A 55,010-nucleotide genomic window follows, 5' to 3' on the forward strand; every position below is an offset into this window, starting at 1 on the left:
CCGTGACCGGGATTTCGGGGGTACCATGAAAAAGCTTGCACTCACGCTGGCCGCAGCCGGCACGCTGTTGGCGGGGCTCGCCCATGCCGACACGCTGAGCGACGTCAAGGAGCGCGGCGTGCTCAAATGCGGCGTCAACCAGGGGCTCGACGGCTTCGCCTCCAAGGACGACAAGGGCCAGTGGACCGGCTTCGACGTCGACATGTGCAAGGCGGTCGCCGCGGCGATCTTCGACGACGCCTCCAAGGTCGACTACGTCCCGCTCTCCGCCGAGGAACGCTTCCCGGCGCTGCAGAAGGGCACGATCGACCTGCTCTCGCGCAACTCCACCTGGACGCTCGGCCGCGAGGCCGGGCTCGACCTGATGTTCGCGGCCGTCTCCTACTATGACGGCCAGGGCTTCATGGTGCCGGTGTCGAAGAACGTCATGAGCGCGCTCGAGCTCGACGGCTCCAAGGTCTGCATCCAGAGTGGCACGACCAGCGTGCTGAACGCGCAGGACTACTTCAAGACCAACAACATGGCGATGGAGCTGACCCAGTTGTCGAGCCTCGACGAGCTGGTGAAGGCCTATAACGAGGGCAAATGCGACGTGCTGACGACCGACGTGTCGCAGCTCTACGCGCTGCGCCTGAAGCTCGACAAGCCGGCCGACTACATCGTGCTGCCCGACGTCATCTCCAAGGAGCCGCTTGGCCCGGTGGTGCGCCAGGGCGACGACCGCTGGCTCAACATCGTCAAGTGGAGCTTCTACGCCATGCTGAACGGCGAGGAGCTCGGCGTCAGCCAGGCGACCCTCGACGAGGCGCTGAAGTCCGAGAAGCCCGACGTGAAGCGCTTCGTCGGCACCGACGGCACTTACGGCGAGCAGCTCGGCCTGACCAAGGACTGGGCCGTGCGCATCGTGAAGAACGTCGGCAATTACGGCGAGGTGTTCGAGCGCAACATCGGCGCCAATTCCAAGCTCGGCATCCCGCGCGGCATCAACCAGCTCTGGAGCGCCGGCGGCATCCAGTACGCGCCGCCGATCCGCTGATCGCCCTTCGCGGCACCGCGAAAAAGGAAGGCCGGCATCCCGGGCGGGGTGCCGGCCTTTTCAGTTGCTCTTCGAGAGAGGGCTATTCGCCGCGCCACTCCGGGGGACGCTTGGCGAGAAAGGCCTCGACGCCCTCGTGGAAATCGGCGCTGCCATAGGTGAGGCGCACCAGGTCGGCGTCGGGCGCGTGCGGGTCGTGGGCCAGCCGGCGGATCAGCTCCTTGGTCACGCGCAGGGTGATCGGCGCGTTGCCGGCGATCCGCGCGCACAGCTCGTCGACGCGGGCGTCGATCTCCTCCGGCTCGACGATGCTGACATAGCCGGCCGGCATCTCCTCCGCCTTCGGCATCTCGGCCAGCAGCAGCATGCGCCGCACCAGATCGAGGCCGAGCGTGGCGGCGAGGCGCTGCACGTTGGAGGCGGAGAGGCAGTTGCCCAGCGTGCGGGCGATCGGCACGCCGAAGCGCGCGCCGGGCGTGGCGAGGCGGAAGTCGCAGGCATTGGCGAGCGCCATGCCCCCGCCGACCGCCCAGCCCTCCACCACCGCGATGGTCGGTACGGAGAGCGCCTCGAGCGAGCCGACGAAGGACTCGACCTTCTCCTCATAGGCGATGCCGTCATTGCCGGAGGAGAAGGCGCGGAACTGGTCGATGTCGGTGCCGGCGACAAACGCCTTGCCGCCGGCGCCGCGCAGCACCACCGCGCGGACCTCGCGCGAGGCCTCGACCGTGCGGCAGGCCTCGGCAAGCTCCTCGTACATGCGCCAGGTCATCGCGTTGCGCGCGGCCGGCCGATCGAAGGTGATGCGGGCGACCGGCCCGTCGATGGCCAGATGCACACGGCCCTGGTCGGCCGCGGGCTTCGCGTTCGGGGCGGCGGCTTCGGCTTTCGCGGCGACGTTCATCAGGAAAAGGCTCCGCGCGCGGTGAACCCCTCGACGGCGGCGGCGTCGAGCCCGATCTCCTTCAGCACGTCCTGCGTATGCTCGCCGAGCAGCGGCGGGTGCAGGCGCACCTGCTGCGGCGTGCCGGTGAGCTTCACCGCGAAGCCGATATTGGAGACCTTGCCCTCATTGGGATGGTCGATCTCGATGCGCATCTGCCGGTGGCGTCCGTGCTCGCTCTCGAAGGCTTCCGGATAGGTGTACATCGTGCCGGCGGGAATGCCGACGCCGAGCAGCGTCTCGACCCACTCGTCCGAGGTGCGGGTGACGAAGCTCTTCTCCAGCTCCTCGATCAGCACTTCGCGGTTGTCGAGGCGGTCGGGAATGGTCTTGAAGCGCGGGTCCTCGGCGAGCTCCGGCCGGCCGATGGTCTCGCAGAGCTGCAGCCACAGCTTCTGGCTGGTGGCGCCCATGACGAAATAGCCGTCCTTCGACTTCACCGCCTGGTAGGGCGCGGTCATCCGGTTGGCGGTGCCGAGCGGCACCGGCTGGGTGCCGCGACCCCAATATTCGGAGATGTCCCAGACCGAGAAGGCGAGCGCGGCCTCGAACAGCGAGGCGTCGATATACTGGCCCTGCCCGGTGTTCTTGGCGCCGATATAGGCGGCGAGCACGGCGTAGGTCGCGAACAGGCCGCAGCCGATATCGGCCACCGGCACGCCCGCCTTGACCGGCGGTCCGCCGGGATGGCCGGTGACGCTCATCACGCCGGACATGGCCTGCGCCATCAGGTCAAAGCCGGGGCGGGTGGCCCAGGGGCCGGTCTGGCCGAAGCCGGAGATCGAGGCGTAGACGAGGCGCGGATTGAACTTGGCGACGGTGTCATAGTCGCATTTCAGCTTCTTCATCACGCCGGGGCGGTAGTTCTCGATGATGATGTCGGCGGACTTCACCAGCTCGTAGAACACCTCGCGGCCGGCATCGGTCTTGAGGTTGATGGCCACCGAGCGCTTGTTCCGATTCATGTTGAGGAAGCCCATGCTGTCGGGCCCCTTCATCTTGAACCCCATGGCGCCGCGCGTCTGGTCGCCGGTGCCGGGCGGCTCGATCTTGATGACGTCCGCGCCGAGGTCGCCGAGCAGCATGCAGCTATACGGGCCGGCCATCACCTGGCTGACGTCGAGCACGCGCACCCCCGCCAGCGGGAGCGGGCGGCCGGCGGTGGCGGAATCGGTCTGGCGCTGGGGCGCTGCCTCGGGTTTGTCCCGGGTCTGGTCCAGAACATCGCTCATGGGCTTTCCTCTCTAGACGTGGGCCTCGGGGCCGCAGCCCATCCACCCGAATTCACAATCAATAATTACGGACGCAGTACTTGCTTCCTCCGTCGGGGAGGAAGCGTCTCAGACGCTGAGCGAGCTCTGGGTCTTGCGTCCACGCGTGCCGGCCCGCGCGCCCATCCGGTCGGAGGGGGCGGGGGAGGGCTGCTGTTCGTTGAGACGGTTGATGAAGGCCCGGGCGATGCCGGAGGTGGTGCCGGTGACATGGCCCTCGAGCAGCGCGGCGAGGCGCGGCCCGTCGCGGGCTTCCAGCGCCGCCATCATCTTCTCGTGCTCGGCCACCGCCGCCGCCCAGTGCTCGCGGCTCTTGCGCACCACGAAGCGGCAGGCATGGATGCGGGTGAGGATCTGCTGATAGAAGGCCGACAGCGTGACATTGCCGGCGATCTCGAAATGCGCCTCGTGGACCAGCCGGTTATGGCGCAGATACTCGACTTCCTCGCCGTTCTGGAAATGCACCATCATGCGCTCGTGCAGCGTCCGCACGCGCGCGATGTCGGCGTCGCTCGCCCGCTCGCAGGCGAGAAGCCCGGCAAGGCGCTCCAGCGAGGCCATGATCGGGAACAACTCGTCGATCTGTTCCTCGGTGATGCGCGAGACGATGGCGCCGCGATGCGGCAGGATCTGCAGCACGCCTTCGGCCGCGAGCACCTTCAGCGCCTCGCGGATCGGCGTGCGCGAGACGCCGAAGCGCTCGCAGAGCTGCTCCTCGGGGACCTTCTCGCCCGCGCGCAACTCGCCCTGCAGGATCATTTCCCGCAACGGGGCCACGAGCGATTCGTGAAGTGAATGGCGGACGAGCGGACTACTCGGCATTCTCTGCTTCCTCGGCGGCTTCTGCGAGCCGTGCGTTCCCTTCAGGCAGGATAGACGGGAATCGCCGGCCCCGGAAAGCCGCTCGGTCGAACGTTCCGGGCGGGAAAGGCCACCTTCCTGCTTCCGAACGCAACCTAACCGATCGGGGTGATTGCATCAATAATTAGATATGGGATCCGGAAAAGGACGGTTCAAGGCGCGGGAAATCGCCCGGCGAGGCCGGCGCAGCGGAGGCGCCGCCGGCGGACGTTACGTCCGCCACGCGCGAAGGTAGCACAAAAGGGAAGAGAAGGGTGCCCGCGGGCCGCGCCGCAGGGGAGCGCGGCAAGGGCCGGGCGGGCGAGGTCGCCGAAGGCCGAGCTATTCGGCCGCCTGGCTGCCGGCGGGGCCGAGCGATTCGTGCACCATGGCCGCCTTGTGGCGCAGGTGCTCCTTGAGGATGGCGCCGAGGCGGACGCCGTCGCGCGCCTTCAGCGCCGCCATCATCGCCTCGTGGTCCTCCACCGCCTCGCGCCAGCGCGCGCTGGACTTCTGGGCGATGAAGCGCACGGCATGAATGCGCACCATGAGCGTGTGATAGAGCTGCAGCAGCGCGTGGTTGCCGGCGATGTCGAAGAAGGTCTCGTGGATCTGCCGGTTGAGGCGCAGATAGGCGACCGCGTCGCCCGCCTGGTAGGCCCGGATCATGTCGTCGTGCAGCGCCTGGACGGCGGCGACGTCGGCATCGGTGGCGCGGGCACAGGCGGCTTCGCCGGCCAGGGCTTCCATCGCCCCCATGATCGGGAACAGCTCGTCGACCTCTTCCGGGCTGACGCGGGCGACGCTGGCGCCGCGATTCGGCGAGAGGATCAGCAGCCCCTCATTGGCGAGCACCTTCAGCGCCTCGCGCAGCGGCGTGCGCGAGACCCCGAAGCGCGTGCACAGGCTCTGCTCGGAAATCTTGTCGCCGGCCCGCAACTCGCCGCTGACCAGCATGTCGCGGAGCTGCGCGGCGAGCTCGTCATGCAGGCTGCGCCGACGAATTATGGCCGTATCCGACATCGCCATCCGGCAGGAACTCCGATGCCGCACGCTGCGGCGGTGAACCAGTCGTAATTCGACCCTAAATCGCCCCGGCCGGCAACAATGGCAAGCCGGCCGGGACAAAAGCACTCACACCGAGGCGTGTCGTCTGCCTCAGGCGGCGGCCTTCATCGGCTTGGCCGCACGCTCGGTCAGATAGTCCATCGCCGCCTGGGCGCCGCCCTTCTTGTGCGGAACGCCGGCCAGCGACAGGCCCATCTCGACGCCCGAAAGCGCGCCCAGGATGGTGAGGTCGTTGGTGTCGCCCAGATGGCCGATGCGGAACACGCGACCGCTCAGCTTGGTCAGGCCGGTGCCGAGCGACATGTCGAAATGCGCCAGTGTCTTCTCGCGGAAGGCGTCGGCGTCGTGGCCCTCGGGCATCAGCACGGCGGTGAGCGAGGACGAGTAGTACTTGGGCTCGCGGCACAGCACTTCGAGGCCCCAGGCGCGCACGGCGCGGCGGGTGGCTTCGGCATGGCGGTCGTGGCGGGCGAAGACGTTCTCCAGGCCTTCCTCGTGCAGCATGTCGACCGCCTCGGCGAGGCCGTAGAGCAGGTTGGTGCCGGGCGTGTAGGGGAAGAAGCCCTTCTCATTGTGCGGGAGCATCTCCTCCCACGACCAGAACAGCTTGGGCATGGACGACTTCTTCGCCGCGGTCAGCGCCTTGTCGGACAGGGCGTTGAAGGACAGGCCCGGCGGCAGCATCAGGCCCTTCTGCGAGCCGGAGACGGTGACGTCGACGCCCCACTCGTCGTGGCGGAAGTCGATCGAGGCCAGCGAGGAGATGGTGTCGACCAGCAGCAGTGCGGGGTGGCCGGCGGCGTCCATCGCCTTGCGCACTTCGGGGATGAGCGAGATGCAGCCGGTCGAGGTCTCGTTATGGACCACGCAGACCGCCTTGATCTCGTGATTCTTGTCCTCGCGCAGCTTCGCCTCGATCGCCTCGGCATCGGCGCCGATGCGCCAGTCGGAGGGGATGAAGTCGGGCTTGAGGCCGAGCTTGATGGCCATGTTCTTCCACAGCGTGGCGAAATGGCCGGTCTCGAACATCAGCACCTTGTCGCCGGGCGAGAGCACGTTGGCGAGGGCCGCTTCCCAGGCGCCGGTGCCGGAAGCCGGGTAGATGATGACCGGGTTCTCGGTCTTGAAGATGGTCTTGATGCCCTCGAGCACGCGGCGGCCGAGCTTCTGGAACTCCGGCCCGCGGTGGTCGATGGTCGGCATGTCCATCGCCCGCAGGATACGGTCGGGCACCGGGGTCGGGCCCGGGATCTGCAGGAAGTGGCGACCCGCGACCCGGGCGGCATTGGTGGACATAGGTTCTCTCCCTTGGCGGCGCGGTCGTCGATCGCGTCCGGTTTCTGACCTGCAAGTGATCCGTCTGCGTGGTCCGTGTCGCGTGGGCGCTCCTCGCCGGAGACCACGGCCGGGCGACACGCCGTCGGCCCCTTGATCTTGCATAAATGAATTATGAATGCAAAATGCGATTAAGTCCACCGGGGACCGCGCGGCGGCGAACCAGTGGGATGCAGGGAAGGAAAGCATCATGGCTGCACGTCTGGCGCCCGGATTGGAGCGGCGCCTGAAGGCAGAAGTCTCGGGTGATGTGTGGTTCGACCGGTTCAACCGGGGCCGCTACGCGACCGACGCCTCGTTCTACCAGATCATGCCGCTCGGCGTCGTCGTACCGCGCAATGCCGAGGAGGCCGAGCGCGCCATCGCGCTCGCGCGCGCGGAAGGGATTCCGGTCACCCCGCGCGGCGGCGGAACCTCGCAATGCGGCCAGACCATCAATGAATCGCTGGTGATCGACGGCTCGAAGCATCTCAACAAGATCCTCGAGCTCGACCTTGAAGGCCGGCGCTGCGTGGTCGAGCCGGGCATCGTGCTCGACGACCTGAACCGGCAGCTGCGCCAGCACGGCCTGTGGTATCCGGTCGACGTCTCCACCGCGAGCCGCGCCACCATCGGCGGCATGGCCGGCAACAACAGCTGCGGCGGGCGCTCGCTGCGCTACGGCACGATGCGCGACAATGTGATCTCGATCGACGCCATGCTGGCCGACGGCTCGAAAGCCCATTTCGGGCAGGTCGACCACAATCTGTCGGGCCTGCCTTTCGATTCGCCGCTGGCGCCGCTGGCGCGCGACCTGCTCGACATCGGCGCGCGCGAGGCCGGCGAGGTCGCCGAGCGCTTCCCGCGTGTGCAGCGCCGCGTCGGCGGCTACAATCTCGACGCGCTGGTGCCCAATGAGCGCGGCTACAACCTCGCGCACATCCTCGTCGGCTCGGAAGGCACGCTCGCCTATTCCACCCGCGTCGAGCTGAAGCTCTGGCCGGTGATCGGCAAGAAGGTGATCGGCGCCTGCCATTTCGGCAGCTTCTACCAGGCGATGGATGCCGCCCAGCACCTGGTGAAGCTGAAGCCGATCGCGGTCGAGCTGGTCGATTCCACGCTGCTCGCGCTGGCGAGTGAGATCCCCATGTTCCAGGCGACGCTCAAGCAGTTCGTGCAGGGCACGCCGGACGCGATCCTGCTGGTCGAGTTCGCCGAGGACGAGGCCGAGAACGAGCGCCGCCTCAAGCTGCTCGAGGAGACCATGGGCGACCTCGGCTTCGGCTGGGACCGCCCGGGCGCGAAGTGGGGCGGCGTGGTGCCGGTGCGCGAGGCGGGCCTGCAGGCCGCGATCGCCGATGTGCGCACCTCGGGCCTCAACATCATGATGTCGATGAAGCAGGCCGGAAAGCCGGTCTCCTTCGTCGAGGACTGCGCCGTGCCGCTGCCGCACCTCGCCGACTACACCGCGCGCCTGACCGAGGTGTTCGAGAAGAACGGCACCCGCGGCACCTGGTACGCGCACGCCTCCGAAGGGTGCCTGCATGTGCGCCCGGTGCTCAATCTGCGCCTCGAGAAGGACGTGAAAGCGATGCGCGCCATCGCCGAGGAAGCGTTCGAGATGGTGCGCGAGTACAAGGGCTCGCATTCGGGCGAGCACGGCGACGGCATCGTGCGCTCCGAGTTCCACGAGAAGATGTTCGGCTCGCGCCTCGTGCGTGCCTTCGAGGAGGTGAAGGAGCGGTTCGACCCGGCGGGGCTCTACAATCCGGGCAAGATCGTCCATCCGCCGAAATTCGACGACCGCAGCCTGTTCCGCTACGCGCCCGACTACAAGGTTCCGCCGATGAAGGCGGCGCTCGACTGGACCGGCTATTCCGGCGAGGGCGGCGGCCTGCAGGGCGCGATCGAGATGTGCAACAACAACGGCGCCTGCCGCAAGGCGGTGGCCGGCGTCATGTGCCCGAGCTACCGTGTCACCCGCAATGAGCGCGACGTCACGCGCGGGCGCGCCAACACGCTGCGGCTCGCCATCTCCGGCCGGCTCGGCCCCGACGCGCTCGCCTCCGACGAGATGATGGAGACGCTCAAGCTGTGCGTCTCCTGCAAGGGCTGCCGGCGCGAATGCCCGACCGGCGTCGACATGGCCAAGATGAAGATCGAGGCGCTGGCGGCGCGGGCGAAGGCAAAGGGCATCAGCCTGCACCAGCGCCTCGTCGCCTATCTGCCGCACTATGCGGCGGCGGCCTCGAAGGTGCCGTGGCTGCTGAACCTGCGCGACCAGCTTCCCGGCGCGGCCAGGCTCTCCGAGAAGGTGGCCCAGTTCAGCGCCCGCCGCTCGCTGCCGCGCTGGCGCGCCGACGCCTTCCGCGAGCACCAGAGCGTGTTCGGGCCGGAGGGCGGCCATGAGGTGGTGCTGTTCGCCGACACCTTCAACCGCTGGTTCGAGAAGGAGAACATCGTCGCCGCGCTGGAGGTGCTGATCGCCGCCGGCTACCGGGTGCACATGCCGCGCCCGGTGGACGGAAAGAACCGCGCGCTGTGCTGCGGGCGCACCTTCCTCTCCGCCGGCCTCGTCGACCAGGCGCGGGCGGAGGCAGCGCGGGTGGTGGAGACCTACGCGCCCTTCATCGCCCGCGGCGTGCCGGTGGTGGGCTTGGAGCCGAGCTGCCTTCTCGCCTTCCGCGACGAGCTGCCCTCCATGCTGCCGGGTGAAGAGACCCAGCGCCTCAGCGCCCATGCGCTGCTGCTGGAGGAGTTCATCGCCCGCGAGATCGATGCCGGCCGGTTCGACCTGCCGCTCGCCCCGATCGCCGAGAAGGCGCTGCTGCACGGCCACTGCCACCAGAAGTCCTTCGGCGCCATGGGCGCGGTGGAGAAGGCGCTGCGGCTGGTGCCGGGGCTGAAGGTGGAGACGGTGGAATCGAGCTGCTGCGGCATGGCCGGGGCATTCGGCTATCACGCCGAGACCATCGACACCTCGATCGCCATGGCCGAGCTGTCGCTGCTGCCGGCGGTGCGCAAGGCCGAGCCGGGCACGCTGGTGGTGGCGGACGGCACCTCCTGCCGCCACCAGATCCACGACGGCGCGGACCGCGACGCGGTCCATGTGGTGCAGGTGCTGGCGAAGAGCCTCGCCGCCGCCCGCGTCGCCGAGCGGGAGCTGCAGGCGGCGGAGTAATGCGACCGGCCGGGCGCGACCCGGCCGTCATCGTTCCAGGCTGAAGGCCGCCGGTTTCGCCGGCGGCCTTTTTCGTATGTGGCGTTGCGGCCTCTTAGCGAGGCAGGCCATTGCCGTGGCGCCTCGCTGGCGACGGCGGGCACGGGTGTCGCCGCTGCGTTCGCGTTCAGCTTGGAAATGGCGCCTCACCGCCGGCGCCCACGTCTTGTCCAAAGCGGCCACTCATGCCGCCGCTGCGCGTGACCTGTGACATTTGCCGAGGACGCCACGGGTCGTCAGCGCGATGCCGGGGAGCGCCCTCACTCGCGTCCGCGAGGCGACGCTAGGCCCAGCAAGAGCACTCCACGCCGGCCGACCCGGCAGCCCGTGCTGCTTCAGACATAAAAAAACCTCCCCGGCACGGTGGCCGGGGAGGCGGGCAAGAAGGGCAGTCACCCTTTCGGGTCAGTTGACCGGCATCACGCCGATCGTCGGGTCGCCGTAGAACCACTGGGTCGGCGCCAAGGCGAGCCAAGGCACGTAGGTGCAGATGAGGAGCACCGTGACCAGCACCATCAGGAAGCCGACATTGGCCTTTGTCGTTTGCCATATGTCGGCCTTGGCTATCGAACACGCGGCGATCAGCACCGAGGCGACGGGCGGCGTCTGCTGGCCGATCGCCAGGTTCAGCGTCAGCACCAGCCCGAAATGCACCGGGTCGATGCCCACCTGCTGGATCAGCGGCAGCACGATCGGCACGGTCAGGATGATGGCCGCGGCCGAGTGCAGGAACATGCCGAGGATCAGGAACAGCACGTTCAGCAGCAGCAGCACCATGTAGGGGTTGGTGGTGATCTGCGCGATCGAGTGGGCGAGCGCCTGCGGCACCCGGCTCTCGGTCAGGAACACGCCGACCAGCGCCGAGGCGGCGACCAGCAGCATGACCACGGCGGTCTGCAGCGCGCTGTCGATCAGCGAGCGGTAGAGCGCCTTCATGCTCAGCTCGCGATAGATCACGACCGAGATGAACAGTGCCGCCAGCACCGCGACCGCCGCGCCCTCGGTGGCGGTGACGATGCCGCCGAAGATGCCGCCGAGGATGATGACGGGCAGCATCAGCGCCCACAGCGCCTCGCGGAAGGCGGTGACGAGGCGGCTGAAGGCGAAGCGCTGCTCGACCGGGAAGTCGTTCTTGACGGCGTAGTACCAGCTCGCCGCCGCCAGCCCGACGCCGCCCAGCAGGCCGGGCAGCAGGCCGGAGATGAACATCTTCACCACCGAGACCTGCGCCATGACGGCGTAGAGGATCATCGGGATCGAGGGCGGCAGGATGATCGCCAGACTCGCCGAGGAGGACGAGATGGCGGCCGCGAACTCCTTGCTGTAGCCGCGGCTCTTCATGGCCGGGATCAGCAGCGAGCCGAGCGCGGCGACGCCGGCCACGGCCGAGCCCGAGATCTCGGCGAAGAACATCGAGGAGCCGATCGTCACCATGGCGAGGCCGCCGCGGATGAAGCCCAGCATCGCCGAAGCGAGGTTGATCAGCCGCTGCGAGATCGACGACGAGTTCATGATGCCGCCGGCGAGGATGAACAGCGGGATCGCGAGCAGCGGGAAGTTGGTGGCCCCCTCGAACATGACGAGGGAGACGTTGGGGAGCATGTCCACGCCCTGGCCGAGCCAGATCGCGATCACCGCGACCATGCCGAGCGCGATGGCGATCGGCACGTTCAGCAGAACCATCGCGAACAGGCCGACAAACATGAGGCCGATCGTGCCGGTCATCGGGCGGCTCCAGTGCTGGCCGGGGTGGGCTCGTTGAGGGTTTCGAGGGCTTCCTTGAGCTCGTGGTCCTCGAAACCGGCGCCGCGCGCGGCCGCGAGATCATCGGGGAAGCGCAGGAGCTCGGCGATGATGATGAGCACGGCGGTGATCGGGATGACCGACTGCGTCACCACCAGCGAGACGGAGGGAAGCGAGACCAGCGTGTCGCCCTGGAGGATGTCCAGCACCTCGTAGCCGGTGACGGCGAGGATGCCGAAGAAGGCCAGCACCACCAGTTCGGAGAAGATGGTCGCTGCGACGCGCAGACCCGGCGGGAAGGCGTTGACGATGCCGGGAAAGCCGATGTGGGCGCCACGCAGGGCGGCCAGCGCGCTGCCGTAATAGGTCAGCCAGCACAAGCCGATGGAGGCGACCTCGTCATACCAGACGAGCGAGATGCCGAGGGTCCGGAATACGAAGCCGAGGACGATGATGACGGTCAAGCCCGCCATCAGCAGCGCGGCGATCACTTCCAGGATCCGGTCATAGATCCTTCTGATTGCATGCATATTTTTCTTCCATGGGCCGTGGCGTCGAACGCCCGCCGGTCGCGCCGCGGCGGGACGGCGGAAGGCGGCGGGGACGCACTGGCGTCGCCCCCGCCGGAATTGTCAGGCGAGCGGGATCAGGAGCCGTTGGCGAGCGCCAGCGAGTCGTCGATCAGCTTCTGGCCGCCCGGGACTTCCTTGGCGAATTCCTCGTAGACCGGCTTGCTGGCGGCGATGAAGGCCGGCTTGTCGACCTCGTTCACCTGCATGCCCGCCTCCTTGAGCTTGCCCAGCAGCTCCTTGTCGAGGTTGGCGGCGATCTCGAGCGCGACCGGCTCCATCTCGACCGCAGTCTCGGCGATCTTCTTCTGGACGTCGGGCGGCAGGCGCGACCAGCTGCGGCCGGCGGTGAGGTAGGCCGGCGTGTAGACGTGGCCGCTCATCGAGAGGTACTTCTGCACTTCCTGGAAGCGCGAGGGATAGATCTGGGCGAGCGGGTTCTCCTCGCCGTCCATCACGCCGGTCTGCAGCGCGACGAAGACTTCGGAGAGCGCCATCGGGCTCGGCGTTGCGCCGTAAGCCTGGAACATGCGCACGCGCCACACGCCCTTGGGCACGCGCAGCTTGATGCCCTTGAGGTCCTCGGGCTTCACGATCGGGCGCGTGTTGTTGGTGATCTGGCGGAAGCCGTTCTCCCAGGTCGCGAGGATCGTGTAGCCCTTCTTCTCCGCGATCGGCACCAGCACCGGCTTGATGATGGCTTCGCGGATCTTCGCGGCGTGGTCGCGGTCCTTGACCAGATAGGGCATCTCGAACAGGCCGAATTCCGGCGCCACCGTGGTCATGACGGTGGAGGGCAGGGCGAGATCGACCGTGCCGAGCTTGAGCTTCTTCAGCAACTCGCTGTCGTTGCCGAGCTGGCTGGAGCCGTAGACGACGACCTTGGCTTCATCGCCCAGCTTGGCGTTCGCGCGTTTGGCGAATTCCTGGGCGGTCTGGTCGAACAGCGAGCCGGGTTCGCCGACATGGCCGAGTTTGATCTCGATGGGTTCTGCAGTCGCGGCGGATGCAAGCAGAACGGTGCCGGCAACCGCCGACACGATTCGCGCGAAGCGGATCATGACAAGCTCCTCTTGGTTTCCTCGACGGGCCGGATTTCCTCCGGTCTCGTTGTGTGGCGTGGACGGCGTGAATCCCCTCGGGACGGTGACGCTCATTCCGCACTACTAATTATGAATGCAAAAATCCGCACGGAAGGCAAGGCGAGACTTGACGCATGAGGGACGAAAGAGACATTCGGGGCCCACAACGACGCCTGCCGAGATAGGAAAAAAGCATGTCTGACCTCAGCCTCGCCGCCGCCCAGACCATTCTTTCCACCGCCCTGGACCACTGCCGAAAGGGCAACTTCAAGCCCATGGCCGTGGTCGTGCTGGACGCGCGCGGCGCGGTGAAGGCGGCCGCCGCGGAGGACGGCACCAGCCTCAAGCGCTTCGAGGTCGCCCACGGCAAGGCCTTCGGCGCGCTCTCGCTCGGCATGGGTTCGCGCTCGATCTTCAAGCGCGCCAAGGAGCAGGCCTTCTTCGTGGCGGCCGTGAGCCATGTCGCCGGCGGCGCGCTGGTGCCGGTGCCGGGCGGGGTGCTGATCCGCGACGCCGGCGGTGCGCTGCTCGGCGCGGTCGGCATTTCCGGCGACACCTCCGATAATGACGAGGCGGCGGCGAGCGCGGGCATCGCGGCGGCCGGCTTCACCGCGGATCCCGGCGCCGACTGACGCGCGCCGCACTCAATTCGGGCGACTGCGGCGCCGGCCTGCGGGGCGGTGCCGCGGTCTCCGCCGCGTTTGTGCCGCGCGGCGGTCACACCGTGGTCACGCGAAGCCAGCAAGGAAGCCCTTTGTCGGTTAGACTGCGCGCCGGTGGGGCGGACAGGTGCGCGAAGGGCTTTCGGGGTCGCAGAGGCAATGAGCGAAGCTGCGCAGCTTGGGGCGCGTGAGTCCGGTCCGCGCGCGGATGAGGCGCGGGCACGCGGGCGCGCGCCGTCGGCGATCTGCGTGGACGAGGAGGCGCATGTCTGGCGCGCCCGGCTGCTGCTGGTGCTGTTCTTCCTCGCCTGCGTGCTGCCGGGCTTCTTCACCCTGCCGGTCATCGACCGCGACGAGGCGCGCTTCGCCCAGGCGACGCGCCAGATGGTGGAGAGCGGCGACTTCATCACGCCGCGCCTCGGCGACGAGCCGCGCTACAAGAAGCCGATCGGCATCTACTGGCTGCAGGCGGCGGCGGTGGAGATGACCGGCATGGGCGCGCAGGCGCCGATCTGGGCCTACCGCATCCCCTCGCTGCTGGCCGCCTGCCTCGCCGTGCTGCTGACCCATGCGGTCGGGCTGCGGCTGTTCGGGGCCCGCGCCGCCTTCTGGGGCGCGATCCTGCTCGCGGCCTGTATCGTGCTTGGCGGCGAATCGCGCCTCGCCAAGACCGACGCGACGCTGCTCGCCTGCGCGGTCGCCGGCCAGTTCGTGCTGGCGCGGCTCTATCTGGCGCGCGGCGAACGCCTCGCCCTCAGCTGGCCGCTGCTGTTCTGGGGCGCGATGGGCGCGTCGATCCTGATCAAGGGGCCGATCGCGCCGATGCTGGCCGCCTTCACCGCCATCGGCGTCTCGCTGTGGGATCGCGACTGGCGCTGGCTGAAGGGGCTGCGCCCGCTGGTCGGCGTGCCGTTGATGCTCGCCATCGTGCTGCCGTGGCTGATCGCCATCGCCGCGCATTCGGGCGCCGACTTCTTCCACGAGGCCATCGGCAAGGACCTGCTGGGCAAGGTCGCGGCCGGGCAGGAATCGCATGGCGCACCGCCGGGCGCGCATCTCGCCGCCTTCCTCGTCATCTTCTGGCCCGGCGCCGCGCTCGCCGTTTCGGCGATTCCGTGGGTGTGGGCCAACCGGGCGGAGCCGGCGGTGCGCTTCTGCCTCGCCTGGATCGTGCCGTTCTGGATCGTGTTCGAGCTGACCGCGACCAAGCTGCCGCACTACACGCTGCCGGCCTATCCGGCGATCGCGCTGCTCGCCGGCGCGGCGCTCGCCTCCGGCCGGCTCGACCGGCCGTCCTGGTGGATGCGCACGCTGGTGGTGATGGCAGCGGTGGGCGGAATCGTGTCCGGCCTCGCGCTGGCGGGCGCGTTCTACTGGTTCGAATCGCGCGTGCCGGCCGAGGCGGTGGTGCTCGCCATCCTCGCCGCGGCGATCGGCGCGATCGTGATCTGGCAGGCGGTTCGCGCCAGCATGGCGAGCGCCTACCGCGTGCTGCTGGCCCAGGCAATCGTGCTCTACACGCTCGGCTTCGGCGTCGTGGCGCCCCGGCTCGACCTGCTGTGGACCTCGCCGCGCCTCGCCGCCGCCATCGCCGCCGACGTCGCCTGCCCCGATCCGCAGGTGATGGTGGCGGGTTTCTCCGAGGCGAGCCTGCTGTTCGACATCGGCACCGGCACGCAGACCGGCGGCGGCGCCCAGGCCGCGGACTTCCTCGCCGGCCCCGGCTGCCGGGTGGCGGTGGTGGATGAGCGCCAGCGCCCGGGCTTCGACGCGCGGCTCGCCGAACTCGGCCACGCCGCCCGCACGCTCGATACGGTGAAGGGCCTCAATCTCGGCAATGGCCGCCTTCTGACACTCGATCTTCTCGTCGCGCCCGACGGCGCCGGCACGAAAGGGCCGTGAGCATCATGTCGCTTTCCCTCACGCCGTGGCTGCTGATCGGCTTTCTCGGCCAGGCCATGTTCACCATGCGCTTCCTGGTGCAATGGATCGCCAGCGAGCGGGCGCGGCGCTCGGTGGTGCCGGTCGCGTTCTGGGGCTTCTCGCTCGCGGGCGGGCTGACGCTGCTCGCCTACGCCATCTACCGCCGCGACCCGGTGTTCATGGTCGGGCAGGCGGCGGGCCTGCTGATCTATGCCCGCAACATCTATTTCGTGCTGCGCGAGCGCGCCGGCCGCACCGTCGAGGAAGCCGGCGCCGAACCCGGCATTTGATTCCGGAAGGTTTGCGACCCGAAACCGCATCCGCCGGGACAGGAAGGACGCGCGCGGGGGAAAACCCTGGCCTTTATCCCCGCTTCATCCATCTTTCATCGGCGCTTCATCCGCATGTCCTTCTCTGACCCCGGGTCGGGCGGTGTGCGGAGAGGCGGGATGAGCGTGCTGAAGGCGGTCGTGGGGGCTGTCCACGACTTCTGTCGCGACAACACGGCGCTGGTCGTCTTCTATCTCACCATCGGCCTCTCGGCGCTGTTCATCATCGCGCCCTGCGTCGACCTCACGGTCACGCGGCAGTTCTACGTTCCCGGCGAGGGCTTCCCGCTCGCCCATATCGGCCTGCTGCGCGAATTGCGCTCGGCGGCCAGCGACCTTTCGGTCGGCTTCGTGGCGGTGCTCGGCATCGGGCTGGGGATGAAGCTGGTCTATCCGCTGCGCCCGTGCCTGTTTTCCCCGCGCTTCTCGCTCTATTTCGTCAGCCTCTACCTGCTCGGCCCGGCGCTGCTGGTGAACGGCGTGCTGAAGACCTTCTGGGGCCGGCCGCGGCCGAAGAACGTCGCCGATTTCGGCGGCGACCTGTCCTTCGTCGACGCCTGGTCGATGGGCCAGCACCTGTTCGTGAACCGCTCCTTCGTCTCGGGCGAGGCGGCGATCGCCACCTGCCTGCTGCCGCTCGCGCTCTACGCGCCGCGCCCCTGGCGCCGCCCGGTGGGGGCGATGCTGGTCGTCGCCGTCGCCGCGGTGTCGATGAACCGGGTGGTGGCCGGCGCCCATTTCATGTCCGACATCACCATCTCGATCGGCCTGACGCTGACGCTGGCGGTCGCGCTGCGGCGGATCTTCCACGAGGACCACGCCGGGCTCTTCTCCAACGAGCGGCTGGAGGCCGAGCTGACGCGGATCGGGCTGGAATGGCGGGCGAACAGGTCCGCCCATGCGCGGGCGCTCGCCGCGCTGCTCTCCGGCATCGGCCGGGGTGTGGAGCGCGGCAGGGCGGCGCTGGGCGCTCAGCTCGTGCCGGTGGGCGCGGCGGCATCGTCCGTGCTGGCCGCCGCCCTGCTGCCGCTGGCGCGGGTGTCGCTCCCGGCGGTCTCGTGGCCGTCATTCGGCTGGGCGGCGCCGTTCCTGAGCGGGATCGCCGCGCCGCTGTCCTCGGCGATCAGCGGGACGATGGTGCGCTTCCTGAGCCAGGACACGCCGACGAGGTCGTAGATGCCGATCAGGGCGCGGCCGAGATTGGTGTATTTCGACTGCCCCGCGAGCCGGGGGCGGTCGCCGACCGGCGCATAGGCGACCTCGCGCCCGTAGCTGATGAACAGCGCCGGCAGGTAGCGGTGCATGCCGGAGAAGAAGGGCAGGCGCAGGAAGGCCTCGCGCCAGAACACCTTGATGCCGCAGCCCGTGTCCGGGCAGTCGTCCTTGAGCAGGAAGTCCCGCAGCCGGTTGGCGAGCAGCGAGGCGACGCGCCGCGAGCCGGTGGCCCGTCGCTTGGCGCGGATGCCGCCCACCAGCGCCGGGCCGTCGGTGCCGGGCGCGGCGAGGCGGGCGAGCAGGGCAGGAATGTCGGCCGGATCGTTCTGCCCGTCGCCGTCCATGGTGGCGATGACCGGGAAACGCGCCGCGAGGATGCCCGTGCGCAGCGCCGCGCTCTGCCCGGCGCGGCTGGCGTGGCGCAGATAGCGCAGCCCGTCGCGGGTCGCGGCGAGCGCCTTCACCTCGGCGCCGGTGCCGTCGTCGCTGCAGTCGTCGACGACGATGATCTCGCCGAGCTGGTCCGCCGGCACGGTCTGGAACGTCTCGCTGACCAGCCGGCCGATGTTGCCGGCTTCGTTGAGGGCAGGGATGACGATGGAAATGCGCATATTGTCTTGCTCCGGGCACTCACACCGACCGTGTCGGGACTTGGTGAAGCCGTGATGAAACCGACGGGCCCCTTGCGGAGTTATCTTGCGAAGACCGGCAAACGACCCGCCATGACTCGAACAGAATCCATTCAGGCCGCATTCATCTGCACCTCGGTAGCCTTAAAGCATGGGTCGTATCTTCGGAGGTTTAATACAATGAAGAAGATCATGATTGCGCTGACGACTGGCGTGATTGCCGTTACGTCAAGTCTAGCTCCTGCATCCGCGGCATCGTTCGGCTTGAATGCCGTTGCGGCACCCGCTTCCCATATCGAAAAGATCCGAGCGGTACGCTACGGCCCTCCCGGGCCTCACCGGGGGCGTGGCTATTACTACCACGGCGGCCGTCATTATTATAACGGATATCGCGGGTACAACTACTACCGTCCCGGCTACCGCAGCTATAATGGCTGGTGGTACCCGGCCGGCGCCTTCGCCGCCGGTGCGGTGATCGGCGGCGCGCTTGGTGCGGCGGCTGCGGCCCCGCGCTATGGGGCGCCCAGCGGCGGCAACGCGCACATCGCGTGGTGCGAGAACCGCTATCGCTCCTACCGGGTGTCGGACAACACGTTCCAGCCCTATAACGGGCCGCGCCAGCAGTGCGTCTCGCCCTACTGAGCGATCGCCCGAACCCGTCTTCGACGTGACACTGGAGCCCGGTTCGCGCCGGGCTCCAGCCATGTCGGGAGGGTGCCTTGCCTTCTGTGTGAAACGTCCGCCCGCGGCCGACAAGCCCATTGCGGGATAAGGCCTTTCTCCAGCACTATGGTGCGCGCGGCAACGCCGTTGCCGGGGGCGGGGGGAAGGTGGATGACGGCCGAGCTCGCGCGCGCTGCCGTCAGCGCGGTGGCGACCCGCGTCGCGCTGCGCGAGGGCGCCGAGGCGCCGTTCGCCGACTGGCAGGCCGCCTTCGCGCGCCATGCCTCGTCCTTCGAAGGTTTCCTCAGCATCGAGTTCATTCCCGCCTATGCCCGCGCGACGCGCTGGGAGGTGATCCAACGCTTCCGCACGCATGCCGCGCTCGAGGGCTGGATCGGCGATGCCGGCCGCGCCGCGCTCCTCGCCGGCCTCGCGCCGATGGGCGAAGACGGCGCCGCGCCGATCGTCGAGGAGGCGGCCCCGGACTTCCACGCCGCCGCCGCGGTGACGGAGGTCATCACCACCACCGTCGCGCCGGGGCGTGAGGCCGAGTTCCTCGGCTGGAGCGAGGCCATGCAGGCCGCGCAGGCGCGCTTTCCCGGCTATATGGGCACGCTGGTGCAGGCCCCGCTCTCATCCGAAATCCCCTGCTGGACCGCGCTGGTCCGCTTCGACACGCCGGCCGCGCTCGACGGCTGGATGAACTCGCCCGAGCGCGGCGCGCTGCTCGGCCGGGCCGACCCCGCCATGTCTCACTGGCAAAGCCGGCGCCTCGCGGCGGGCTTCGGCGAGTGGTTCGCCCCGCAGGCCGGCGGCGCCCCGGCATGGAAGCAGACCGCGCTGGTGCTGATGGTCCTGTTTCCGGTGGTGATGCTGGAGATCCGCTTCCTCGCCCCGCATCTGGCCGGTCTTTCCGTCGCGGTGGCGACCTTCATCGGCAATGCGATCAGCGTGGCGCTGGTGTCCTGGCCGCTGGTCGGGCTGGCGCGCGCCGGCATGGGATGGTGGCTGCGGCCGGCGGAAGGGCACCGCGCGCGCATCGAGGCGCTGGGGGCGGCGGCGGTGCTGACGATCTATGCCGGCGAACTGGGCTTGATGTCGCTGCTGTTCCTGTGAGGATCACGGCGCGGACGTGCAGCACCCTGTCAACGAGGAACCCGAAATGACCGCCGACGACGAGAAGTTCATGAGCCGGGCCATCGCGCTCTCCGAAAAGACCGCGCTGGTCGACAGCGCCGGCGGGGTGTTCGGCTGCGTCATCGTGCAGGATGGCGAGATCATCGGCGAGGGCGCGAACCGCGTCGTGGCCGAGAACGACCCGACCTGGCACGGCGAGATGGAAGCGATCCGCAAGGCGTGCAAGAAGGTCGGCAGCTTCAAGCTGCCCAACTCCACGCTCTACACCAGCGCCGAGCCCTGCCCGATGTGCATGGCGGCCTGCTACTGGGCCGGCATCGAGCGCGTCTTCTACGCCTCCACCAATGCGGACGCGCTGGAATACGGCGATTTCGACGACAGCATGATCTACGAGGAGCTCCGCAAGCCCACCGCCGAGCGCTCCATCACCTGCGTGCAGATCATGCAGCCCGAGGCGGTCGAGGTGTGGAAGAAGTACAAGAACAAGGCCGACCGCGTGCCCTATTGAGGCGGTCGGCAGGGTCGGCCCCGCCATCTTCGGGCTCGAAGCTCGAGCGGGGCGGCCGGGCCTTCGTGCAACCCGGGCAACGGGCGATGCGCGCCTTGCGGCCAAAGCGCGGGCGGGGGCTCGCGCGTGCCGGCGAGCAGCACTTTCATTTCGTCCTGCGCGCCCGGAACAAGGACCAAGGTCCCGCGTTTGCCTTCTTCAAAACGAAAACAAATCGGCCCGAATCCATCGGGACCGTCTCCGGGAGACATCCCATGCCTACCACCGTGCTGGCCGGGAGCGGATGGCTGCGCACGGCCTTCGCTTCCTCCACTGCCGATTACGAGATCACCCTGCGCCGTCCCGACTCGGCCGGCGCCCCCTCCTTTGCCGAGGGCGTGCTGCGGGCGGAGGTGACGATCATGATCGAGGCGCGCGCCGCACGCCGCGCGACGCTGGTGCTCGCCTCCGAGCGCTCGGCGCCGATCGAGATTAGCGATCTCACCCCGGCCGGGCTCACCTTCCGGCTGATCCATCCCGAGCGCCTGTCGCGGGAAAAGGGTAGGCGGTAGAATATCGCCGCCGTAATGCGCACTAGTGGGCAGAGAGGATGCGACGAAGGAATTAACCTTCACGAAATGAAGAGGATTGAAGCGACAGCCCGCGCCCTGTGCGCGGTCGATTTGCAGGGCGTGGGCTATTCGGGAGAGGAACTGGCGACGCTCGTCGATCAGTACTGGCCGGTTATCGCCGCCGAGATCTACCAGGGACAGACCGTCGAAGGCGAATGGCCGTTCTCGGCGGACGAGATCGACCACCTCACCGAGCGTTACCGCCACGTGGTGCGGACGCAATGATCTCCGCCCCTTGCGCCGTCCGGGCTTTCGACGCCCGGGAGGCGGAATACGATGTCCGGGCCAAGGTGCGCTCGCGCATCCGGCATTAGGCAGACATCGGGTATCGTGTTAACGTTGTTTCTTCCGGCCGTGATCGATCGTCCCGCCTCCAATCGGGACCACGCGGCGGACCCGGCCCGGCAGTTCTGCCGGCGGCCCGGAGGGCGGTAGCGGCCGATTGCCGTGCCCGTGACGAAGCGCCCGCCGGGCGTGTAGCCGTGCATCGGGCTCACCTACCCACGCCGGGCGCTCGCCGGCGGCAACGCTTCGATTGAAACAATGGACAAATCCGAGCAGCGGGCTCGGGCTCAGTGTGAGCTCGACCTGCGACGCGCCCGCGTTGCGGAAGCGGACATACCTGCCCTGGTGGAACGCCTGTGGCCGGCTGTCGCGATTGAGATGAATGGCGGTGCGGTCGACCCGAGAGGGCCGACGCCGCCACCCGACACGCGCGAACGAATGGAAGAATTCCGCCGGCTTCAGCGCTGACCGACAATGACCGGCCTCGCGGGAATCGTCGCGACGCCTTCTCCCTTTCCCGACGGCCCACCCGCCACGCCCCGTTCACGCCGCCTTCGCGCGCTCGACGCCGCGAGCGGCGGCGAGTCACCTGCCATCCCTGGAATACGGTCTGGGCTTCGCAAGAGCCTGGGGAACCGACCCGCCGCGCGGCACGTGAGGCTGGCGGCGTGCCTGTGGGCGCGCATGACGATCTCCAGGAACCGCCCGCACGCGGCCTCGGTCCGGATGCCCGCATGAGCGCGCGCCGGTCGCCGGGCGAGGCGGCCCGCTTTGTCCGCCGAAGCCGATAATCCGCAAGGGTTTGGCCGATGCGCGGCGGGACAGGCAGACATATCGGCGACAGCGATGAGAATGGCCCCGATCTGCCGTAGCGGATACTGGAGCGTGGTGAGATCTCCGCCCGGTAAGTCCGGTAATACCGCTCGTATTCACCCGGACGTTTAGAGATTTTCGCGGGTTCGATTTGGATATAAGCTGCCGGCGCGAAGAATGAGCCGACAACAGGCGCGGCATCTCCACGGGGGGTGTTATGAAGACGCTTTGTCTCGCGGTCAGCCTCGTACTCGCCGGCTTCGGCGCGACGGGCGCGAGCGCTCAGGGAACGGGTTCCGATACATTTCAACCGGGCCGCACGGTGCTGCCGATGCCGCTTCCGCCCTTTGGCGGCACCATCGGCGAGACCTACAAGGAATCGACGCCGGACTGGCCGAAGCTTCCAACGCCGCCGCAAGGGGCGCCCAATGTGGTGCTCATCCTGCTGGACGATGTCGGCTACGGGCAGACGAGCACGTTCGGCGGACCCGTGCCGACCCCCTCCCTCGATGCGCTCGCCGCCGAGGGGCTCCGTTTCACCGAGTTCCACACCACCGCCATCTGCGGACCCTCCCGCGCGTCGCTGATCACGGGACGCAACCATCACAATTCGGGATCGGGCTTTCTGGCGGAATGGGCGACAGGCTATCCGAGCTACGACAACCTGATCCCGCGCAGCACGGCGACGATCGGCTCGATACTGAAATATAACGGCTATTCCACTGCGTGGTTCGGCAAGAACCACAACACGCCGGATTGGGAAAGCAGCGTCGTCGGGCCGTTCGACCGCTGGCCCACCGGCCTCGGCTTCGACTATTTCTACGGTTTCATCGGTGGAGAGACCAACCAGTACTATCCCGTCCTGTTCGAGAACACGACGGCGGTCGAGCCGACCAGGTCGCCCGCTCAGGGCTATCATTTCATGACGGACATGACCGACAAGGCCATCGGCTGGATGCGCTATTCGAAGTCGGTCGCGCCGCAGAAGCCGTTCCTGCTCTATTTCGCTCCGGGAGCCGCCCACGCGCCCCACCAGCCGCCCACCGAGTGGCGCGACAAGTTCAAGGGGAAGTTCGACGCCGGATGGGACGCCATGCGGGACGAGACCTTCAAGCGCCAGCTCGCCCTGGGTGTGGTCCCGCCCGGGACCAAGCTCACGGCGCGACCGGACTGGGCGCGGCCGTGGAACAGCCTGACCGACACCCAGCGCAAGGTCTATGCCGCGTTCATGGAGAACTATGCCGGCTATCTCGCTTTTACGGACCATGAGGTAGGCCGGCTGATCGATGCCATCCACGCCTTGCCGGACGCCGACAACACGCTCGTCATCTACATCGTCGGCGACAATGGCGCGAGCTCGGAGGGCGGGTTCGACGGCACCATCAACGAGGTGAAGATCTTCAACGGCTTCGCCAAGCAGGATCTTTCCGAGATCGCCGCGCATCTCGACGAGCTCGGCGGCCCCAAGACAGAGCCTCACTATCAGGTCGAATGGGCCTGGGCCGGCAACACGCCGTTCCAGTGGGTCAAGCAGGTCGCCTCCCATCTCGGCGGGACCCGCAACCCGATGGTGGTCTCCTGGCCCGCGCGCATCCGTGATGCCGGGGGAATCCGGCCGCAGTTCACCCATCTGATCGACGTCCTGCCGACCGTGCTGGAGGCGGCGCACCTGCCGGCGCCGAAGAGCGTGGACGGCATCGAGCAGAAGCCCATGGACGGCGTGTCGTTCCTCTCGACATTCGAGAACGCCGAAGCGCCGGAGGTGCGGACCCGGCAATATTTCGAGGTGTTCAGCAACCGGTCGATCTATGACGGCGGCTGGAAGGCGAATGCCCAGCACACCTTGCCCTGGCGCCAGGAATATGCGCCCGGCAACTGGAATCTCGATCGCTGGGAGCTGTACAACCTCAATGAGGACTACAGCGAGTCCGTCGATCTGGCGGCCAAGATGCCGGACAAGCTCAAGGAGATGAAGGCACTCTTCAGGGAGGAGGCGGACAAATACCACGTCTATCCCCTCGACGACCGCGGCGCCCAGCGGCTCCTCGAGCCCAAGCCGACGCCCTCGGACCCCGGCCGCACGCATTTCGTCTTCTATGCCGGTGCCACGCGGCTCGCCGAGACCGCCGCGCCCAACACCAAGAACAAGTCGCACACCATTACGGCCGGGATCGAGGTGCCGCAGGACGGCGCGGAAGGGATCATCGTCGCGGAAGGCGGCATTTCCTCCGGCTTTGCGCTGTTCGTGCGCGAAGGAAAGCTCGTCTACCACTACAACTGGTTCGACGAGGATCGCAGCGAGATCGTCTCGGCCGAGCCGGTGCCGGCGGGCAAGTCCACCGTCCGGATGGACTTCGCCTATGACGGCTCTTCGGGCGAGACGGGGAAGGGCGGGACCGTGACGCTCTATGTGAACGACCGGCAGGTCGGCAGCGGCCCCGTGCACAAGACGGTACCCGGCCGCTTCGGCATCGAAACGTTCGGCATTGGCGAGGACAGCGGATCGCCCGTGGCGAACAGCTATCAGCCGCCTTTCCGCTTCACCGGCGGCATCGACGAGGTGGTCATCGACCTCAAATAGCGCCCCGTCGGTGCGCGGGTGCGTGACGTATACCGCTAGCAGGATTCGGGACTTAGGACGGCCTGCGCCGCTCAGACACCTTCGACAATTCGAATGTCGCGCTCGGCGCCATTTCCCAGCGCCTTCAACGCTTCCTGATAGGCCGCGCTGTCGTGAGCAGCCCTGGCGTGATCGACGGAATCGAACTCGATCACCACCGTGCGCTGTTGCAGGCCGACTTCATAGACGTGGCTGGGCAGCCCGCGCACCAAGATCCGCCCGCCCGCGGCGACGATCGCGGGACCGCTCAGCTTGGCATAGGCGGCCAGCGCATCGGGATCACTGACGGAGCGATAGGTCGCCACCCAATAGGCCTTCGCCATGGACATGTCCCCACTTGGCTGATCGAGTTTCGCGGGGACTATACGCCATGGCGGTCGCGCGAAAGAAGTCCGCGCGACCGTTGTGGGTGAGTAGCGGCCGCAGATGCGACCGGCCGGCGATGTCGCTGGGCTGATGAAGACGTGCGCGGCGTTCGTCGCCGCGCCGAATCTCCATCGAAATCCTCACTTCAGCGACAAGGCCAGTCCGCTCAGATCAAGGCTGACGATGACGCCCTTCTGCTCGCCGCTCAGCTCCAGAATGGCGCCGTTCTGGTTGGTCAGGACGACGACTTGCGCGCCCTTCCCGAGCGCGGCGCCGGCGCCGCCCTGGGCATAGACGCCGGCAATGTCAGACGGGCGTCGGATATTCTTGACCGTCCCGTGCAGGCGAGTCTCCGAAGCGCCGAAGGTGAAGCCATAGCTCAGCCCTCCGACCGAGAGCGGATATTTGCGGCCCTGAAACGTCAGCACGCCGTCTCCGGCTGATCCGCCGACCACGAAGCCGGCCTTCACGAGACGAATGCTGATCGAGCCTTCAGCGGCATTCGCCAACGATGCGGCGCCGATGAGCGTCGCCAATGCGAGAAGCCCGACCTTCAGTACCGACAGGATTTTCATCGACGATACCCTCCCAACTAGAACGATGCGCCAAGTTGCGCATCGCTAGACAACGCCAACGCCGGCGTTTCGTTGCCCGACAACCGCGAGAACGAATGCCTTTTCGCCGGGCAGGAATCATGCCGTGTGTGTGCCTCCCGCGCCGGCGGCTCGTTATGGCAACGGTAAACCCGCACGGCAACCATGAGGGAGCGGAACTGACGGGACCTCTGCTGATGGGTCTGTCAGAGGTGCCGACCATCACTGCCAAAGGCGCCGGCGCGCTACATACAACTCCTCGGTCAAAGACGCTCTGGGACGACCGAGGAGAGTACTTGGTAGCGGGAGAGCGTTACCGCCACGACCCCACCACAGCCGGGCCTAGGTTCTGCCTGCGTATAAGAGGGTAGGAGACGCCTTCCGGCGGTTACGGCATGCGCGTTGGGTGCAATTCTACGGCTGCCGTCCCGACGCCCAAAGGCGGGTGCGGGAGACGACCGCCGCCCGCCGCCTAACCCAGGGGCTCGGGCGGGCCTGCGTCGACGGCTCGCCGTTAGCCGATCTGTTCGATGATGATGGCGCGGATCTGCTCGCGCGTCAGGCCGCAGGGCTCCGGCTTCCAGTCCGCAGCGGGCCGCGTTGTGGCGGGCATGGTTCCGGTTCGCGGCCTGATGGCCGTCGTGGTCTTGTTCTTGATCATGATGTTCCTGTGCGCGCGTCACTCCCGACCGGGGGACGTGCGACGAAATTTCGGCATTTCTGGAAAGGGGCCCGCTTACCGAAAAAGGGCGGGTCATGTCGATCTGTCGACGATGCGGACCCTACGCTGGAAATACGAACTAAAGAAGGCCAGCGGGCCGGACTGACCGAAATTCCATGTCAGCCGAAATAAAGTCGGGGACAGCTTGTAAAATTTCAAGGAAGCCTATATTGTAATCCTATCGATCTTGCACGTTGAACCCAGTTTTGCGCAGAATTGCGCTGGGCGAATTTCCTCTCAAATCGATATCAACGTGACGCTCGCGCGATTGCGGGCAATCGAATTTCTATGTCGGCTGAAAGGATATTGTCATGGCGACAGGTACTGTGAAGTGGTTCAACGGGCAGAGAGGCTATGGCTTCATCCAGCCTGATCAGGACGGACCGGATGTGTTCGTCCACATCACCCAGGTGGAACGTTCGGGCTTGATGAGCCTGAGCGATGGGCAGAAGATTTCGTTTGACATCGAGGCTGACCGCCGCAGCGGGAAGCAGTCGGCGGCCAATATCAAGGCTGCCTGAAACATTGCCTCCGGTCCTTGACCACGGATGTACTGGCAGGGGCCGTCGAGGCATTGGGAGAGGCCGGGGCAACCCGGCCTTTTTTTTATTCTGGAGGGAGACGGGACATCATGGCCGGCATAACCCGAGACAATGTGTTCAAGCCCAATCGGAGCAAGACCGAAGCCAAGGCGGAGGCGGTATCGCGCACGGCGATGGGCATCGTCGAGCAGGAGGCCAAAAGCCGGGCGGCCAAGATGGCACGTCTGCGCGAGGCCAGGCTTGCCAGAGATGCGGCGGAGCCCGGCGAGCCTTCGGAGCCTTCGGACGTAAAGCGCCGGGTTGCGGCCCCGCGCGTTCGCACGGGCCGCGGCCGTGGCGCACGCGAAGCCGGTTGACCGGCTTGCGTCGGAAATGATGGCCTGCCCGAAGCAGACATCGAATGTAGTATTGGCGAGAAAAATGCTAGTGTGCTCCATCATCGGAGATGTCTCGGGCATCCGGCGACTGGAAGATATCGGCCTCGCCGACGTGCTTTCGCTCAACCGCAAGGGAGCCAGCACGTGACTGATGAAACTCGCTACTTCACGGATCAGGCAGCATACGACCCCGATGTCGTCGAACTGATGGATAGTGTTCTTGAAGAAGCATGCCGACAGGCGCTTCAATACGCTCATGTAAGTGACAGTGTCCGCAGCTCGCTGGCGAGGGCCACCATGGAGGGCGTTCAGCGAGGGATGCGGGACGCAGAGCAACTCGTCGAATTCGTCATGAGCGCCATTCCGGCCGCCAGGGACGCCCTTGAGCGCGACGAAGCTTCCGGGGGGTGCAGCAGCCTCGCCGTGACGGCTGGAGCGGGCGTCGGGGAGGAATGTCCATGAAGGTCACCGTATGCAGCTATGAAGAGCAGGTGCCGCCCGGCGAATTCGTGCGCCGGGATTATAAATTGAAGAAGGGTGCGCTGAATCCGGACCTTCGGGAGGTCAAGGGGACCGACGAGGACGTGGAGGAGTGGCGCCTGGACCCGCTGGGGCGGTATCATCCGCCGAAGTAGCGGCGCAGGCGCCGTTGGGGCGGATGCCATGCATTGCGCTTGCTCCACCGTCATCGGCAGAACAAAGGCCCCCCGACGACCACGTGCCTCTGTGCTTTTGCGCAAGGTCCGTTGACCTCGCTCCTTCGAAGGTTTCGCGGGAAGCACCTTCTACCATTCACCTGCCCCTTCCACCCTTGACTACCGAGAAGGCGACGCGCGGTTCGTCGGGCGGACGGACAGGCGGCCAGTCCAGCAGCCGCGCGTCGCAGCCCAGCCGATAAGGGTGGGATTCGTGCCGATGTCGACAGTCAGAAGAGAGCCGCCGCACCAGCTCGTGCAAGTCGATCTCCGGCCCATAGCAGGCGGCGAGGCGCGCCAGCCGGTACGCGCCGAAGCGCTCGCAGCGGGCACAGTGGAGGCGCACCGTCACATAGGGGAAGTCGGAGAGCCGTCCTCTGAGCGGCAGGGACGATCTCACGCGGCGTCGCCCCCGCCTTCCGCACGCAGCTTCCGCGACGGCCGGCCGCGAATGTAGCCCCAGGAGGCTTCCTGCCGGGCCATCTCCAGCGCCACCTCGAGATATTGCTGGCCGATGAGCAGCGCCTTGATCGTCGCCCGCAAATCGCCGTCGCAGGCCGCGATCGCCTCGTCGACATCGGCCTCCGAGATGGCAATGGGTTCCCGTTCGGCGGGCGGTTGCTCGCTCGGCATGGTCGTCTCCCTCGTCTGAGGAGGGATTGATTCCACGAGAACGAAAAGAGAACAAGCCCGGCGGAAGGGCATGTCACCGTTTTGAGGAGAGGCTGACGGAAGACGACGGCGTGACGGCCCGGAACCAACGTTCCGCGACGTCGTTCTTCACCCGCTTGGGGTTGGCATCGATGGAGATCGACATGACGGACAAGGCCCTCGACACCCTCTTTCATGAGACCCTGAAGGACATCTATTTCGCGGAGCGGAAGATCCTGAAGGCCCTTCCCAAGATGGCCCGAGGCTGCCAGGCGCCTGAGCTCAAGGCCGCTTTCGAGAAGCATCGCGACGAGACCGAAGGTCAGATCGAGCGGCTTCAGCAGATCTTCGAACTCATCGGCAAGCGCCCGCAGGGCAAGACCTGCGCGGCGATCGAGGGCATCCTCGAGGAAGGCGAGGAAATCCTCGAGGAGTTCAAGGGTCAGCCTGCGCTCGATGCCGGCCTCGCTGCTGCGGCGCAGGCGGTCGAGCATTACGAGATCAGCCGCTACGGCACGCTGAAGCGCTGGGCGCAGGTGCTCGGCATGAAGGATGCCGAAAAGCTGCTCGACGCCACGCTGCAGGAAGAATCGAAGACCGACGCGGCGCTGTCGAAGCTCGCGGACAAGGTCGCGAACAACAAGGCGCTCAAGGCGGCTTAACCTGCAGAGGGCTCGGGTCGAATTCGGGTCCTCGCATGCGTCTGGCCGGGTCTGGCGCGGGCCGGCTCCATCTCGGTGGGGCCGGCCCGCGCGGCGAGGTGGGTTCATACCCGTGGCGAAACCAGGGGGGTGCCCGCCAGGCGAAGCGAAGCAGTTCATCCCGTTCGCGCAACCCGAGCTTCGCGCCCTCGAGCACCGCCGAGGCCAGCATGGTGCGGATGCCGTTGTTCAGCGGCGCATGTGCCGAAGCCCAAGCGCAAGCCTCATCGAGGACCTGCTCAAGCAGGGTCACGGTTTCCGGATCGTAGCTCTGAGCGAACATCACCGACGCAACTCCCTCTCAGGATGGCGACGCTCATGTAGACGAGCCGGGGCGTTCCGCAAGAGCCGATGTTGCTGACTGGAAACGAAAAAATTCGCCTCTCGCGGGCGCAAGGTGAAATCCTCAGGCGGCTACCACCGATCCCGCAATTTCATCACCGAAAGATCGCAACAACCACGCCGCTTCCACTGAGCGACAAAGCGTTTCGTTGCCCCGGCGATCTATGCGCTGGCGCTGAATTATCGTATGGCCCGCAATCAGAACCACCGCCCCGACGCGCGGAGTATCTGGTGAGGAGCCGGAACCTCCGGCCGGGTCGGAACTTCGACATTGCAGAGTCGAGCCCGAGCGGAAACGCCTGCATGCCGGGAATAAATTTGACCGATCAGCACCTCGCCATATTGCGAGCGATGGCCACCGACCATCTCCGCGACGGGAAGCTGCGCCTCCACACCGTGGCCCCTATTCGCGGCCGGCTTCCGCCGGGTCATCGCGACGGTGATATCCTCGAAGTGCTCGATCACCTCGAGCTGACCGGCCATATCACGCGAGAGGGCGGAGGAATCATGCTCTCACCGGCCGGCCTGGTCGCATGCATCCGCTAGCTATCGTCTCCGGCGGCGCCCCGAACGGAACAGCCACGGCCGAGCGATACGTGCGGACGCTCGCGCCTCCGGCAGGGGCTGCGCTTCGGCAAGGATGCCGGCATCTTCGGCCGCGGCGATGAGAGCCGCCCGGAATGGACCGACGGGCGCCGCGTTCTCCACGACGCCGATCGCAGCATACACCGCCGCCCGGTGCAGTTCGCTCCCGTCATCGATCTGAGGCCAATGGTTGTTGAGGAAGCGCATTGCCCCATCGACGTCGGCGAGGGTGCGCCGGGTCGAATCGTTCTCCCACACATAAACCGGCGCCATCGGGATCATGCCCGATTCAACACCGGACGGGTCGCGCGGTTCACGTTGAGGAAGCCAAAAAACGCCCCGCCTCCTCTGAGCGCTTGGACGGGCAGGAGGCAGGGCAAGGGATGATTACAGGCTCTTCTTCAACGAGTCTCTGCGCGAGGGGTTCCGAAACGCGAAAAGACCCCGCCCTCCCGGAGGAGGGCGAGGCGAGGTCAGGCATGTGCCGCCGCCAGGAGGCAGCCGGTTATCCGTCGGGATGACGGATTCCTTCGAGCGGCGCCTGGTCGTGCAGCCCCTTCGGCGCCTCATACGCCGCCCGGATCAGCAGCGCGGCGAGCGCCAGCAGTTCCTCGGCCGAGCCGTGAACGCGGTTGTGCCGGCGCCGGACCAGGACGATGCCGGTCGGCTTGTGGCGGGCGATCCGCTCGCCCGTGTCGATCGGCGGGATCGACGGGGCATCCATCATCCGCCCCTCGAGCGCGCCGGCGGCGCGAACGCCTTGTCGATACGCCCGCTGATATTGTCGAGGCGGTTGAGGATCTCCTCGCGCATCTGCACAAGGCTGTCGTGCCGCACATAGTGCTCGGCGGCGAACAGCTTGTGCTCGGCGAGCTGCTTGTCGAGCAGGCGCACCTCGGCATGCAGGGCCGCCTGCTGCGTCGCCATCGGCTTGACCTCGGCCTTGATGCGATGCTCGATCCGCAGCCACACGCCGACGATCGCGCCGAGGATCGTTCCCAGCCCGAACACGGCATCCCATGTCACCGAGCCCGTCACGGCCGCCACCCGCAGACCTCGCGGCCAACCGCGTTGTTCGCCTTCACCTGCCGGATGGTGGCGTCGGTATCGTCAGGCGACCACGTAACGGGTCTGAGAGCATCGCACACGGCCCTACCCGTCGCGCCGCCACCCGTCGTCGTCGCGCAGCCCGCCGCTGTCAGAGCGGCGCTCAGAAGCAGCGCGAGCCGCATTGCCTTTGTCGCGGATGTCGTCGGCACGGGCCTGCTCCTTCTGCTGTGCGCGTTCGAGGGCGCCGGCCGCGCCCCGGTTGCGGCCGGCCTGATAGGCCAGCCCGCCGGTGAGGATGAGAAGGACCGCGCCCTTCACCGGCGCCGGTAGCAGCGCCCACACGGGGCGCCAGACCTGATAGGTGCAGGCGAGGATGGCGAGCCCCGCCGCCAGCCATGCCCACCAGGGCGTCCAGTCGAGGATGGCGCCGAGCACGTTCATGCCGGCACCGTGCCCAGCGCGTTGAGATCGGCGCGGGCCTCGCCACTCACCAGCGCGGCAACCTTGCGGTTGCGGTGCGAGGCCCAGATGCCATAGGCGACGCCGCCGACCGCCACCGCGACGCCGGCGACCACGAGGCCGGCGAACACGGTGTCGATCCAGCCGCCGGCGCCGACGAGGGGATGCAGCGCGTCCTTCGCCTGGTCGATCGCGACCGCCGCGCCGCCCCCGCCGACAATGGCGCCGGCCGAGCCGCCGATCGGCGCCGCGGGCGTGGCGAGATCGGCGAGACTGGCCCGGGCCGCCCCGGCATCGCCGGCGACCGGCACCGGGCCGACGCTGCCGCGGGCGGCCGCCTGCCCGTGCGCCAGCACGTCGTCGAGGCGGCGCGTCCATCCCGTGCCGAAGGTGCGCCACGTCTTGAGGCCGCGCAGCATGGCGAGGCGGCGGGCGATGATGTCGGCGACCAGCGTGTCATGGTCGGGGTAGCGGGTCAGCGCCGCCAGCGTGACCGTGCCGACGATGCCGTCGGCGCCGACGCCGAGCGCGCGCTGCAGCCACTTGACCGACTGCGCGGGGCCGGAGTTCACGGCGCCGTCGAACACCACATAATCGACGCCGGACGGCAACTCGTCGCCGCGGATCGCATCCCAATACTGCGCGCGGTAGATCGCCGTGACCTCGTCGTCGCCGATCCGGCGCACGCTGCGCGCCGGCGCGCCCTTGCGCCGCCGCCAGCCGTCATAGACGCGCTGGGTGATGCCCTTCATGGTCGCCCCGCCGGGATCGGCGGGATTGTTGGCGTAGCCGCCTTCGTGAACGAGCACGCGCTTGAGCGCCTCGTCGAAGCTCGACGCGGTCATGGAAGTCTCCGGAGTGTGAGGAAGCGAAAATAAATCGATCGCCGGAAGGCGGCCGAGTGGGATAAGTATCTGGCGGCGAAGGTCGTGGGCCTCGCGACATCGGCAGACGCACGAGACTTGGAATCTTGTGCCTTACGGGCCTGCGGGTTGAGGCCCGTCATCCGCTTCGTGCGGAACTTGCAGCATCAGGCACAACTACGTGCAGCAGCACTCTTGATCGACGCCCTGCTCGGCCCTGGACCGGCTGACAGGTGTACTCGCGTCGGCAATGGAGCCCTTTTCACCGTAAAGGAGGTTTGTGTGGTTAGTCGCAGAATTCCACCAGCGCAGACCCTCCATCCGGGGCCGATGTCTTCGCGCCGCGCCCGCTTCGAGGCCCGGCGGGCGCGCTGCTACAGCCAATCTCTTCCTGCAGGGCACCCTTATGCGGTCCTGCCGATATGGGTTCCCTATGTCTTCGCGCGTGTTTTCGGCAGTCTGTACGCCACGATTTCGGCGGTCGGGAAATGAAGCTGCGGCTCCGCCTGTCGGTTCCTCTTCATCTCAGGCGGGCGCTTCGGTCGTGACGATGCTCGCCGTGCCCGAGACGGGCGTTCCGGCGCCCGAGATGCGCGGATCGACCAGCATGAGGGACGAGTCGGCGAGCTGGCGGTAATGCGTGCTCACCGGGTCGATCGAGAGCGGGCGGATGCACCGCATCTGCTCGGCCGCGGCAGCGCCGGAGGCGAAGTTGTGCACGTTGCCGATGGCGATGCAGTCGATCAGCGTCGCATCGGTCGACACCCCGCCCTCGTTGCCGTCCGGCCCGCCACGATTGCCGAAGCCTTCGCCGACCGCGCCGTCGATCCCCGCGCCCTGACCGTTGCGGTGCGCGATGCAGTGGCTCGCCCACAGATGCGCCCCGCCGGCCGGCAGGAACCCGCCATCGTCATTGTATTCGGACAGGCACTCCTGAGCGGTCGCGTTGCAGCGCTCGTGATTGGACCAGCCGTCGTCGCCATTGAGGGCGCTGTAGAGGAAGCGGTCGAGCACGCCCTGGTCGCGATAGCTCGCGGCTTCCAAGTTCAGGCTGTCATGGTCGCCGAACCCGTCCTGCGTGTTGGCGATCGCCGCACACATCTCGCGCACGCCCGATGAGTTGCTGCCCTGGAAGCCGGTGGTTGCCGCGCCGAGCGAGACGCACTCGCTCAATCGCCACCGGGCGACATTGGCGAGCACGAAGCCGGAATAGGCATAGCAGACCTCGATGCCGTGGATCTCCAGATAGCCGGTCTTTTGCGGCACCGCGTAGTTCACCCCGCCCGAGAGATTGGTGACGAGGTTCGGCGGCACGTAATAGGTCCTGCCGCTGGCAGTCGGGTCGGCGCTGCCGGGGGCATGGATGTAGAGCTTGCCGCCGGCATAAAGCCAGCAGCCCGGCGCGGCGTCGAGCGCGGCGAGGCTCGCCGCCTTGCGCATCGGCAGCGACGGGCTGCGGTACTGACGCCCCCGGTGCTGCGGGAAGCGCTCGGCCATGGCGATGGCGCTGAACGGCGTGTCATGCTCGAAGATGAACTTCGCCACCGGCGCATAGGCGATGGCCGCCTCATAGATGTTCGCGTAGCCCGCGCTCTTCGCCCAGCTCGCGCTCGTGAAGGGCATGCCGTGGATGAGGCGCACCCGGGCATTGCTGCCGGCGGCGATGCGCAGATCCCCGACCACGGGATTGTAGATGTTGGCGCCGGTGTAGCCGAGGCTGAAGCGGCCGCCGATATAGTCGCCGCCGCCGAGGATGATCTCACCCGCCAGCGTGCCGTCCGGGCGCGCCAGCATCTGCATGGCGCGGTCGGGCGTCGCCACCGGAGAGTCGGGCGAGCCGGAGGCGCGGTCGTCGCCGGCCGGGTCGATATGGATCACCGAGCGGTCGCGGATCAGCGCCGGCCGCCAGCCGGGCCGGTTGCCGACCGCGAGGCTGATGCGGCTGAACTCGATCGAATTGCCGGCGACGCTGCCCGCGTCGATGAACAGCTCAACATAGGAGCAGGCCGGGTCGATCGCGATATTGCTGACGCTGAGGGGCTGCTCGTTCGGGTTCGTCACCAGTCCGTTGGCGAGGGTCTGGCGGGTGCCGGCGATCTCCGCACTGGCGGCCGTGAACTGGCGCAGCAGGATGCGCGGATTGCCCGAGGCAGGCCGCAGCACGTTCTCGATCGTGATCGCGAAGGAGAAGGTGTCGCCGGCGATCTGCGAGCGATAGGTGCGCACCGAGGCATTGCCGGTGGTCAGCAGGCCGGTGCGGCGCCCGCGCGCATTGCCGACACTGAGGACGCCACCGGCGCCGACGATCCACGTCGTGGGCGAGCCGGGCGGCGGGGTGAAGCGCAGCAGCAGCGGGTCGGTGAAGATGTGCGGATTGGTCTGCCCGGTGTCGAGCGCGTCGAGGGTCGAGGCGACCTGCTGCCCGAGGGCGGGCACCGTGGCGTTCGACTTTTTCACCCATGAGCCGGCGCCCGAGGCGCCGCTCTTGACGTAGAAGCCGGCATTGGTGCCGTCGCCCAGCACCTGCCCGATCGTGCCGGCGGCATGGGCGAGGTCGGCGGCGAGCACCGCCAGCGTGTCATAGGCGATCGAAGGATTGGCGACCGCCTGCTGCGCCTGATCGCGCGCCGCCTCGGCTGCGGTGCGGGCACCGTTCGCGCCGTCTTGCGCCGCCTCGGCGCCGGTCCGGGCGGTCAACGCTTCGTCGCGCGCGGTGACGGAAGCGTCACGCGCCGCCTCGGCCTCGCCCTTGGCAGAGGTCGCTCCGTCCTCGGCCGAGGCGGCGACGCTCGCCGCCTGCACCGCGGCCGCGCTGGCGGCGACCGCCTCGGGCGTCAGCGAGCCGGGCACGCCCTGCAGGCCCGGCACCTGCACCACCGCCATCTCGGCGCCGAGATATTCGCCGGTGCCGCCGACCGTGATGGTGCCGGCGGCGATCTTCGCCCGGCCATCCTCCGACGTCGCGTAGACGTCGACGGCGGTGCGCTGGCCGAGCGGCAGGGCGTCGACGAAAGCGCCGTGGTCGACGATCACGACGCCGTCGACCGCGCCCTCGTCATCGGGATCGACAAAGGCCAGCCCGCCCTCCGCCGTCGAGAGGGTGAAGGGCGCGCCGCCGGCGCGCGGCGTCACCTCGAGCTCGACCAGCTTGCCGGCGAGGTTGATGTCGGCGAAGCGGATCGCCGGAGCCGGCGCGCTCGTGTTTCGGTGCAGCGGAATCCTGATCGTGGCGGTCATCTCGGCTCCGGACATGAAAAAGCCGCCCGAAGGGGCGGCGCAGGGCGAGCGGAATGGCGGGCCGGTCAGTCCGGCTCGAGGGCGGAAACCCGGGCGGCAAGTTCCTGAACGGCACCGATGAGCAGGGTGATAAGCTGCTTGTCGGCATCGGCCGAGAAGCGGAGATAGGTGCCCGTGTAAGCGGGCACCTCGGGGCCGTTCTCCCCGATCGTCGGGGGCATGCCGGCCTCCTCGATCGCGCGCGGCAAGACCGTCTGGACGTTCTGCGCGATCAGGCCGGGATGCGTTCCGGCCGTGTGGGCAATCGGCAGGCCCTCGCGGAAGCTGAAGGTTTTCGGCTGGAGGGCGAGGATGGAAGTGAGCGCATCGCCGAGCGGCGCGATGTCCTGTTTCAGCCGCTCATCCGAGGGCGAGGAGTTGATCAGCACCCACGAATTGCCGTCGACATTGTAATAGAAGCCGCTGTTCCAATGGAGCGACAGCGTATTGGTCATGTTGATGCGCAGGACGCCGCCGAAGGTTTCATCGCGGAAGCCCGTACCGGCGACCTTGCCATCGGCATATTTGAAGCGCCCGAAATCGGTGGAGTTGACCGTGAGCCGAACGGCGTTCGCGGCAGGTTCCGCCCCGATCTTGATCGCATAGCCCGTCGCCTGCGAGACGCCCGTACCCTCCTGTACCGGCGCATAGCCTATGGCGCCCAGCAGATCCGACGCCATGTCGGCCGCGGTGACATCCCCCGTCCGCCCGGCCAGCGTGCGCACAAGGCCGCCGCCGGCCTGCAGGGCGGCGCCGATCTGCGTCGCCGTCACCGCGCCGACCTGACCGACCACGCTCGACACGCCCGCGGTCAACCCCCAGGCGCCGCCGAGCCAGGCATAGGTCAGCCCGTTCGCCTCGCTGGCGACATGCCACCCGCTCGCCGGCACGGTGAAGGCCCAGTCGGTGCCGGTCCATTGCGCGAGCTGGTTGGCGTGGCCGGCAAAGGCGCCCGTGGGCGCGCCGCCGACGACATAGATATCGTCGAGCACCGGCGCGCCCGGCGGCGCGTTCTGACCTACCGCCCTGGCGACATAATAGGGCGCGGTTCCCTCGAGCAGGGCGGCGGCGCGCACCAGCTCCTGCGCGCGCTGCGCCAGATAGGCGTTCGAATAGCGCACCGGGCTGTCATAGCGCGCCACATAGGCCGCATCCTCGAGCGCATCGCCCGGCCATGCGAAGCCGAGGGTCAGTTGCGTGTTGCTGTCGACGGTCGTGATCGGCACCAGCAGCCCGTCGGCGAACAGCGTGTCGCCGGGCTGCAGAACCATCGTCCACAAGGTGCCCGCGCCGGTCACGACGGTGCCGCCGGCCGCCACGCTCAGCGTGCCCGTTGCGTAGAAGCTATTCATCGCGTGTCCTCAGAAGTCGGCGACGTTGCAGACGGCCGCGAAGCCGCCGACATGCAGGCCGGCATCGCCGTCGCGGCGCCAGTAATACTGGTTGGGAGCGGCGGTGCAGATCGCCCACCATTTCTTGTAGGCGTAGGACGGGTCGTAGAACATGTTCACGCTCGAGGCGCCGCAGCCGACGATGTAGCCGACGCCCGGCTGGTTCATGACGTAGAACACCAGCGCCAGGCCCGAGGTGCTGGCGACCGGCAGCGTATAGATGCCGGTGTCGCGCCCGGTCGTGACCTCGCCGAAGCCGCGGAACTGCAGGCTCATGCGGTCGGCGCGGAAGATCCAGTCCCACTCGCCGGCCGCGTCGGCATGGACGTTGTGCTTGGTCACCCCGAAGCCGATCGAGGGCGCGGCGAGGCAGCGCAGGGTCGAGCCGGCGTCGACGCCGCCCTGATAGGCCGGATCGCTGGCGGCCACGGCGAAGCGGATATTGTGTCCGTGCTCGGTCGAGAACAGGGTGTGGAAATAGAGCTGGTTCGGCGACACCCAATAGGCGCTGATGAGCTGCTGCTGAAACGTGCCGTCGGAGTAGCTCACCGGCTCGGCCGCGAACGCCACCACCGGGGGATAGTTCGGATAGGAGCGCGAGAGGGTGACGAAGGCATCCTTTTTCGAGAAGCCGTCGCGGTACTGCGTGGCGACCTGCCCGATCTCGGCGACCTGGAAATGGTTCTTCTGCGTGCTCAGGATCAGGTCGTCATCGCCGCAGGTGCGCACGTCGGCGCCGCGCCGGGCGATGAACAGGCCCGGCCCGCGCGAGGGATGGTTGCCGAAGATCGCGTTGTTGCCGGCGGCGGGCGTGGGGTCGACACCGCTCGCCAGCACCTTGAACAGGAAGTACGTCACCCCGTCATAAAGGCCGTGCGTCGGTGACGACATGTCCTCGACCGGAACCCGGATGTAGTTGTCGCCGAGGATGACGTTCATCTGGTCGTAGCGCCGGGCGTAGTTGAACGGCGTTATCGAGGTGCTGCCGGGCGCGACATAGGGGAAGCTGCCGGCACCATAGGTTCCCCAGGCAAGCGCCACCCGGTCGGGGCCGCTGCCGGCGGCGGGAATGTCCCGATAGACCGTGGTCGCGTTCGGGATCGGCGTCCACCCGCCGCCCGGCAGGGAGTTGACCGCCGCGACGCCCGAGCCGATCAGCCGGAAGCCGTTCGGCCACTGGCTGTCGAAGGACAGGAAACGCGGATCGAGGGCGGGATCGCCCGCGTCATAGCCCGGCCGGGCGGTGCGCAGCCGCACGCCGCCGGCGACATTGCCGAGCACGAAACGCCGACTCACCGCCTAGCTCCAGATCTCGATGCGGGCATTGTTCAGGTCGACCCGCAGCCGGTTGTCGCTCGAGCGCAGCAGCCCGGCGATGATCTCGCCGATATTGGCGGAGATGGCGGACAGGTAGCCCACCGCGAGCTTCAGCGCCGTGATCGAGCCATTGGCGATGAGGTTGCCGTTGACATAGACCTCGCCCGTCGAGGTGTTCACCGAGAACATCGGCACGAAGGTGCCGCCATCCGAGGAGCCGACCAGCAGCCGGTTGCCGAGGAAGCGAACCTGCGAGAAGGCGCCACCGGCGCCGTCCGTCATGGCGTCGATCCACATGCCGCCGGCCGCCGAGGCGAAGTCGTCGGCGACCTTGGCCTCGACGCCGTAGGAGGCCAGAGCGCCGGACGGGCCGGCCGCCGCCACCCAGCGCACATTGAGGCTGGCGTTCACATTCTCGACCTCCGCCTCGAGCGTGGTGATCGCCTGCGCCAGGGCGCTGTCCGGCCCGGTGGCGACGAGGATCTCCTCGCGGAAGGTCGCGATCGCGCCCCCGACCTTGGACGTCAGCTCGCGCTGCATCTTCTGCTGGTCGAGATACGCGCCGGCGGCAAGATCGGCGGTGATCTGCGCCATGCGCTCGTTGATGGCCTCGACCTGCGCCTGCCCCTCGGCGATCTCGCGGAACACGTAGTCGCGCACGCCAGCTTCGAACATCGCCTGCGTGACGGTGATCTGCGACTGGTCGAGCGTCGGGGCAGTCACGTCCACCGCCACCCACGGCCCCTGCCGCGTGCCGATGCCGGCGACGCGCAGGCGCAGGTCGATCGGTGCCACCACCGACGAGATCTGCGGCGCCCGCGTCTCGGCAAGCTGCGTCCAGGAGGCTCCCTCGTCATAGGAGACTTGTGCGGCATAGGCAGCCGCGCCCGCGGCCGGCCACCAGCTCGCCTCGAGGATGGTCTCCATCACGTTCTGGCGCATCCGCGCCACCAGCCCGCCGACCACAGGATAGGGCGGGATCACCTGCGAGGGGCCGTCCGGCAGCGGCGGCGGGCTGGTCAGGTCCTCGTCATGCACGCGCGGATCGTCGACCACGAGCTGCAGTTCGACCTGGTCGCCGGAGGGGCGGCCGGTGACGACGAGGCACCGCTTCTGCCAGCCGGTGCCGGCGCCGAACACGAAGCTCGCCGGCTCGTCGCCGTCGCCGCGCGCCATGGCCGCGTCGAGCGTCATCGCCTGCGCCGCCTCGACCGCGGCGAGGTCCGCCGGGTCGAGCAGCGCGTATCTGTCCTCGACGCCGCGCGAGACCTTCACCGGCCCCCACAGCTTGCCGCGCCGGGTGCGCACGCCGAGATAGTGCTGGCCGCTGCCCCAGTCCGGCACCGGCGAGAGGGTGAGGCGGACGCCGAGCCGCGCCGCCAGCGCGCCCGACTGGCCCCAGCTTCGCGGCAGCTCGGATTGCATCAGCACGTTGGAGCCGAAGGCGAGCAGGCGCCCGTCATGCTCGGTGGTGCAGGTCGGGCGCACCCGGCGATAGAGATTGGCGCGCCAGTAGAAGTCGGTCTCGCGCTGCGCCTGCTCGCGTCGCACGATGCCGGGAAGCTCGATCGTCGCCGGGCGCAGCAGCTCGACGTCGCGCGGGCATTGAACCTGCGCCGGCTGCCAGGTGCTCTCGTCGAGATAGTTCAGCACCACGCCATCTGCCGAATCCTCGGCGGCGAGCTGATAGTCGATGCTGATCGAGCCCCGCACGATCTCCCGGTCGGAGAGCAGCATGGAAGGCGTGTCGCGCCACTGGTCGCGGATCAGCGAGAGCACGTCGCCGATCCAGCGATGCTTGGCGCGGGCGACCCGCAGCGCGGTGTCGAGCGCGTCGGGCACGCCGACCGCGTCGCGGAACGAATAGTCGAAGCAGTCCGAGCGCGAGGCGGCGAGCGCGTCGAGATCGGCGAAGGCCTGAAGGTCGATCTTCGACAGCGGACGGCCGGCGCCATAGACGCCGTCGGTGGCGATGTCGAGCGCCGCCCAGGACGGCGAGCGGGTCGGCTGCTCTTCCCAGCCCGAGCCGGTCCATACCGGCAGGATGCGGGTGGCGATCACCGAGACCTGCTGCAGCGCATCGGCCGAAAGCTGATCGGTCGCCTTCAGCCGCAGCGCCGTCACCGAGACGCCCTCGAAGCTCTGCGGCCCGCCGATGAAGGCGCGAAGCCCCTGCCAGAGGATGGTGTCGGCGTCCCTGCCATTGGTCGCCGTTTCCGTCGTGCGGCGCACGCGCGCCTCGTAGCGCCCGGCATCGACCGCCTGCTCATGGGTGACGCGCTGCGGGGTCTGGCTGCGGAAGGTCCAGACCGGGGCGGCGATGGTGGTCCATCCGCCGATCGGCGCTCCCGTGCCGTCGACGCTTCGCACCTGCACCTCGACGCCCAGCGAGCGCGCCGACATGTTGCCCTCGGCATCCATGTTGAACAGGCCCTGCGAGAACACGAAGTCGAAGGCGAGCTTCGTGGTCACGGTGCCGGCGGCATTGGCGACGAACCCGCCGACCCATGTCGACGGGTCGGACAGCTCCTGCCCGGAAACCTCGGCCGCGGTCTCGACCCCGGCCGGGAACAGCGTCATTGCCTCGCCCGGCTCGCAATGCTGGATCTGCACCCCGGTGAAGGCCGGGTTGACCCCGCTTTGCCAGTCCCACAGCACGGTGTCGTTGATCAGGATCTGCTCGCGCCGGTACCGCCCGACGCCGATCGCGAGCAGCAGGTGCATGTACTGGTCGTTGCCGTCGAACATCGACCACGGCACGGCCGCATAGTCGGGGACGGTCTTGATCCGCCCATAGCCGGCGGGGATGGTCTGCAGCACCCGGGCCGAGTTGCTTTGCTGGTTGAACGAATAGAGCGTCTGCGCGGCGTCGAGCGACTGGGCCGGCTTTGGCGTCACCAGCGAGTTGAGGGCGAGCGCGCCGCCGGCGACGAAGGCGGCGCCGACGATCGAGGCCATCGCCGCCGAGCCGCCGAACAGCGCGCCGGAGACCGCGGTGCCGATGCCGGGCGCGAGCGCACTCAGCGCGATCACGCCGAGCAGGCCGAGGAGCTGGCGGGTGCCGCCCGACCCGCCGCGCGGGCGCGACAGGAACACGACCTGCTCGCCGGCCCGGATGCGACGCGTCGTCCACTCCGCCCGCAGCACCGGCGCGCCGTCGATCACGCAGATGGTCGGGAAGGTCTCGAAGCGCAGCTCGGCGCGCCGGATCAGCGCCGCGATCGTCTCCCGGCGGCGCGGCTCGGCGCGCGCGAGCTCGCGGCCGGGCAGCAGCAGGTGCACGGCGGGGACAGGCTGGCGAGTGGCGGTCATCGATCGTTCCGGCAGTAGAAGCGCAGGCGGCCCCAGCCCCCGGCCTTGAGGGTCGGCACGTCTTCCATCAGCGTGCCGAGCACCTGGTCGGCATGGATCACGGCGCGCTCGGGCGCCAGCCACACGCCGATATGGGCGGCGCGGTCCGCCCGCCCCATGGCGACGAGGGCGCCGTCCGGGGCGGTGACGAGATGGGGGTGCGGCGAGTGCACCTCGCTCCAGCGCTCGCGCTCGGGGTCGCCGGCAATGGCCTCGATCATCCAGCGCCAGGACGGATCGTCCGGCACCGCATGGTCGGGAAGGTCGACGCCGAACAGGGCCGCCTCGATCTCCCGCGCCACATGCCAGCACGAGCGCTCCGGCGACCACGGGCGGCCGAGGAGCGAGGAGAGGTAGGCCGCGCGGTCGCTCATGCCTGAAGCCCCGGGAAGGCGCTGCGCGAATAGACCTTGCGCGGGAACTTCATGTTGGCGATGTCGGCGAGCCGCGCCGTGCCCTCGACCCGGCTGCCGCTGATCTTCACCTGCCGCAGCCGGAACTCCACCGGCCCGTAGCAGGGCTCGTCGACGTCGTCCGAACGATACTCGCGATAGATCATCACCAGGTCGGCACGATAGGCGACCGCCGCCTCGATCCACGGCGTGAGGTCGCGCCCGACATTGTCCATCACCAGGCTGCATTCGGGCACGCGCCCCTCGCCGAACTCGGCGCGGTCACTCTCGAAGGCCGAGGCGGTGAAGGTCGCCATCGTGCCGGGGTCGAACAGCGCCGAAAGCTCTATACCGAGCGATCGGTCCATCAGGTCGTGCACCAGCCGCAGCGGGATCGCCGCGCCGCTCCCGTCGACGAATGCCGGGTGCTGCAGCTCCAGCGTCGCATAGACGAGGACCGCCGTCGGGCAGGCGGCCTCGGCCTCCTCCCACGCCTGCGTAAAGGGATCGGGCATCAGGCACCTTCCGTCGAAATGAGAAGCGAGAAACTGACCCGCGTGTAGAGGCCACGCGCGACAAGAGCGCTGGTTACGCCTCCGCCGCCGCGCAGGATCTGCACCGTCCGCGTGCCATAGGCGGAACCGAGCCACACGGGCATGCTGAAGCGGCGGGTGCCCTTCGCGAGGTCGTCGCGCAGGAACGCGGTCCAGATCTCGAACTGTGCCGGTGTGAACCGCCGCGCCCAGCCCTGCTGCTCGATCGCATCGCCGGGGCGCGCACGCAGGCGCACATTGCCGCCTTCCATCTCGGTGACCAACGGCGGGCGGAACGGCATGGACGACCAGGCAGAGGCCTCGCACTCGTAGGGCAGGCCAGTCGGCCAGGCAGGGTCGGCCATGGCTCAATACATCCCCTTGGCCGCGTTGAGCCCATAGCGGGCCTCGAGCGCGCGCGAGTGGTCGCCGCGCTGTTCGAGATCGGAGATCAGCTCCCGCTTTACCGCTCGCACGACGATGTCGAGGCTGAAACCGCCATTCGTGTCGGTCCGGGGCTCGCCGACGTCCGCCGTCGTTCCCGGCGGCGTGCTGAGATTCACAGTGACCCTCGGCGCCGTCCCTGCCGAAGCGAGCGCTTTGGTCGGGATGATCGCGCCGTCCTGTTTGGGGCGGAAAAGCTCCGGCCCGGTCTCGCCGACGAGATAATCGAAGCCCATCCTGACGTCGCCGCCGCTGGCCTTGCCGCCGGCGAAGCCGGCGCCGCCGAACAGCGAACCGAGGAAGCTGCTCACCGCATCCGACGTGCCGGTGAGGACCGGCGCGAAGGCCTGGCGGAAGGTGAGGCGCGCAAGGTCGGCGATCATCGAATCGACGAGATCGGAAAAGTCTGCCTTGCCGGTCGTCACGAAATCGACGAAGGCGTCTTCCGCGCCGCCGACCGCATCCACGAACGCCCCTTCGATCGCGTTCGCCGTGTCCTGCGCACTTTTGGCATAGTCCAGCACGGCACGCCGATAGCCCGAGGCGGCGTCGGTGGCGTCGTCCAGCGCCGCCCGGTTTGCGGCCGCCATGGCCTTGCCGGCGTCGACCACGGCCCGGTTATAGGTGTCCTGGGTGATCTTGCCGGCCCCGAGCAGCTTGTCGAGGCGCGCGAGGGTGTCGGCATAGGTCTCGGCTGCCGTGCGCGTATCGTCGTAGATCCGACGCGCTTCCGCCTCGAGCTCGTTCTGCTGCCGGCGCGCGTCGGACAGCGCCTCGCGGTCGCGCTTTTCCTGCTCGCGCTGCCGATGCTCGGCATCGTAGAGCGCACCCGCGCGCGCCGTCGCCTGTTCCCGCTGCTCGGGCGTCGGGTTCTTCAGCCGGGCGAGCTCGGCGTCGATCGCCTGCTGGCGCGGATCGTCGGCGGTGGTGGTGCGCCGGTCGAGACTGTCGATGAGCCGCTGGTTGAAGTCCCAGTCCTTCATCGCCGCCTTGAAGTCCTTGGCGGCCTGCTGAGAAATGCCCAGCGATGTGGCGAGATGGTCGAGTGCCCGGCGCGCCTCCTCGAACTTGTCTCCCGATGCGGCGGCGGCCTCCGACAGGTCCAGCAGGTCGTAACCCATCTGCTTGACGGCCGGATTGTCGGTCTCGTTGGCGAGGCGGGCCACCTCCTGCCGGAAGGCGGCGATGTCGGGAAGGCCTTCGCGCGCGGTCTGCGCCAGGCGTTTGGCCGCTTCGGCGAACGGTTCGAACAAAGGACTCTGCGCGATGTCGCCTGCGGTGCCGACGCTCACCGCTCGCCGGGACATCGCCGTGTCGAAGTCGCTCAGGTCGCGCTGGTAGAGCGCGCGCATGGCTTCCACGTTCTTCGCCGCCAGCGCCGTATCGAGCGCGCGCTGGCCCTCGGAGACGCTCCGCGTCGCGGCGTCGAACTCGCCATAGCGGTCCGTCAGGCGCCTGACCAGGTCCTCGTGCCGCTTCAGCGCCTCGCCGGCATCGTCGACATCGTCGGTCAGCGCGCTGAACACAAAGGAAGCGCCATAGCCGAGCGCGACGATGCCGGCGAGGATGATGCTCGTGGGTGTCACGAGCGAGAGCAGGGCGGTGCTGACGCCCTTCAACGCGCCCTTCACGCCGCGGTCGCCCAGCACGGCCGCGATCTGCGGTCCCTGCTGGATCATCGCCGTGGCGAAGGACTGGCCGGAGAGGACCTGCACGCCGAGGTCGGTCAACTGCGCGCTGAGATTGGTGATCTCGTGGGTGCGAAGCTGGTTGACCGCGCCGGCCGCCTGCTGCGACTTGTCCTTCATCTGGTCGAGGGCCTTCGCCCCCGCGTCGCCGACGGCGGATAGCTCCGCCTTCACCTTCCCGCCGTCCAGCACCTGCAGGCGGATGCCGACATTGCGTTCAGCCATCTTGTCCGTCCTTCAGGCGTTCATGAATGGCCGACACGGCGGCCGTTTCCGCCGCGTCGAAGAAAAAGGCGCATGCGGCCGCGCTGCACCCCGCCGCTGTCGCAAGGCGCTCGATCGCGCCATAGTCGAGGCCGACGACGGACGCGCCGGCACTGCGCACCTGGTGTCCGCCCGTGCGCAGGGCGCTCCAGAACAGCCGGCCCTCGACGCTCAATGGGGCCTGGAGCCGGTAGATGCAGGCGCCGCATCGTTCGGGGCAGGCCGCGCAGTAGCTTCCGCCCCCGCCGAAGTGCCAGTCGGCGAGGGCGCGAATGCGTTTTTTTCCGCCACCGCGCGCAGTGCCGGCGTGACGTACTTCTGCTCGAAGGCGCTGCCGAACGGGGCCGTCGACAGCAGTGCGTCGATCCCCTCCGGCCACGGCCCCGGCGTTGCACGGCCGCTGGTTTCGACACCCGACCAGTCGAGGATGGCTCCGCGGCCGAAGGCCTTGATGACGCCCAGCGATTTCTTCGCCTGGTCGCCGTCGAGATCGGCCCTCAGCTCGGGCGGAAGATCGCGGGCGCGATATTCGACCTCGGTGCCGAAGGGCAGCACCAGCACCGAGACGCCGCCGCCGAGATCGAGCCAGTAGGGCGTGCCGCTGAAATCGAGAACGTGCATGGGGACCTCAGTAGCTTTCGACGTCGTTGACCAGCGTCGCGGTGAACATGGCTTCCCCGGCGGCGGGCCGCGCGCCCTGGCAGGTGAAGGTGGCCTGCACGCCGCCCGGGCCGGTGATCGGGCGCTTGGGCCGGGGCAGGTAGACCGACGGCACCGTCAGGACGAGCGTCGCGTCGGCGCCGATGGCGAAGCCGAACTCGAGCGCGCAGTCGTCTCCCGCCACGGCCTGATCGAGCAGGTCGAGGCTGTCGAACCGCACGGTCAGGCTGGCGTTGAAGGCCGCCTTGCCCGGGTCGACGCCGCCGATCGCGCCGTCGGCGCGGATCACCTCGACCGTCTCGAGATTGTTGGAATAGGTGAGGTCCGCCGACACCACATTGCCGAGCGCCACGCCGTCGCGCGTGACAGAGCCCTGGAATTGGTTGAACCGCACCATCTCCAGCTCGGTCGGCGCGCCGGCAACGCTCGCTCCGACCGGCGGCACCTCGTTCTGCCCGATCAGCGCGAAGGTCGCCTGCGCGAGGCCGGAGCGCTGCATGCGGATGGCGAGCGAGTTCGCCGAGAGGCCGGTGTTCATCGTGTAGGACGGCACTTCGGGATGGCCGATCTCGACCGAGACGCTGGGCAGGCTCGCGGCCCCGGATTCGAACAGGTGGGTGTAGACGTCCTCGTCCGCCGTCGTCGTCGGGTCGCCGAGCAGCAGCCGGAGCCAGACGCCGATATTGCGCAGGTCGAGCGGCACGACGACGTCGCCGCCGGCATTGATGATGTCCCGCCCCGGCATCAGCGGATCGCGGCCCGTGCCGGCGAGATCATCGGCAAGCAGCCCCTGCTCGGCGCCGAGCGTCGTCGAGACGAAGGGCATGCGGCGGAAGCCGTTCGCCGGGGTCGTGCCGTAAGCGGCCTCGAATCCGAGCGACATCAGGGCATTGATGCCCAAAGCGCGTCCCATCGGGCGCCTCCTTGCGAATGAGGGCCGCTCAGCCGAGCGGCGAGGTGGTGGTGTAGATCAGCGTGACGGTCACGCGCGCGGCCGTCAGGCTGGCGCCGGCCTCCGAGGGCAGGTTGTCGGTGTCGGGTGCCGACGGTTCCAGATGGTCGACGGCGCCGCCGAGTGTTCGGTCGGCGTCGAGCGCCGCGCCGATATCGGCAAGCAGCGCGTCGAGCCGGGACGACCCCTCGTCGCCGGGCATCAGGTCGACGAAGACGTTCAGGCTGGCCGCGTGCTCATAGGCATAGCTGGGCGGGGACAGCGTGACCTCCGGCTCTCCGGGCTCGCCGTCATAGAGGATGACGAGGCCGCCCGGCCCGCACTCGACCGGCACGGCGACGTTCCGCTTGACGTCGGCGCCGGCGAGCGCCGCGCGCAGGACGCCGGCCAGCGCGGCAAGGGCCGTCTCCCGCTTGCTCATCGCCTGCCTCCCGGCCAGCTCGCGACGATGAGTTCGGGCAGCCTGCCCACCCATCTCTGTCCGGCGCGATCGATGTCGAGCCGTTTGCCCAGTTGCACTTGCGGCACCAGGATGAAGATCACCGTCGTCGTTTGGCCCTTGCGGATACGGTTGCCCGGATCGCGTTTCGGGGTCGGCATGCGCACCGCCAGGCCCGCGCTGTTCACGCGCACATTGTCGGCGACCAGGAGCGAGGGGCGCCCGCGCCGGTAGACGAAGCGCAGCCGGATTCCGGTGCGCCGCTCCCAGCCGCCGGGAGTCAGGCGTTCCTTCTTGCGGCGCTGGTTGATCGCCGGCGCTTCCCGGCTGAGGCCGTGGCCACCGGCCGCGGCTGTCGGGATGGCGAGAAAAAAGCCGTCCTTCGAGCGGATCGGGGTGCCGCTGTCGAACGCCGCGATGATGTCGGGGGCGTTCGAATAGACGAGGCCGGCGGCGCGCAGGCTGGTGACCCCAGGCCGGCTCGGATAGCGTTCCCCGCGCCACGCATTGGCGAGCCGGCGGCCGAGCCCGGCGCTCTCGACCTGGCCGCGCAGATCGCCCTTGAGCCCGTCCGTCGCGGCCCCGATGCCGCGGGTGACGGCGGAGGCCGCGTCGCCGACTTCCGCGGCCATGATCTTGCGAAGGTCGCCGTCGACCGTGATGCCCACCGCGACCATCTCAGCCGCCCCGGCAACCGCACGTCCACACCAGGCGATCCGGGTCGCGCTTCGGCGCGCCTTCCACCGTATAGACACGATCGAGTCCCGTGGCCGGGTCGGGCAGGGTGAAGGTGTCGCCGTCGGCGACGACCGGGCAATCGCCGCTTCGCACCTCGACGATCATGGTCGGCATGCGGAGCTGGGTCTCGCCGAAACCGACGATGTCGTCGGGGCGGCGAAGAATGATCCTCACGGGCGTGCCCACGCCCTGACCGCCCGGGCGGTGCTCGGCGCCAGTGCGGCCGAACGCGGCGAAGACCGCGTCGACCGCCTGCGAGGCGATGTTCATGGGCCTCATGCGCCGACCACGCCCTTCCGCAGCGCGGAGGGCATGGTGCAGACCGGCAGCGGGTAGGAGTAGAGCTCCGGCTTCACCCATGCATTGCGGTCGCGGTCCGCGATGAGCCAGCTGTAGCTCTCGCGCCCGAGCGTGTTGACGAAGTCGAACGTCTCCGCGCAGCCATAGGCGATCTGGAAGATGCCGGCCCCGACCGGAAAGAACTTCGCCTCGTCGTCCGGTACGGCGACGGTCGAACCGTCGTCGGTGCCGCGATAGTTGAGGAACTCGATCTTGGCGTAGCTGAAGCTGTCCCAGATGTCGCCGTCGCTGCCGTCGCGCAGCGCGCGGGCCTCCTGCTGGTTCAGGTAGGTCTCGCGGATTTCCGGATGGTTCGTCAGCTTGTCGTAGAACGCGTCGCCGACCACGGCCTTGATCCGCACGGCATTGCCGCCGAGACCCTTGAGGCTCACTGCCACGCCGCGGCGCAGCTCGTTGCAGGCGATGCGGATGGCGCCGGCCTCCGGGCTCGCATTGTCGAGATCGAAGTCGATCGCCGCCGGGATCGCCTGGTCGAAGATGTCGGCCCAGTCGTAGAGCTCGGTGCCGTCGGCATCGACCACGAGACCCTGCACGGCGCCGAGCATCATGTGCTCCCAGGTGAGCTCCACATCGGTCCGCATGACCGACTGGCGGTCGGCCACCTCGACCATCACCTGCTTGAGCTCGGTTTCCGATCCGAAGGCACGGATGCCCTGGATCTCGTGTGCATGGATCGTCGACGACTGCGCCAGCCGGCAGGTGCGGAACGAGCGGGCGGTGCGCGGGTCGCCGCCCTTCTCCTTCGGCGGCGCGCCGAGCGGCGTGGTCTGGATCAGCGCGGGCGAGCGCGAACGCTCCTCGATGAACACGTCGTGCGTCCGCACCGGCTTGGGCACGAACAGGCCAGGCATGGAGCGCAGCAGGTTCGGCGCATAGCCGATCTTGTTGACCGCCGCCGTCATCGAGATCGCGGAGAAGGCGGAATTGTTGAAAACGTCCATGGCGACCATGGCGGATATCTCCTTCTGAAGCGGGCCGGCCGCTGGACGTGCCGGTGAAGAGCGATTGCGGGAGCGGATCAGCGGGCGACGATGTTGCGCGCCTCGAGCCCGGCGAGGGCGGCGGCCTTCGCGCCGTCGGTGATGCCGGGAGGCCAGACGAGGTCGGCCAGCCGCACCTCGGTCTCCCGGACATGGGCCGTGCCGAGCACGTCGGCATTGGCGGCGGCGTAATTGCCGAAGGCGATGCCATAGGCGGCGGCCGACCCGTCGAGCGCGTCGGGTTCGAGCAGCTTCACCTTGCCGGAACCGTCGGCGACGGTGACGTCGAAGCCGTCACCGAGGGCGAAGTCGGTATCGACATCGGCCATTGCGAACTTGATCTCGCTGGTGAAGTCGGGCCCGCCGACAGCGTAGTTGCCGATCGCGGCCCCGGCCGGATCGACGACCGCGAAAGTCCCGCCATTTGCGGCGACGGCGATGCAGCGCACCCGGTAGATGCCGGGCTTGGCACCGGCGAGGACCGGGGTCTCGGCATCGAGCGTCAGCGTGCCGCCGCCGCTGTTGCCGCCCGCCCTGGCGGCGGAAGAGGCTCCGCCGACCGTGATCCTGCCGAGCACCGAGGCGGCGACGATGTCCGCCCCGGACGCATAGACGACCGGCTCCCTCGAGAGGTGGCCGGGAGCCTCGCTTACGATATGTGCGGCGGCGTGCCGCCCTTCGACGAGAGTGGTCATCTTTCATGTCCTCGGATGATGAAGCGCCGGAGCGGCGCGGTGACGGTGAGCCGCGTCAGCGGCTGAAGCCGCGGCGCTCGTTGACCTCGGCCACCACGGCATCCCATCCCGCCTCGATCTTCGAGGAGGAGCGGTCGTTGCCCGGATTGGCGTCGCGGCCGGCCATGGCAGTGCCGAGGCGGCTGGATTTGGGCGCCGCCGCCAGCATGTCCCGCGCGTCGGCCACCGTCAGCGCACCGGTCTGCACCTTGCGCGCCAGCTTCCTGGCGAGGTCGGAACGTCCCCGCGCCTCCGGCAGGTCGAGCACGGCCATCGGATCGCGGGAGGCGAGCGCTTCCCCGTCGTCTTCCTCTTCGCCGTCGCCGGACTGGCTTTCGGCCCCGGCGCCGTCCTCCTCCTCTTCGGTCGGGGTCTGCTCGTCCGCGGCCTCGACCTGGGCTTTCACGGCGTCCAGCGTCTCGCTGGGGTCGCCGCCCTTCGCGAGGAGGCTGGTCAGGATCTGCTTCAGCGACATGGTGCTCTCCATGGTGCCGGGGGCGCTCGGCGCCGGTCCGGGTTCGGTGGTGAGGGGGGCGGCCAGTGCGACGAGTTCGCTCGCAGCGGTGCGTTCTGTGCCGATGACATCGACGAGGCCGAGCGCCAGCCCCGAACGGCTTCTGTCGGAATGGGAGGCGAGGAAGCAGCGCGCGTTCTGTGCCTGCACCTGCGCCGCCGTGATCCCGCGCCCCGCGACGACGGCCGTGACGAAGATCCGGGCGATCTCGTCGACCGCCGCCTGCAGGTCGGCGCGCGCCTCCGCCGCCAGCGGCTTGAATGAAGCTCCTCCGGTCTTTCCCGGGGCGCTCTCGATCGCCTCGATCTTCAGCCCGATCTCGGCCAGCCATTCCGACTGGTCGTAATGCAGGATGAGGACGCCGATCGAGCCGACGCCGGCGGTCGAGGGGGCGACGATGCGGTCGCAGGCCGAGGCGAGGGCATAGGCTGCGGAATAGGCGGTCGCGACCGCAGCCCATATCGGCTTGCCGCCGTTTCGGGCCGAACCGTCGCGGATGTCGTCGGCGAGCTCGAAGCAGCCGTCGACCAGGCCGCCGCAGCTGTCGACGCGCAGCAGGATGGCGCGCACCGCGGCGCTGGCGCGGGCGGCACGGATGGCCGCACCGATGTCGGTGTATCCCGCCACATGGACGTCGTCCCACCAGTCGTAATAGCCGTCCGGCGTGAGCGGGCCCTTCACGTCGATGATCGCGATGCCGTCAACCAGCGCATAACCGTCGCGCCGCTCGGCATCCGGCGCCCAGGAAAGCCATGGCCCCGACATCTGGCGCGCCACATGTCCGTCCGATTCCCGGCCCGCGCTGCCACCAAGGGCCGCGCGAAGCCGCCCGGCAAAGCCCGCGACTCCGGCGCGCCGGTGATCGGCAGGGCCTTCGGCAAGTCGAGCGAGCAGGGCCGAAGCCGCACGCGGCTCCATCAGCACGGCGCGCCCGCTGGAGCGCAGCGCCATCTCCAATCCGTTCATGATGACCTCACGCCGCCGAGCGGCCGCTTTCCGCCGGCGAGCCGGCCTCGTCGTCGTCCTTCACGGCCGCGAGCGAGCCGCTTTCCGGACCCGTCACGCCGGCGGCGGTGAGCGCAGCCTGTTCGCGGGCGAGCTGCGCCACGATCATCTGCCAGTCGGCCCCCTGCTCGGCGGCCTCGCGCTCGAGCGTCGAAATGCGGGCCTTGATCCGCAGGGCCGCGGCCTGCGCTTCCTTCACAGGGTCGACATAACCGCGCCCGGGCCCGATCCATTCGGCCTGCGCATAGGCCCCGGGCACGTCGTAGAAGTCGGGCGCGCCGGCCGGCGGCTCCAGGGCACCCGAATCGAGCGCGTCCTCGAGCCACGCCGTGTAGAAGGGCTGGGCGACACCCCAGATGAGGAGCGCGCGGAGCCGCTGGACGGTTCGCCACACCTCATTCAGCGCCGCCCGAGCCGACGAATAGTTCGTGCGGCTCCAGTCCATGGAGATCTGTTCGTAGGAAAGCCCCAACGAGGCCGCAAACCCCTGTAGGAAGGCGGTCTGGAAGGCCGGGAAGCCCGCGGTGTTGCGGGGAGTGGTATTGAGGTCGAGCTTGTCGCTCGGGAACAGGGTCAGGAAGCGGGAATCCTCCATTCCTGCGCCGGCCTTGTAAAACCCGGCGCGAGTGGTGTTGAACGTCTCCCAGTCGAACCCTTCGAGCGGACCGGATCGGTCGCCGAGGGCCTCGCGGGCGAATTCCTGACCGAGTTCCGTGTAGACCGCGCCGATGATCGTGCCATTGAGCAGCGCCGCCTTCACTTCGGCCTCCGAATACCGGCTCAGAAGACGCATTTTCACGACCGCGGCGACCAGCCGCGAAATGCCGCGGTGCTGACCTGGGCGACGGCGCTCATAGACATGGAGCACCTTCCAGCGGTCATGGCCGTCGACATCGTCGAAGCGGGGAATCCGGTCCCACGTCATCGAATCGAGGCTCGACGAGACATCGCCCGGATGGCCCCGGCGTATGTGATAGGCGATCGGGGCGCCGTCGGCGTCGAGCTCGACGCCGCCGCGCATCCGGTCATCGTCCGGCCGGCCGTCGGGGTTCGAAAGACGGTCCGCGTCGACGATGTGGAGCGCGGTCGCATAGGGCCAGCGCTCGCGCGGTTTCCAGCGGATGACCGCGAGGCCTTCGCCCACCTGCACCAGCTCGCGCGCCAGAAGCCCGACCTGGCCGGCGAAGGGCAGAAGGCGCTCCGCATCGCCGCGAAAGGTCGGGTCGTGCGCGATCTCGCGCCATTTGGCCTCGATCTGCCGGGCGAACGTCTCGGCCGCATCCCGGCTGATACCCAGTCGGTCCGGGTCCGGCTTGGCGTTGAGCCGGAATGTCGCGCCGACCGTCATGTCGACGGAGCGGTCGATCGCCGCCTGCGCCCAGCCTTCGTTTCGGACCAGGTCGCGCACCCGCGAGACGCTGAGGTCCCGCTCATAGAGCCATTCGGCGTCGGCCGATTGCAGTGGCGGTACCCAGCCGCGCACCGCCTGCGCAAGATAGTCGCCCGCCATGTGCGAGGCGCGCGGCGCGCTGCCGAAGCCGGCGCCGAGCCCCGACGGGCGTGACGGTGCCCGGACGCGGACGCGGGGCTTTTCGGTCGGCGTCGCCATCAGAACCGGCCGAACGTGGTCATGACGGGTCCGAATTCGCCGCGGCTCCCGGCCAAGCGGCCGCGGCGCAGCTTGAGCCGGACGATTTCCTGGTTGATCTCCGCCGCCGAAGCCTGCGTGAACTTGGCGGAATAGACCCCCGAATAGGAAACTTCGGTGGCCTGTTGCCCGAGCAGGCGTGCGCGCCGGACCGCTTCGAGCTCCGCAATGGCGGTGTCGATCTCGTCGATCGTCATGTCGGTCATGTCTTCACCCGTTGAGTTGCGCCAGGGCATTCAGGCCGGCCGAAAGAGCGTTCGGCTTCCTCACCGGCGCCGGCGGAACCCGTTCCGCAGGCGCCGGCGCTGGCGCAGCCCGTGCCAGCAGGTCCTCGAGGTCGCCCTGCTCAGGAGAAGGCGGGGTCTCCCGCTCGGCTTCGATCCTGTCCCAGTGCGCATCGGCCAGGTCGCGCACGCCGAGCCTGTTCGCCGCCGTTTCCGCCTGGAGATGACAGTCGAGCTGCTCATTCGCCTGGGTCGGGTCCTTCTCCCACTCGTACTTGATGAACCCGTCGCGCTTGCGCTTCGGGACCCGGCGTTCGGCGGTGAGCTGGCGGTAGAACTCGTCTTCCAGGCCGCGCGGCAGGCCGACATGGCCGCGCTCGAGCGGATCGAGTTTGCCGAGGTTGCGATACAGCGCCATCTTCAGGACGCTGGCCGCGAAATTGTAGAACCGCTTCGAGTATTTCAGCCGGCGGCCGTAGCGGTCGGTCTCGCGCTTGACCCGCTCGATCAGCGGGACATGCTCCTCGCCGCGTCCGCGCACCATGATGACACGCGAGGCCGGGTGGCGCTTCGCCCAGCTCCATACGTCCTCGGTCCAGGCATTGCCGTCGATTGCCAGCATGTCGATGCCGATCCGGCGGCGCGCACTGTTCGGGTAGGTCTGCTGCAGCTGCGCATCGAGCTTCTCCTGGCAGCCCGCGTCCGAGATATGGTTCGGTACGACGCCGGCATCCACGATCCACCGGCGCCGCTCCCGGCCCCAGGCCACGACCTGCCATTCCACCCGGTCGATCTGGCAGTCGACGCCCATCGTCACGAACAGCGCGCCACCGGGAAGTTCCCCCCGCGCGTAGGGCGATTCCGCCGCCCGGTCGCGCAGCGCTTCCCAGGGCACCGCCTCCGCCTGACCGCGATAGGCGAGCCCGACCGTGTCGTTGACGAAGGTCTGCTCCGATGCCGGATCGCCCTTCGCCTTCAGCCATTCGCGTGCGATCCGTTCCCAGCTCTGGAGCGGCGAATAGGCGCTCCAGATCCAGAACGAGCGGTGTCCGCGCTTCGCCGCGGGATTGCGCGCTCGCCACTCGAGGCGGGACAGCATCTGCGGTCGATGATGTTCCTCGATCGAGCAGCCGCAGGCGGTGCAGGTGAAATGCGCCTTCTGCGGTTTCTCCTCGTCGAGGGCCGCCAGCATATTGTCCCATTCCAGCACCTGCATCTCGCCGCAATGCGGGCAGGGGACATAGGGAAACTCCTGGCTCCCGGCCTCGAAGTTCCGGGTGATCCGGCAGCCCGGCATCACCAGCGGCGTCGAGACCTTGAAGATCTTCGCGAACTCGTGGGCACGCGAGCGGCTGTCGGACTGGGACTCGGGGTCGCCGGCGCTGTTGACCTCCCATTTGGCGAGGTCGTCCTGCACCTGCCGGCGCATGGTGACCTGCGAAAGAGAGGCCGGCGAGTTGGCGCCCGAGATCTGCAGCGCTCCCCGGCCGTCGCGACGCTCCTTGTAGAGCACCGAATCCGAACCATCGCGCGACTTGGCGTCGAACAGGCTGGCGAGGCCCACGGTCGAGCGCAGGAACGGCGCGAGCTTCATCTTCGACCAGCGCGCCGCATTGTCGGCGGTCGGATGGACGTAGAGCACGTCGCCGGGGTCCATCGCCAGCGAACCACCGA

The 55,010-nt window shown here is 68.3% G+C and carries 57 protein-coding genes and 1 pseudogene (1 of these 58 only partly in view); 18 read left to right on the forward strand and 40 right to left on the reverse strand.

From position 1 onward, the window contains the following. Positions 1-25 precede the first annotated feature (25 nt). Positions 26-1,036: an amino acid ABC transporter substrate-binding protein gene (locus NVS83_RS02865; protein WP_258737976.1), complete on the forward strand. Its 1,011-nt coding sequence runs from the start codon at positions 26-28 to the stop codon at positions 1,034-1,036. Between the two features lie 82 nt (positions 1,037-1,118). On the opposite strand, the gene NVS83_RS02870 is transcribed toward NVS83_RS02865, so the two are convergent. The 5 genes from NVS83_RS02870 to NVS83_RS02890 all read right to left on the reverse strand — a co-directional run bounded on the left by NVS83_RS02870 (position 1,119) and on the right by NVS83_RS02890 (position 6,454). Continuing rightward, the gene (locus NVS83_RS02870; protein ID WP_258737977.1) at positions 1,119-1,940 is read right to left on the reverse strand and encodes an enoyl-CoA hydratase/isomerase family protein; all 822 of its coding nucleotides are present in this window, start codon (positions 1,938-1,940) and stop codon (positions 1,119-1,121) included. Beyond that, positions 1,940-3,211 (reverse strand): CaiB/BaiF CoA transferase family protein, encoded by a 1,272-nt coding sequence (locus NVS83_RS02875; RefSeq protein WP_258730844.1) that lies wholly within the window; start codon positions 3,209-3,211, stop codon positions 1,940-1,942. The genes NVS83_RS02870 and NVS83_RS02875 overlap by 1 nt, the downstream gene beginning before the upstream one ends. A 108-nt stretch (positions 3,212-3,319) precedes the next feature. Next, positions 3,320-4,072 carry a GntR family transcriptional regulator gene (locus NVS83_RS02880; protein WP_258737978.1) on the reverse strand — a complete coding sequence of 251 codons (753 nt, stop codon included), beginning with the start codon at positions 4,070-4,072 and terminating at the stop codon, positions 3,320-3,322. 360 nt (positions 4,073-4,432) lie between these two features. Beyond that, on the reverse strand, positions 4,433-5,119 hold the full coding sequence (locus NVS83_RS02885) for a GntR family transcriptional regulator (protein WP_258737979.1): 687 nt from the start codon (positions 5,117-5,119) through the stop codon (positions 4,433-4,435). 129 nt (positions 5,120-5,248) lie between these two features. Beyond that, complete coding sequence (locus NVS83_RS02890) at positions 5,249-6,454, reverse strand: pyridoxal-phosphate-dependent aminotransferase family protein (RefSeq protein WP_258737980.1); 1,206 nt, start codon at positions 6,452-6,454, stop codon at positions 5,249-5,251. A 229-nt stretch (positions 6,455-6,683) separates the two neighbouring features. On the opposite strand from NVS83_RS02890, the gene NVS83_RS02895 reads away from it, so the two are divergent. Then, complete coding sequence (locus NVS83_RS02895) at positions 6,684-9,653, forward strand: FAD-binding and (Fe-S)-binding domain-containing protein (protein WP_258737981.1); 2,970 nt, start codon at positions 6,684-6,686, stop codon at positions 9,651-9,653. Between the two features lie 444 nt (positions 9,654-10,097). On the opposite strand, the gene NVS83_RS02900 is transcribed toward NVS83_RS02895, so the two are convergent. The 3 genes from NVS83_RS02900 to NVS83_RS02910 form a co-directional block, all read right to left on the reverse strand. Then, positions 10,098-11,417: a TRAP transporter large permease gene (locus NVS83_RS02900; protein WP_258730839.1), complete on the reverse strand. Its 1,320-nt coding sequence runs from the start codon at positions 11,415-11,417 to the stop codon at positions 10,098-10,100. After that, positions 11,414-11,965: a TRAP transporter small permease gene (locus NVS83_RS02905; protein WP_258730838.1), complete on the reverse strand. Its 552-nt coding sequence runs from the start codon at positions 11,963-11,965 to the stop codon at positions 11,414-11,416. The genes NVS83_RS02900 and NVS83_RS02905 overlap by 4 nt, the downstream gene beginning before the upstream one ends. A 116-nt stretch (positions 11,966-12,081) precedes the next feature. Further along, complete coding sequence (locus NVS83_RS02910) at positions 12,082-13,065, reverse strand: TRAP transporter substrate-binding protein (protein ID WP_258730837.1); 984 nt, start codon at positions 13,063-13,065, stop codon at positions 12,082-12,084. A gap of 215 nt (positions 13,066-13,280) precedes the next feature. Between NVS83_RS02910 and NVS83_RS02915 the strand changes: the two genes are divergently transcribed. The 4 genes and pseudogenes from NVS83_RS02915 to NVS83_RS02930 all read left to right on the forward strand — a co-directional run. After that, on the forward strand, positions 13,281-13,718 hold the full coding sequence (locus NVS83_RS02915) for a GlcG/HbpS family heme-binding protein (protein WP_258730836.1): 438 nt from the start codon (positions 13,281-13,283) through the stop codon (positions 13,716-13,718). 189 nt (positions 13,719-13,907) lie between these two features. Next, the gene (locus NVS83_RS02920) at positions 13,908-15,650 is read left to right on the forward strand and encodes an ArnT family glycosyltransferase (protein WP_258737982.1); all 1,743 of its coding nucleotides are present in this window, start codon (positions 13,908-13,910) and stop codon (positions 15,648-15,650) included. Positions 15,651-15,655: 5 nt separating this feature from the next. After that, positions 15,656-15,961 (forward strand): lipid-A-disaccharide synthase N-terminal domain-containing protein, encoded by a 306-nt coding sequence (locus tag NVS83_RS02925; RefSeq protein ID WP_258731505.1) that lies wholly within the window; start codon positions 15,656-15,658, stop codon positions 15,959-15,961. Positions 15,962-16,378: 417 nt separating this feature from the next. Then, positions 16,379-16,798: pseudogene (locus NVS83_RS02930) on the forward strand (phosphatase PAP2 family protein); the annotation flags it as partial. 173 nt (positions 16,799-16,971) lie between these two features. On the opposite strand, the gene NVS83_RS02935 reads toward NVS83_RS02930, so the two are convergent. Further along, positions 16,972-17,826, reverse strand: a complete 855-nt coding sequence (locus NVS83_RS02935; protein ID WP_258737983.1) for a glycosyltransferase family 2 protein — start codon at positions 17,824-17,826, stop codon at positions 16,972-16,974. A 198-nt stretch (positions 17,827-18,024) separates the two neighbouring features. On the opposite strand from NVS83_RS02935, the gene NVS83_RS02940 reads away from it, so the two are divergent. The 6 genes from NVS83_RS02940 (at position 18,025) to NVS83_RS02965 (ending at position 24,442) form a co-directional block, all read left to right on the forward strand. After that, positions 18,025-18,486 carry a BA14K family protein gene (locus tag NVS83_RS02940; protein WP_258737984.1) on the forward strand — a complete coding sequence of 154 codons (462 nt, stop codon included), beginning with the start codon at positions 18,025-18,027 and terminating at the stop codon, positions 18,484-18,486. 192 nt (positions 18,487-18,678) lie between these two features. After that, positions 18,679-19,623 (forward strand): putative antibiotic biosynthesis monooxygenase, encoded by a 945-nt coding sequence (locus tag NVS83_RS02945; protein WP_258737985.1) that lies wholly within the window; start codon positions 18,679-18,681, stop codon positions 19,621-19,623. Between the two features lie 46 nt (positions 19,624-19,669). Then, positions 19,670-20,152: a nucleoside deaminase gene (locus NVS83_RS02950; protein ID WP_258737987.1), complete on the forward strand. Its 483-nt coding sequence runs from the start codon at positions 19,670-19,672 to the stop codon at positions 20,150-20,152. A 254-nt stretch (positions 20,153-20,406) separates the two neighbouring features. Continuing rightward, positions 20,407-20,703 carry a hypothetical protein gene (locus NVS83_RS02955; protein WP_258737988.1) on the forward strand — a complete coding sequence of 99 codons (297 nt, stop codon included), beginning with the start codon at positions 20,407-20,409 and terminating at the stop codon, positions 20,701-20,703. 66 nt (positions 20,704-20,769) lie between these two features. Further along, positions 20,770-20,988 (forward strand): hypothetical protein, encoded by a 219-nt coding sequence (locus NVS83_RS02960; protein ID WP_258737989.1) that lies wholly within the window; start codon positions 20,770-20,772, stop codon positions 20,986-20,988. 1,204 nt (positions 20,989-22,192) lie between these two features. Further along, positions 22,193-24,442: an arylsulfatase gene (locus NVS83_RS02965; protein ID WP_258737990.1), complete on the forward strand. Its 2,250-nt coding sequence runs from the start codon at positions 22,193-22,195 to the stop codon at positions 24,440-24,442. Positions 24,443-24,513: 71 nt separating this feature from the next. Here the strand turns inward: NVS83_RS02965 and NVS83_RS02970 are convergent, their stop codons facing one another. From NVS83_RS02970 to NVS83_RS02980, 3 genes are all read right to left on the reverse strand, one after another. Then, on the reverse strand, positions 24,514-24,804 hold the full coding sequence (locus NVS83_RS02970) for a DUF1330 domain-containing protein (RefSeq protein WP_258737991.1): 291 nt from the start codon (positions 24,802-24,804) through the stop codon (positions 24,514-24,516). A gap of 183 nt (positions 24,805-24,987) precedes the next feature. Then, positions 24,988-25,422: a lipid-binding SYLF domain-containing protein gene (locus tag NVS83_RS02975; protein ID WP_258730826.1), complete on the reverse strand. Its 435-nt coding sequence runs from the start codon at positions 25,420-25,422 to the stop codon at positions 24,988-24,990. A gap of 532 nt (positions 25,423-25,954) precedes the next feature. Next, the gene (locus NVS83_RS02980) at positions 25,955-26,101 is read right to left on the reverse strand and encodes a hypothetical protein (protein ID WP_258737992.1); all 147 of its coding nucleotides are present in this window, start codon (positions 26,099-26,101) and stop codon (positions 25,955-25,957) included. 371 nt (positions 26,102-26,472) lie between these two features. Here NVS83_RS02980 and NVS83_RS02985 point away from each other — a divergent pair, with 371 nt between their 5' ends. The 4 genes from NVS83_RS02985 (at position 26,473) to NVS83_RS03000 (ending at position 27,715) form a co-directional block, all read left to right on the forward strand. Continuing rightward, positions 26,473-26,682 (forward strand): cold-shock protein, encoded by a 210-nt coding sequence (locus NVS83_RS02985; protein WP_258737993.1) that lies wholly within the window; start codon positions 26,473-26,475, stop codon positions 26,680-26,682. Between the two features lie 110 nt (positions 26,683-26,792). Continuing rightward, on the forward strand, positions 26,793-27,059 hold the full coding sequence (locus NVS83_RS02990) for a hypothetical protein (RefSeq protein WP_258737994.1): 267 nt from the start codon (positions 26,793-26,795) through the stop codon (positions 27,057-27,059). Between the two features lie 165 nt (positions 27,060-27,224). After that, positions 27,225-27,542 carry a hypothetical protein gene (locus NVS83_RS02995; RefSeq protein ID WP_258737995.1) on the forward strand — a complete coding sequence of 106 codons (318 nt, stop codon included), beginning with the start codon at positions 27,225-27,227 and terminating at the stop codon, positions 27,540-27,542. Further along, positions 27,539-27,715 carry a hypothetical protein gene (locus tag NVS83_RS03000; protein WP_258737996.1) on the forward strand — a complete coding sequence of 59 codons (177 nt, stop codon included), beginning with the start codon at positions 27,539-27,541 and terminating at the stop codon, positions 27,713-27,715. The genes NVS83_RS02995 and NVS83_RS03000 overlap by 4 nt, the downstream gene beginning before the upstream one ends. 157 nt (positions 27,716-27,872) lie before the next feature. Here the strand turns inward: NVS83_RS03000 and NVS83_RS03005 are convergent, their stop codons facing one another. Continuing rightward, a complete protein-coding gene (locus NVS83_RS03005; RefSeq protein ID WP_258737997.1) occupies positions 27,873-28,175 on the reverse strand; it encodes a hypothetical protein in 303 nt (100 codons plus the stop codon). Then, positions 28,172-28,408 (reverse strand): hypothetical protein, encoded by a 237-nt coding sequence (locus NVS83_RS03010; protein WP_258737998.1) that lies wholly within the window; start codon positions 28,406-28,408, stop codon positions 28,172-28,174. The genes NVS83_RS03005 and NVS83_RS03010 overlap by 4 nt, the downstream gene beginning before the upstream one ends. A 182-nt stretch (positions 28,409-28,590) precedes the next feature. Between NVS83_RS03010 and NVS83_RS03015 the strand changes: the two genes are divergently transcribed. After that, complete coding sequence (locus tag NVS83_RS03015; protein ID WP_258734993.1) at positions 28,591-29,088, forward strand: YciE/YciF ferroxidase family protein; 498 nt, start codon at positions 28,591-28,593, stop codon at positions 29,086-29,088. On the opposite strand, the gene NVS83_RS03020 is transcribed toward NVS83_RS03015, so the two are convergent. Continuing rightward, the gene (locus NVS83_RS03020; protein WP_258737999.1) at positions 29,075-29,410 is read right to left on the reverse strand and encodes a hypothetical protein; all 336 of its coding nucleotides are present in this window, start codon (positions 29,408-29,410) and stop codon (positions 29,075-29,077) included. The genes NVS83_RS03015 and NVS83_RS03020 overlap by 14 nt on opposite strands. Positions 29,411-29,787: 377 nt before the next feature. On the opposite strand from NVS83_RS03020, the gene NVS83_RS03025 reads away from it, so the two are divergent. Beyond that, positions 29,788-30,015 (forward strand): hypothetical protein, encoded by a 228-nt coding sequence (locus NVS83_RS03025; protein WP_258738000.1) that lies wholly within the window; start codon positions 29,788-29,790, stop codon positions 30,013-30,015. Here the strand turns inward: NVS83_RS03025 and NVS83_RS03030 are convergent, their stop codons facing one another. The 25 genes from NVS83_RS03030 to NVS83_RS03150 all read right to left on the reverse strand — a co-directional run. Next, the gene (locus tag NVS83_RS03030) at positions 30,016-30,336 is read right to left on the reverse strand and encodes a DUF982 domain-containing protein (RefSeq protein WP_258738001.1); all 321 of its coding nucleotides are present in this window, start codon (positions 30,334-30,336) and stop codon (positions 30,016-30,018) included. Positions 30,337-30,559: 223 nt separating this feature from the next. Beyond that, positions 30,560-30,781, reverse strand: coding sequence for a hypothetical protein (locus tag NVS83_RS03035; protein WP_258738002.1), 222 nt, complete (start codon positions 30,779-30,781; stop codon positions 30,560-30,562). Further along, positions 30,778-31,101 carry a hypothetical protein gene (locus NVS83_RS03040; protein WP_258738003.1) on the reverse strand — a complete coding sequence of 108 codons (324 nt, stop codon included), beginning with the start codon at positions 31,099-31,101 and terminating at the stop codon, positions 30,778-30,780. Before NVS83_RS03040 ends, NVS83_RS03035 begins: the two co-directional genes overlap by 4 nt. Positions 31,102-31,206: 105 nt before the next feature. Beyond that, entirely contained in the window at positions 31,207-31,545 is a 339-nt protein-coding gene (locus tag NVS83_RS03045) for a hypothetical protein (protein ID WP_258738004.1), read from the reverse strand. Further along, positions 31,542-32,408: a glycoside hydrolase family 108 protein gene (locus NVS83_RS03050; protein WP_258738005.1), complete on the reverse strand. Its 867-nt coding sequence runs from the start codon at positions 32,406-32,408 to the stop codon at positions 31,542-31,544. The genes NVS83_RS03045 and NVS83_RS03050 overlap by 4 nt, the downstream gene beginning before the upstream one ends. 543 nt (positions 32,409-32,951) lie before the next feature. Next, a complete protein-coding gene (locus NVS83_RS03055; RefSeq protein WP_258738006.1) occupies positions 32,952-35,663 on the reverse strand; it encodes a hypothetical protein in 2,712 nt (903 codons plus the stop codon). A 65-nt stretch (positions 35,664-35,728) separates the two neighbouring features. Then, positions 35,729-37,054, reverse strand: coding sequence for a tail fiber domain-containing protein (locus NVS83_RS03060; RefSeq protein ID WP_258738007.1), 1,326 nt, complete (start codon positions 37,052-37,054; stop codon positions 35,729-35,731). A 9-nt stretch (positions 37,055-37,063) separates the two neighbouring features. Then, entirely contained in the window at positions 37,064-38,389 is a 1,326-nt protein-coding gene (locus NVS83_RS03065) for a hypothetical protein (RefSeq protein ID WP_258738008.1), read from the reverse strand. A gap of 3 nt (positions 38,390-38,392) precedes the next feature. After that, positions 38,393-41,722: a host specificity factor TipJ family phage tail protein gene (locus NVS83_RS03070; RefSeq protein WP_258738009.1), complete on the reverse strand. Its 3,330-nt coding sequence runs from the start codon at positions 41,720-41,722 to the stop codon at positions 38,393-38,395. Continuing rightward, on the reverse strand, positions 41,719-42,135 hold the full coding sequence (locus NVS83_RS03075) for a hypothetical protein (protein ID WP_258738010.1): 417 nt from the start codon (positions 42,133-42,135) through the stop codon (positions 41,719-41,721). Before NVS83_RS03075 ends, NVS83_RS03070 begins: the two co-directional genes overlap by 4 nt. Continuing rightward, entirely contained in the window at positions 42,132-42,668 is a 537-nt protein-coding gene (locus NVS83_RS03080) for a DUF1833 family protein (protein WP_258738011.1), read from the reverse strand. The genes NVS83_RS03075 and NVS83_RS03080 overlap by 4 nt, the downstream gene beginning before the upstream one ends. Continuing rightward, positions 42,668-43,051 (reverse strand): hypothetical protein, encoded by a 384-nt coding sequence (locus NVS83_RS03085; protein WP_258738012.1) that lies wholly within the window; start codon positions 43,049-43,051, stop codon positions 42,668-42,670. Before NVS83_RS03085 ends, NVS83_RS03080 begins: the two co-directional genes overlap by 1 nt. A 3-nt stretch (positions 43,052-43,054) precedes the next feature. Beyond that, positions 43,055-45,043, reverse strand: coding sequence for a phage tail tape measure C-terminal domain-containing protein (locus NVS83_RS03090; RefSeq protein WP_258738013.1), 1,989 nt, complete (start codon positions 45,041-45,043; stop codon positions 43,055-43,057). Then, positions 45,036-45,257, reverse strand: coding sequence for a DUF7697 family protein (locus NVS83_RS03095; RefSeq protein WP_258738014.1), 222 nt, complete (start codon positions 45,255-45,257; stop codon positions 45,036-45,038). Before NVS83_RS03095 ends, NVS83_RS03090 begins: the two co-directional genes overlap by 8 nt. Beyond that, on the reverse strand, positions 45,254-45,703 hold the full coding sequence (locus NVS83_RS03100) for a hypothetical protein (protein WP_258738015.1): 450 nt from the start codon (positions 45,701-45,703) through the stop codon (positions 45,254-45,256). Before NVS83_RS03100 ends, NVS83_RS03095 begins: the two co-directional genes overlap by 4 nt. Before the next feature lie 7 nt (positions 45,704-45,710). Then, positions 45,711-46,655: a phage tail tube protein gene (locus NVS83_RS03105; protein ID WP_258738016.1), complete on the reverse strand. Its 945-nt coding sequence runs from the start codon at positions 46,653-46,655 to the stop codon at positions 45,711-45,713. 28 nt (positions 46,656-46,683) lie between these two features. Continuing rightward, complete coding sequence (locus NVS83_RS03110) at positions 46,684-47,115, reverse strand: hypothetical protein (protein ID WP_258738017.1); 432 nt, start codon at positions 47,113-47,115, stop codon at positions 46,684-46,686. Beyond that, positions 47,112-47,810 carry a DUF6441 family protein gene (locus NVS83_RS03115; protein WP_258738018.1) on the reverse strand — a complete coding sequence of 233 codons (699 nt, stop codon included), beginning with the start codon at positions 47,808-47,810 and terminating at the stop codon, positions 47,112-47,114. The genes NVS83_RS03110 and NVS83_RS03115 overlap by 4 nt, the downstream gene beginning before the upstream one ends. Position 47,811: 1 nt before the next feature. Beyond that, on the reverse strand, positions 47,812-48,141 hold the full coding sequence (locus NVS83_RS03120) for a head-tail joining protein (protein ID WP_258738019.1): 330 nt from the start codon (positions 48,139-48,141) through the stop codon (positions 47,812-47,814). A gap of 5 nt (positions 48,142-48,146) precedes the next feature. Beyond that, positions 48,147-49,181 carry a major capsid protein gene (locus NVS83_RS03125; RefSeq protein WP_258738020.1) on the reverse strand — a complete coding sequence of 345 codons (1,035 nt, stop codon included), beginning with the start codon at positions 49,179-49,181 and terminating at the stop codon, positions 48,147-48,149. Positions 49,182-49,249: 68 nt separating this feature from the next. Beyond that, positions 49,250-49,906, reverse strand: a complete 657-nt coding sequence (locus NVS83_RS03130; protein WP_258738021.1) for a head decoration protein — start codon at positions 49,904-49,906, stop codon at positions 49,250-49,252. Between the two features lie 55 nt (positions 49,907-49,961). Beyond that, a complete protein-coding gene (locus tag NVS83_RS03135) occupies positions 49,962-51,425 on the reverse strand; it encodes a S49 family peptidase (protein ID WP_258738022.1) in 1,464 nt (487 codons plus the stop codon). Positions 51,426-51,432: 7 nt separating this feature from the next. After that, on the reverse strand, positions 51,433-53,073 hold the full coding sequence (locus NVS83_RS03140) for a phage portal protein (RefSeq protein WP_258738023.1): 1,641 nt from the start codon (positions 53,071-53,073) through the stop codon (positions 51,433-51,435). Then, the gene (locus NVS83_RS03145; RefSeq protein WP_258738024.1) at positions 53,073-53,318 is read right to left on the reverse strand and encodes a hypothetical protein; all 246 of its coding nucleotides are present in this window, start codon (positions 53,316-53,318) and stop codon (positions 53,073-53,075) included. Before NVS83_RS03145 ends, NVS83_RS03140 begins: the two co-directional genes overlap by 1 nt. Positions 53,319-53,322: 4 nt before the next feature. After that, positions 53,323-55,010: the 3' portion of a phage terminase large subunit family protein gene (locus NVS83_RS03150; RefSeq protein ID WP_258738025.1), read on the reverse strand. 271 nt of this gene lie beyond the right edge of the window; only the last 1,688 of its 1,959 coding nucleotides appear in the window; its start codon lies off the right edge, out of view; it ends in the stop codon at positions 53,323-53,325.

The organism is Ancylobacter mangrovi (genome assembly GCF_024752335.1).
Lineage (GTDB): Bacteria > Pseudomonadota > Alphaproteobacteria > Rhizobiales > Xanthobacteraceae > Ancylobacter > Ancylobacter mangrovi.

Bases quoted from the DNA above. Each gene is read 5' to 3' on its own strand.
- NVS83_RS02865 (WP_258737976.1), top strand. From the start codon at position 26: ATGAAAAAGCTTGCACTCACGCTGGCCGCAGCCGGCACGCTGTTGGCG.
- NVS83_RS02870 (WP_258737977.1), bottom strand. From the start codon at position 1,940: ATGAACGTCGCCGCGAAAGCCGAAGCCGCCGCCCCGAACGCGAAGCCC.
- NVS83_RS02875 (WP_258730844.1), bottom strand. From the start codon at position 3,211: ATGAGCGATGTTCTGGACCAGACCCGGGACAAACCCGAGGCAGCGCCC.
- NVS83_RS02880 (WP_258737978.1), bottom strand. From the start codon at position 4,072: ATGCCGAGTAGTCCGCTCGTCCGCCATTCACTTCACGAATCGCTCGTG.
- NVS83_RS02885 (WP_258737979.1), bottom strand. From the start codon at position 5,119: ATGGCGATGTCGGATACGGCCATAATTCGTCGGCGCAGCCTGCATGAC.
- NVS83_RS02890 (WP_258737980.1), bottom strand. From the start codon at position 6,454: ATGTCCACCAATGCCGCCCGGGTCGCGGGTCGCCACTTCCTGCAGATC.
- NVS83_RS02895 (WP_258737981.1), top strand. From the start codon at position 6,684: ATGGCTGCACGTCTGGCGCCCGGATTGGAGCGGCGCCTGAAGGCAGAA.
- NVS83_RS02900 (WP_258730839.1), bottom strand. From the start codon at position 11,417: ATGACCGGCACGATCGGCCTCATGTTTGTCGGCCTGTTCGCGATGGTT.
- NVS83_RS02905 (WP_258730838.1), bottom strand. From the start codon at position 11,965: ATGCATGCAATCAGAAGGATCTATGACCGGATCCTGGAAGTGATCGCC.
- NVS83_RS02910 (WP_258730837.1), bottom strand. From the start codon at position 13,065: ATGATCCGCTTCGCGCGAATCGTGTCGGCGGTTGCCGGCACCGTTCTG.
- NVS83_RS02915 (WP_258730836.1), top strand. From the start codon at position 13,281: ATGTCTGACCTCAGCCTCGCCGCCGCCCAGACCATTCTTTCCACCGCC.
- NVS83_RS02920 (WP_258737982.1), top strand. From the start codon at position 13,908: ATGAGCGAAGCTGCGCAGCTTGGGGCGCGTGAGTCCGGTCCGCGCGCG.
- NVS83_RS02925 (WP_258731505.1), top strand. From the start codon at position 15,656: ATGTCGCTTTCCCTCACGCCGTGGCTGCTGATCGGCTTTCTCGGCCAG.
- NVS83_RS02935 (WP_258737983.1), bottom strand. From the start codon at position 17,826: ATGCGCATTTCCATCGTCATCCCTGCCCTCAACGAAGCCGGCAACATC.
- NVS83_RS02940 (WP_258737984.1), top strand. From the start codon at position 18,025: ATGAAGAAGATCATGATTGCGCTGACGACTGGCGTGATTGCCGTTACG.
- NVS83_RS02945 (WP_258737985.1), top strand. From the start codon at position 18,679: ATGACGGCCGAGCTCGCGCGCGCTGCCGTCAGCGCGGTGGCGACCCGC.
- NVS83_RS02950 (WP_258737987.1), top strand. From the start codon at position 19,670: ATGACCGCCGACGACGAGAAGTTCATGAGCCGGGCCATCGCGCTCTCC.
- NVS83_RS02955 (WP_258737988.1), top strand. From the start codon at position 20,407: ATGCCTACCACCGTGCTGGCCGGGAGCGGATGGCTGCGCACGGCCTTC.
- NVS83_RS02960 (WP_258737989.1), top strand. From the start codon at position 20,770: ATGAAGAGGATTGAAGCGACAGCCCGCGCCCTGTGCGCGGTCGATTTG.
- NVS83_RS02965 (WP_258737990.1), top strand. From the start codon at position 22,193: ATGCCGCTTCCGCCCTTTGGCGGCACCATCGGCGAGACCTACAAGGAA.
- NVS83_RS02970 (WP_258737991.1), bottom strand. From the start codon at position 24,804: ATGGCGAAGGCCTATTGGGTGGCGACCTATCGCTCCGTCAGTGATCCC.
- NVS83_RS02975 (WP_258730826.1), bottom strand. From the start codon at position 25,422: ATGAAAATCCTGTCGGTACTGAAGGTCGGGCTTCTCGCATTGGCGACG.
- NVS83_RS02980 (WP_258737992.1), bottom strand. From the start codon at position 26,101: ATGATCAAGAACAAGACCACGACGGCCATCAGGCCGCGAACCGGAACC.
- NVS83_RS02985 (WP_258737993.1), top strand. From the start codon at position 26,473: ATGGCGACAGGTACTGTGAAGTGGTTCAACGGGCAGAGAGGCTATGGC.
- NVS83_RS02990 (WP_258737994.1), top strand. From the start codon at position 26,793: ATGGCCGGCATAACCCGAGACAATGTGTTCAAGCCCAATCGGAGCAAG.
- NVS83_RS03000 (WP_258737996.1), top strand. From the start codon at position 27,539: ATGAAGGTCACCGTATGCAGCTATGAAGAGCAGGTGCCGCCCGGCGAA.
- NVS83_RS03010 (WP_258737998.1), bottom strand. From the start codon at position 28,408: ATGCCGAGCGAGCAACCGCCCGCCGAACGGGAACCCATTGCCATCTCG.
- NVS83_RS03015 (WP_258734993.1), top strand. From the start codon at position 28,591: ATGACGGACAAGGCCCTCGACACCCTCTTTCATGAGACCCTGAAGGAC.
- NVS83_RS03020 (WP_258737999.1), bottom strand. From the start codon at position 29,410: ATGTTCGCTCAGAGCTACGATCCGGAAACCGTGACCCTGCTTGAGCAG.
- NVS83_RS03030 (WP_258738001.1), bottom strand. From the start codon at position 30,336: ATGATCCCGATGGCGCCGGTTTATGTGTGGGAGAACGATTCGACCCGG.
- NVS83_RS03035 (WP_258738002.1), bottom strand. From the start codon at position 30,781: ATGATGGATGCCCCGTCGATCCCGCCGATCGACACGGGCGAGCGGATC.
- NVS83_RS03045 (WP_258738004.1), bottom strand. From the start codon at position 31,545: ATGAACGTGCTCGGCGCCATCCTCGACTGGACGCCCTGGTGGGCATGG.
- NVS83_RS03050 (WP_258738005.1), bottom strand. From the start codon at position 32,408: ATGACCGCGTCGAGCTTCGACGAGGCGCTCAAGCGCGTGCTCGTTCAC.
- NVS83_RS03055 (WP_258738006.1), bottom strand. From the start codon at position 35,663: ATGACCGCCACGATCAGGATTCCGCTGCACCGAAACACGAGCGCGCCG.
- NVS83_RS03060 (WP_258738007.1), bottom strand. From the start codon at position 37,054: ATGAATAGCTTCTACGCAACGGGCACGCTGAGCGTGGCGGCCGGCGGC.
- NVS83_RS03070 (WP_258738009.1), bottom strand. From the start codon at position 41,722: ATGACCGCCACTCGCCAGCCTGTCCCCGCCGTGCACCTGCTGCTGCCC.
- NVS83_RS03075 (WP_258738010.1), bottom strand. From the start codon at position 42,135: ATGAGCGACCGCGCGGCCTACCTCTCCTCGCTCCTCGGCCGCCCGTGG.
- NVS83_RS03080 (WP_258738011.1), bottom strand. From the start codon at position 42,668: ATGCCCGATCCCTTTACGCAGGCGTGGGAGGAGGCCGAGGCCGCCTGC.
- NVS83_RS03085 (WP_258738012.1), bottom strand. From the start codon at position 43,051: ATGGCCGACCCTGCCTGGCCGACTGGCCTGCCCTACGAGTGCGAGGCC.
- NVS83_RS03090 (WP_258738013.1), bottom strand. From the start codon at position 45,043: ATGGCTGAACGCAATGTCGGCATCCGCCTGCAGGTGCTGGACGGCGGG.
- NVS83_RS03100 (WP_258738015.1), bottom strand. From the start codon at position 45,703: ATGCACGTTCTCGATTTCAGCGGCACGCCCTACTGGCTCGATCTCGGC.
- NVS83_RS03105 (WP_258738016.1), bottom strand. From the start codon at position 46,655: ATGGGACGCGCTTTGGGCATCAATGCCCTGATGTCGCTCGGATTCGAG.
- NVS83_RS03110 (WP_258738017.1), bottom strand. From the start codon at position 47,115: ATGAGCAAGCGGGAGACGGCCCTTGCCGCGCTGGCCGGCGTCCTGCGC.
- NVS83_RS03115 (WP_258738018.1), bottom strand. From the start codon at position 47,810: ATGGTCGCGGTGGGCATCACGGTCGACGGCGACCTTCGCAAGATCATG.
- NVS83_RS03120 (WP_258738019.1), bottom strand. From the start codon at position 48,141: ATGAACATCGCCTCGCAGGCGGTCGACGCGGTCTTCGCCGCGTTCGGC.
- NVS83_RS03125 (WP_258738020.1), bottom strand. From the start codon at position 49,181: ATGGTCGCCATGGACGTTTTCAACAATTCCGCCTTCTCCGCGATCTCG.
- NVS83_RS03130 (WP_258738021.1), bottom strand. From the start codon at position 49,906: ATGACCACTCTCGTCGAAGGGCGGCACGCCGCCGCACATATCGTAAGC.
- NVS83_RS03135 (WP_258738022.1), bottom strand. From the start codon at position 51,425: ATGAACGGATTGGAGATGGCGCTGCGCTCCAGCGGGCGCGCCGTGCTG.
- NVS83_RS03140 (WP_258738023.1), bottom strand. From the start codon at position 53,073: ATGGCGACGCCGACCGAAAAGCCCCGCGTCCGCGTCCGGGCACCGTCA.
- NVS83_RS03145 (WP_258738024.1), bottom strand. From the start codon at position 53,318: ATGACCGACATGACGATCGACGAGATCGACACCGCCATTGCGGAGCTC.